The organism is Coleofasciculus sp., from assembly GCF_046565525.1.
GTDB lineage: Bacteria > Cyanobacteriota > Cyanobacteriia > Cyanobacteriales > Coleofasciculaceae > Coleofasciculus.
In genome coordinates, this window is record NZ_JBKHUP010000043.1 from 1 (window position 1) to 57,671 (window position 57,671).

Genomic DNA, 57,671 nt, shown 5'->3' on the forward strand with positions numbered 1-57,671 from the left:
AAAACAGATGGTTATGCTTATGTCCACAAAATCCAGAGATGTCCATTGATGCGAGCGATTAGAGGAATAGCGATCGCGGTTGACTTGAGCCAAATATTGTGTAGGCTGGGTTGAGGAACGAAACCCTCCCAAAGCTGATGTGACCAATGACAAATGACCAATGACCAAGCTACCCTAGGGAAGCGGGATTTGACTGATTTGGGTTTCAGTTATGGCAGGACATAGTAAATGGGCAAATATTAAGCGCCAGAAGGCGAGAGTGGATGCGGTGAAGGGAAAAACCTTTGCCAAACTCTCACGAGAAATCATTGTAGCTGCCCGTAGCGGCGTTCCTGACCCGAATGGGAATTTTCGCTTACGCACCGCGATTGAGAAGGCAAAGGCGGCGGGTATTCCTAATGATAATATTGACCGGGCGATCGCGAAAGGGTCGGGTCAATTTGATAGTGGTAGCGATAACCTAGAAGAGATTCGCTATGAAGGGTATGGTCCTGGAGGTGTGGCGATTCTAATTGAAGCCCTTACCGATAATCGTAACCGCACGGCAGCAGATTTGCGATCAGCATTTACGAAGAATGGCGGGAATCTAGGGGAAACGGGTTGCGTTAGCTGGATGTTTGACCAAAAAGGTGTGGTGACAGTAGCGGGTGAGGTTCCTGAGGATCAGTTATTGGAAGCGTCACTAGCTGGCGGTGCCCAAACCTATGAATGGATTGAGGATGAGGAGGAACCGGGGGCGGATGTCGTAACCGAGGTGACGAATCTGGAACACTTGAATCAAACCTTACAGGATCAAGGCTTTACCGTGCGCGATGCGGAGTTACGCTGGATACCGGGAAATAGCGTCGAAATTACTGATCCAGATGTGGCGCGATCGCTCCTAAAATTAATGGATGCCCTCGATGAGTTGGATGATGTGCAAAACGTCACCGCTAATTTTGAAATGGCAGATGATTTGGTGTCGTTGACAATGGCGTAAGCCATCGTAGGGGTAAAATAGATTCTACGGTTAAATCGGGCGCACATCGGTGCGCCCCTACATTTCTGGTCGTTTAAGCCTTTTCATCGCTTGGTGAATGCTGGGATTGAACTTTTTTAACGGTGGTATCTGCCATGATTAATCTCCTTATTTGATTATCTGTTTGCTAAGCTGATGTGCATTTAAAAGTGGACATTTTCCGTTCCCTGTTCCTCGTTCCCTTAAATTGCCTTACATATAAGGTTCTCTCCCCCAGCTTCCCCAGCTCCCCCAGCTTCCCCAGCTTCCCCAGCTTCCCCAGCTCCCCCAGCTTCCCCAGCTCCCCCAGCTCTTCCTATCTACTACGGAAAGAGCGCAACTCGGTATTAACGGATTTTCTGGGTTTCTTTGTTCTTTAACCCCTCTTTTTGGTGATCCAGACGCAGTTCACCAGATGGGGGTTGACGCAGGGATTCGGGGGTTTGTTGACCCACGGCGCCTTTAGCAACCGTCACTCCCCCATCCACGAGCCATAGTGCTCCGGTGACATAGCTGGCTTGCTCAGAAGCTAGAAACGCACAAACATTGGCAATTTCCTCTGGTGTACCCCGTCGTCCCATCGGCGCCGCCATGATCAGGGTTTCCTCCATCTGAGCGTCCATCGGACCCGTTTCTTTGTGAGTCCAGGCGGTATCAATGGCACCTGGACAGTAACAGTTCGCCCGCACTCCATATTTGGCTTGTTCAACGGCTACACCTTTAACAAAAGCGTGCATCCAGCCTTTGGTTCCGCCGTAGGGAGAATTTTGTGCTACTCCATTAAATCCGGCTTCTGAGCCAGCACAAACTATGTTACCCCGACTTTTTTGCAAATGAGGTAGGGCGTACTTAGTCATCAGGAATGCCGATCGCAGGTTCATCTTCAGGGTTTGATCAAATGCCTCAATCGGATAGTCTTCAGTTTGGGCAGTTGCCAGAAACACACCTGCATTATTGACCAAAATATCCAGTGTCCTGTATTGGTTAATCGTCGCTTCCACACAGGCTTGAGCTTGATTGGTTTCTGAGACATCCCCTCGATCCGCGATCGCTTCCCCGCCAAAGTCGTTGATGGCTTTTGCCACCTCCTCAACTGGATCATCCGGTAGTCCATTGACAACCACCTTAGCGCCTTCTTTGGCAAATTTATGCGCGATCGCTTCCCCGATACCTGTTCCCGCACCTGTCACGATGGCGACTTTTCCTTCTAGGAGTCTACTCACGATCCAAACCTCTTCCCACGACTATTTCTACTCTGTTCTTGTTTTCAACTCATCTCAAATCAATTTTTTCTACATCTATCTTTGGGATGATTTTGCTTGGGGATAATTGGGAAAGTGGGCAACAGTATAGCAATCTGTGTTAATTAATGCTATAAATTTAACTTTTTGATAACCAATACTGATAAATAAATTTCTATCCATCGGTAGACTATTCACAAAAATTAGAGTAAGCTTATATTTATAAAGATTTGTAAAGCACTCACTCAGATAAGGCAAATGGATCGGCGTACATTACTCAAGTATTTGTCAATCGGCGTAGCTGGAACCTCCTTAACCGCTGCCGTACAGTCTCTCGTATCAGCATCTGGTGGGGGAGGTGCTGCATGGGGTTATACCGGATCACTTGGACCTGATGAATGGGGAAATCTTGATCCCGCCTATGCGGTTTGTGGAACGGGAACACGACAATCCCCAATCGCTCTCACAAATCCGGTTAATGTCAATTTTGCCAATGACTTTAGCATTAACTACAACTCGTTTTCCCCAACCATTAGGGATACTGGTAAGACTATCCAGGTTGACTGTCCTCCTGGTAGTACTCTGACCTTGGATGGTAAAACATTTAATTTAATCCAATTTCACTTCCACGCTTCCAGTGAACATACTATAAATAACGAAGTTAAGCCGATGGAAGTTCACCTAGTTCATCAACGTACAGATCCACAGGGAAACGTAGAACTAGCGGTCATTGGCAGGCTCATGGAAGTGGGCAGTTCTGGTACAAACTCTGAGATGGCAAAGATTTTGAACAACCTACCCCCATCAGGTGGAACAACATCACCCTCACTAACCATCAATCCTAAATACTTTCTTCCTAGTGATGGTCTGTTAGGCAGTCTACTGACCGCCCCGCCCCAATATTATCGGTATTCTGGTTCTCTCACCACACCGCCTTGTTCAGAAATTGTGAATTGGATTGTATATAAAGATACGATGAGAATTACATCAGGACAACTCAGCAACTTTACAAACCGATATTCCAATAATTTCAGACCGGTGCAAAACCGGAACGGCCGGCTCGTACTCAAAGATTAATTAAATCCACGTTTACAGAAAAGGGAAACGAGAACGAGTTTAGCGGGTTAGCGTATTTCGGCTAACCCCCAAAAATCAATCCTTAACCCCCAACCGCCGCCAAGGTAGTGGGTTCAGCAGGCGTCGCTTCTTGTTCTCCCAGGCGATTGTGATAAAGGTCAGCTAAACGCTGTTCGTATTCTGCCAACTCCTTTTCAATCTGAGTAAACAGTACGGTTGATGTTGGATCTGTGAATTGTTTCCGCAGATTATAAGCATCGACAACACCCGTTTGGATGTCACCCAAGGCATGGCGTAAAATTGATAAACTGTCGCTCGGTTGCAGCCAATTTTGTAAGGCGGCGTAGGCGTCTGTCGCCACTTCCGGAATGGATTCAAACGCCTGAAAATCTCTCAAACGATTCTCCAGCATAATAATATGATGCTGCTTATTTTCGATGATTTCTTGCAGTAGCGATCGCAACTCGACATCAGGCACTTTTTGGGCATAATACTCAAAGGCTTTTCGCCCATATCGTTCCCCAGCTAAAGCCGTATTCAATCCATTAACAATGTCGCTTTTGCTACTACCCCCCCAAGCTTCTGCCAATTGCCACCATTGAGCGGTCGTATCCTTTTCATCGGGTAACGCTTGATCCGGAATCCCTAAACCCAATCGGGTGAGAATGGCGGTAGTAAAGATTGCCAAATCACCGGGTTGACGAGAGGTAATCAGATTCCCATCCACCACTAAGGGTTCATCCACATAGTTAGCACCGGCGTTCGTCATATCCTTGCGAATGGAGAGAAATCCGGTAGCATTTTTGCCCTGAAGTAAATCCCCTTCAATTAATACTTGGGGACCGTGGCACACCGCCGCGACGAGCTTATTCAACTCCATGGCTCCTTGCACAAATTGTACGGCATTAGGGTTATTTCGCATCGTATCCGGCGCCATCCCTCCGGGGATAACTACAGCATCGAAACTTTCTGGACGTGCTTCGGTTACTGTACCATCCGGTTTAATCGAAACCTTCCCTTGTTTTCCCTGATAGGTTTCATTCATGCGCGAACCCAGAACCACAACCTGTGCCCCTGCTTGTTGCAGCGCTTGATAAGGGATTTGAAACTCGGAATCTTCAAAATTCTGATCAATCAGAATGGCAACTTTTTTGGCTCTATTATCGGTTATCATCATCAGAATTGTTAACGACTTGATCTGGTAAAATATTGGACTTGTATTCTTTCAGCCACGAATAATACGACGGGCTAAACAGGTATTATGGATTAAGTATTCTCAGCTTATGAACGGTTCCGGAAAAAGTCATCTCTCAAAAGAAAGAAATAGGGTTCGCTCTGGGGTAATAAACCGATTTACCTGGGAAACGCTAAGCTGTTGGGTGGGAGTAGTAACCTACTGCCGTAGTACAGCTAAAATTGTGGAATAGATTGGGTTCGTAGTAGGGGCTTTAGCCCCTGATTTTATGGGTTTTCTGGTTGTAAGGCTAATCTACCAAATTAGCTTTGCCACACCACTACTGCCGTAGTACAGCTAAAATTGAGGAATAGGTTGTAGGTTGGGAAAAGGCAAGGAAACCTAACAAAAGATAGGGCTCGCATCCCTTACTACGAACGAACCCAAGCTAATCTATACAAATTAGCTGTGTCACACCACTACTAAGGAGATATGGATGGAACCTGAAAACATAAACCAATCCCAGTCAAACCCGATATCATCAGACGAAAGTCAGGTTAAAGAATCGACAAACCGTATGGCAAGCGGCGAACCCACCACTACCGATATAGATGCTAACCTCTACCAGGCAAAAGTAAGCGGCGACGAAGCGATTGGGGGTTTAGCATCCACACCGGAGCAAAATGTAACCCAGGAGATAGAGCGAGTAGTTGGTGTAGCTGGCGCTCAAAAAGAACCGGCGCAAGTCACGGATAAGCTAAAACGGCGGGATGAGAAGCGTTGGGAATTAGATCCGAAGTCCTCTGAAGATTATCAAGAACACGGACTATAGAATGTTGGTTGGCGTAATAGCAATTAGCGGCAGATAATACCCAATCCGCCTTTATCAATGGATAATTAATAATTGATAATTGACAATTGATTAATTGGGTCTAAGACCTCTTCGTTTACGAAGAAATTAAAAAAGATTTTCCTTAATTTCAATCCTCTTCTTTTAAGGAGAGATCATTATCCATTGTTCATTATCCATTGTCAATTTATGAATACCCCCTGCAAGAAGAGGCGATTGAAATCGCGGAACCACACAAACTTTCGTCCGCCTGCGCGGACTGAGTTATAACAGGGGCAGCCAACCCGGATTTGGTATAAGAAGTCAAAAGTTACAAGCAATAATTTTGAGTATTGAAGCCTACACTGAGCTGGCGCTACGGTGTGGGTAATTCACGCGCTAATCGTATGAAGCTTGAGCAAGTTCGTTCCGCCTGGGATTTTTGTCGGAATCCCAGCGATAATCAAAATTTTGTCTCCCGCTACCACTAAATTCCGTTTTAATAACTGAGTTTGGGCTTGATTAACTAGCTCTTCAAAAGACTCAACTTCTTGCTCGATTAACAGGGGTTTAACCCCCCAAACTAAATTCAAGTTGTGGTAAACTTCTAAATTAGGAGTTAGAGCAATAACAGGCACTCCTGGACGCTCGGCGGCGGCTAGTTTGGCGGTGTGTCCTGTACTGGTGAAAGCCGCAATACAGCGCAAATCCATAATCTTATCAATCGTGTTGAGCGCTTCACTCAGAGCATTGGCTTCACTGGTTGCGGCTGGGGGATAGTTGACAAACTTAATTTCTGGTTCCACATCCGTGGCAATACGGGCTAGCATTGTCACGGCTTTAAGTGGATATTTACCCACGGCTGACTCCCCGGAAAGCATAACCGCATCGGTGCCATCAATAATTGCATTAGCCACATCGCTGGCTTCAGCACGAGTTGGACGGGGATTATTAATCATACTGTCGAGCATTTGGGTTGCTGTGATTGCTGGAATCCCCTTTTGGTTACAAATCCGAATAATTTTCTTTTGCAGAAACGGGACTTTTTCCGGACTCATTTCTACACCCAAATCTCCCCGTGCTACCATGATACCGTCGCACTCATTAATAATGGCTTCTAAGTTCGCGATCGCTTGAGGTTTTTCGATTTTGGCAATCACTGGTAGGGATGAGGCATTGTGTTGCTGGAGAAATCCTTTGAGAGTACGAATATCTTCGGCAGAACGCACAAAGCTTAAGGACACCCAGTCAACCCCTTGAGCAATGCCAAATTCTAAATCTTGTCGGTCTTTGTCTGTCATAGAGGGTAGGCGATTTAGGCTCAATCCGGGTAGGTTAACCCCTTTACGGCTTTTGAGTATACCCCCTTCGACGACTTGACATTTAACGGTATTGCCGTCAATTTCCTCAACCCGAAGTTCTAAAAGTCCATCATCCAGCAGAATCTGCACTCCGGGTTCTGCTTCTTGAGCCAGGTGGGGATAGTCGATAGCAACGGTTTTCGCTTGATGATTGAATTCAGAAAGGGGAACGAAGGAAATGGATTCTCCTTGAACCAAGTTAAGTCCTGCATCGGGCAGTTTCCCGACTCGAATTTTCGGTCCTTGTAAGTCTTGGAGTAACGTAATCGGTGTATCTAATTCCTCTTCAATAGAACGTAGCAAAGAAATGGTGTGAGCATGGTCATCGTAGCTACCATGGGAGAAGTTTAACCGTGCCACATTCATTCCCACTTGCACCATTTGCTTGAGGATGTCTGGTGAATTACTTGCAGGACCAATGGTAGCAACGATTTTAGTGCGATTGCTTAGAGGTTTCATTATCAATTAATTATTCCTAAATTGTGGTAGGGGCACGGCATTGCCGTGCCCTATTATCTTATTTATCTCGTCCCGTTATCTCTTCCCGTCTATTTACGCTGGTTTCATCGTCACAATACCATAAGCATCCGTTGCCAGATAATCCTGGGCAGCCTGTTGAATCTGGTGAGCATTGACCGCTTGAATGCGAGCCGGATAATTTAAGGCTGGGGTTAAATCACCTAATTGGGAGTGATAATAACCATATAGACTGGTGCGATCGCTCGGTTTCTCATTACTGAAAATGAATCGATTCGCCACTTGGGTGCTAATTCTGGCAATGTCCGCCCCATCGACGCATTCCGTTTGTAACCGACGAATATGCTCCGCAATCGCCGCTTCCACAATTTCTAAGTTCTCTGTGGGAAGCTGGGCGGAAATATAAAATATTCCCTGTAGCTGCTGGGTCATATTACTCACCCCAATATGAGTCACCAGTTGACGGTCTTCGCGCAAATCTCGCACCAACCGCGACATCCGCCCCTGTCCTAAAATAGCGGCTAAAACGTCTAATGGATAGGTACTTTCTAACTGTGTTAGTCCCGGTACTCGCCAAACCATGACCAATCGCGCCTGCTGTAATGTCGAGTCTACATACTCTTGGCGCACAATGTCGGTAAACGGCGCTTCTGGCTTATAGGTAAGACGGGATGATTGGGGATTGGGCGAAGCATTCGCGTTGGGATTTTGACCGACAACCGATAAATCTGGGCGCATAAGCTTCGCCCCTACGTGGGCAAATCCTTGGGCTACTGTTTCAATCAACTCCTCCACAGGTAAATTGCCCACCGCTACGGCTGTCATCGTTTTGGGCTGATACCAGGTGCTGTGAAAGTCTCGCATCTGCTGAGAGGTTAAGGTTTCAATCACAGATGTGGGTCCAAGTACCGGGCGACGGTAGGGGAGGTAGTTAAAGCTGGTTTCTAACGCCCGCCGAAAGGTGCGGCGACGGGGACTATCTTCCGAACGCCGAATTTCTTCTAACACTACTAGCCGTTCCCGTTCAAAGGCGTCATCGGGAATGAGGGGATTTAATACCACATCCAGTTGCAAGGGCGCGAGTTGAGCAAAATCCTTGGGTGCTGTGGTGATGTAGTAATGGGTGTAATCATGACTCGTTGCCGCATTAGTCACCGCACCACGTTCTTCAATCAGCCGCTCAAATTCGCCACTGTTCAGGCGTGGTGTTCCCTTAAAGACCATGTGTTCGAGAAAATGCGCCATACCGTTAATCGGGTCAGGTTCAACGGCGGAACCCACATTCACCCAGACATTCAGGTTAACCGCATCGACAGGCATCTGTTCTGCCACAATGGTTAGACCATTCGGTAATGTCTCAAGGGTTGGGGCATTTAGAGGTGGAGTTTTGAGCAGAGTTGAGGTCATTCGTTACTCGCTTGCTTTGCAGTTGTGCCATGTTTCTCTATGTTAATGGGTTTGTCAGATTCCCCCGGCATATCCTAGTGCAGCGCGGCAAAAATACTTGAGCAGCTTTGTAGATACGATGAAGCAGGGGGAGCAGGGGGAGCAGGGGTAACAGGACGGTAAAATAAAACCATATTCTCTGAATTTAGACTGAAGGGGGAACATGAAGTTTATTAGTCCTAAAGTCGATTATGCCTTTAAAAAAATATTTGGCTCTGAACAAAGCCAAGCAATTTTAATCAGCTTTCTCAATGCCATAATCTATGGGGGTAATCAGATTATTCAATCCTTAACGATTGTCAATCCCTATAATCCGGGTCAGGCGATGACGTTAAAAGATACTTACCTAGACGTAAAAGCTGTTTTAGAGGACGGATCTATCGTCATTATTGAAATGCAAGTAGCGCGGGTAAGTGCTTTTAGTAAACGGGTTGTTTATAACCTGGGGAAAGCCTATACCAATCAGTTGGGTATAGGAGAAAATTATCTAACACTCACCCCGGTCATTGCTTTGACAATCACCGACTTTATCCTGTTTAACCAGACGACTGATGTGATCAATCAATTTGTTTTTCAGGAAAAGACGAAAAAATTTGAATATCCCGATGCAGAATTACAACTATTTTTTATAGAATTGCCAAAGTTCAAGAAAACCCTATCTGAATTAAGCAGTTTAAGCGATAAGTGGATTTATTTTATTAAAGAAGCGGCAACCTTAGATACAATACCAGATAAATTAGGGGAAGTCAATGAAATAGAACTCGCTTTAACGATTGCTAATCAAGCGGAAATGACTGTAGAAGAGTTAGAATTCGTCGAGCGGCGAGCGATGATGTTCCAAGATGAGAAAGGACGGATCATTTATGCTCAAGAAGAAGGCAGAAAAGAAGGCAGAAAAGAAGGGCGAAAAGAAGGAAAAATAACGGAAGCGATCGCGTTAATCTTGCGTCAACTCAAAAAGCGCTTTGGCGAGATTCCCATGGCGATAACTAGCCAAATTGAGACGTTATCACTTGAAGAGTTGGAAAGTTTAGGAGAAGATTTTTTAGACTTCAATCGTTTGGCAGATTTGGAACATTGGCTGGAAGCAAGGGGCGATTGAAATCGCTGCTACACAAACAAAGTCCGCCTGCGCGGACTGGGTTATAACGGGGGTGGATAACCCGGATTTGGTAGGAATTATTATCGCTGCTTTCTGCATTGGCGCAAATAGTATTTGGCGTTGATTCAGGGGAATTTACGGTTAAATTTGATGGCAATTTGTGAGGAATTTTGGCTTATTGGGTATTCTTCCCTAGGATATTGGAATTACTCTAAGTCAGTCGCTTTATAGGTTTTATGGGTACGGCTTTGAGGGTGCGATCGCGCTGATCCACCCTTTGAGCTTTTATTACTCAATTTTTATCGATTTTTAATTACTATACTCCTTGCCTCAATCGCTTTTTATATCTCTTTTATTTCATGTTTTCAAGGGAAGCTGTTCAAGCGGCTCTCGCCGTATGGGGAATGAAATCAATATTTAGTTTAGGACGTTTCCCATGAATAAATGGATTGACCGAGCAAAGCGAGTAGTTCTCGTACTTCAAGCAATTTATTTCCTTATTGCAATTCCAGTGGTCGGTTGGCAAGCCTATTCTTTCCTTGAGAATTCAGGATTTCTTGACGAATTATTGGACAATCGCTTGGACAATCGGGACGAATAGTCTAATTCCTAACCTTCTGGTTCTATTGCTGGAGGGTTAGGTTTTCTACATAACTCATGTCTCACAGTTCCCTGTATGCCTGCATTGGCATTCTTTCTTCTTGTCTCCCTTGTTACTCTGCTATGTACATCCCCAACTCTCGCTTCCACGTAAACGATACATTCTCATCATCCACCTCATCCCCCTCCTGACTAATTCGCTGTTTATGTTCCAACTCCATCTGTCGCATATATTGCCTCAAAACACCGCCCACAGCCACACCTCTGGTTTGGTGCAGTTGGCGGGTTAACTCCAGAAACCATTCTCGATTCGCCACTAAGTCTGATTCCTTTACCTGATACTTGAGGATTTCTGGGATAATCACCGTTGGGTCATCACTCTTCGCGATCGCACTCACATGGAGGACAGGTGTATAATCGATTCGCAAACACTGTTGCCATAATTGTCCCCACTTGGCTTTGGCAATATAGCCATGACTAAAATAGGATGGTGGCACCATCGCCAACACATGGAAATGGGGATGTGCTGATTCTCCATCCTTACCTTTTGTCACTTCCACCGATTTAACCCATCCCTTAGCGGACCAAGCTTTTAACTCCGTCAACCGCTTAAATCCTCGATTCATCCAATTTAACGTGGTTCGCAATTCCTCCAAACGACAATTCTGAACCGTCAACGTGATAAACAGCCAACGGGATTTAGGATAATCTGCAACAACTTGAGGAATCACCTTATACGCCCTAGCTTTCCACATCAGACTTCGCCGCCACTGACAAATCGGACAGTGACGCACTCGACAAAATCTGGCGTAAGATAGTTTAAATTCGAGCAAATCCTCCGTTGACTCTGGGACTAGGCAAAACTCCAGGAATTTGGCACAATCACGCATCCGATGGGCATAGCGATTAAAGCTACCTTTACCTTGCCTGTAAAAACCCGAGATAATATCAGCATTGGCTCGATGCTTTTCCCAAGCTTTATGATCGGGAGACAGGTTCGATAAACTTATCTGCGCCATGAGTTAATCTCTGGATATATAATTTTTGAATTAGTTGTCCTTTTTTAGGATTACATATTATCCTTTCCAATTTCTTAACCCCCCTTAATCCCCCGTGCAAAAAAAGCGAAGCATCCTCTGTTCTCCCCCCTTGCAGGGGGGAACGAGGGGGGTAGGGGGGAAACTAAAGACGGTGTGGTTCCCTCCCGATTCCCTCCCCTTGATAAGGGGAGGGTTAGGGTGGGGTTGTTTAAGACTCGCGCCCGCCCCGACAAACTCTCACAGGCGCTTCTTTCGCCATTTACCCCAGCGTCAACATTCCAGTTGCAAAATTCACCGCCAGTGGTAGCATCTTCAACCACTGCAAACCGAGTAGCGGTTCGGATATACCTGATCCAGCTAATACTGGAATAATATATTCCCTTTCATCCAGAAAAACCCTGCCTTCATATATATCAAAAAAATCCTCCCCTTGTACCATTCGCATCGCACGTTCACTTTCAATCATCGACCAACCCAAGCTTTGGACATCTTGAGCATCAAGCGCTAAATAGCCCGTTGTAAAGCCTGTATCTAATAACACATCAATGGGGTATCTTTCTGCATCAGCGCCAACTAAATCAATTTCAAAGATCAATTCACCAATCTCACCAAACTTGCCTGAAATCATATCTTGCCACAAGTTCCGGTTTCGTTAAGGCGCATAATTCCCACCATACCGCTTGGGTATTTTTGACGCGCTTTTTCCATCGCCACGTCTTCATCCGGATCAATAAAATAATCCCCACTGTTTGGTTCAATAATCATAAACCAGTTGTAATGATCTCGGATGAGTTGAGGGCTGACTTGAGCAAAAATCTCTCGATAGCGCTTTATCCGGGCATTTTTTTCCGCTTCCCGTCTGGCTAACTCCTCTGGGGGTATCGTATATTCCGGAAATAGTCTGCCTTGGCGACGAGGACGAACGGATTTGGTGCGAGTCATTGGTTTAATTCTTAGAGAGTAGCGAGGATACAATTATTTTACAAGACTTAAACCAGCAGAATTGACACTTCCCGCTTTAGCACAGCTAGTGCATGACGACTTTTTAAGCAGCGTGCAAACTAGGGTGAATGTCACGCTCCTTAAGGCTGGTGGGCAATGCCCACCCTACTTAGCACAGACAGATAGGATAGAACGATTATCATAGAGGATGGTAACAGGATGGATTGATATCGGTTTCCTCCAGTTAGAGTAAATTCTTATGTCAGTTTTCAGTAAAATTATCAGTGTAATTATTGCCGTAATTATTGGCTGTGGCGGTGTGCTTGGCTTCTTTTATGCCATGAATTATCTAGCCAACACCTTACCTCATAAATGGCAATCGCGAATTCTACCTTGGATTTATCTCGCTCCCGCCCTGCTGGTGCTGACGGCATACTTGATTTTACCCACGCTGAACACAATTTACATCAGTTTTCTGGATCGGCGATCGCAAAATTTTGTCGGACTAGAAAATTATAAGTTTGCTTTCACCAGTGAGGCGATGCTGGTGGCGTTTCGCAATAATTTGTTGTGGCTGGTTCTGGTGACGGGGTTTAGTGTCGGGTTTGGCTTGATTCTGGCGGTACTCATGGATAAGGTACGGTATGAACCTATCGCCAAGTCCCTCATCTTTTTACCCATGGCAATTTCTTTTGTCGGCGCGAGTGTGATTTGGCGGTTTGTCTATGCCTTTCGTCCAGCCGGATCAGAGCAAATTGGTTTACTCAATGGTATCATCACCAGCCTGGGATTTGAACCCGTGGGTTGGTTAGTGGAACGCTCGATTAACAATTTTGCCCTAATTGCGATTATGATTTGGCTGCAAACCGGCTTCTGTCTGGTGTTGCTTTCCGCAGCGGTTAAAGGGATTCCCAAAGATATTATCGAAGCCGCCCGGATGGATGGGGCGAGTGAGGTACAAATTTTCTGGCGGATTACTATCCCGATGATTCGTTCCACCTTGGCGGTGGTGACAACCACAGTGGTGATTATGGTACTTAAGGTGTTTGATATTGTCTTTGTGATGACGGCGGGGAATCAAGGCACAGAAGTGATTGCTTCGCGGATGATTAAAGAAATGTTTAACTATCGCGACTATGGCAGGGGGAGTGCGATCGCGGTTATCTTATTACTAGCAATTGTACCAATTATGGTCGTCAATATCCGCCGCTTCCGTCAGCAAGAGGCAAGTCGATGAAATCTAAACGTCGCCGTAAATCGAATTCTGTGAAACATCTGTCTCATCAGTTGCGAAATGCCTTCAATAGCCTTCCGGTTCATCTGAGTTTAATCGTCATTTCCTTAATTTGGACATTACCCACCGTTGGCTTGTTGATTAGTTCCCTACGCCCGAAGGATGACTTGTTGGAAAGTGGCTGGTGGATGGTGTTTCAACATCCCTTTGATTTCACCCAATATCAGTTAGGTAATTATATCGATGTTTTGACGGCGGAAGGAATGGGACAAGCGTTTCTGAATAGCTTTGCCATTGCCATTCCCGCGACACTTATTCCCATCGCTATCGCCACATTTGCCGCTTATGCTTTTTCTTGGATGACGTTTCCGGGGCGTCAGTTGTTATTTATTTTAGTGGTGGGGTTGTTGGTTGTCCCCTTACAGATGACGCTGATTCCGGTATTGCGATCTTATAATCATTTGGGATTATCGGGTTCGTTTTTAGGCGTGTGGTTAGCCCATACGGGATATGGTATGCCGTTAGGGATTTATTTACTCAGAAATTATATCGGTTCCCTACCCAAGGATTTAATCGAAGCGGCGGCGGTGGATGGGGCGTCGCACTTAACCACGTTTACTCGCTTAATTGTACCCCTTTCTCTCCCCGCGATCGCATCCTTTGCCGTGTTTCAATTTTTATGGGTATGGAATGATTTATTAGTCGCCTTAGTGTATCTGGGAGGAACACCCGATGTCGCCCCCTTAACCATTCGTTTAACTACGTTGGTAGGTTCTCGTGGCGAAGCTTGGCATTTGCTGACAGCCGGGGCTTTTGTCACCATGATTGTACCCCTGATTGTGTTTTTTGCCCTGCAACGGTATTTTGTTCGGGGGATTTTGGCAGGTTCAGTTAAGGGATAATGTCTTATGTGTAGGAACAGGAAACAGAGGGTAATCATCAGCAGTTGAACAACCACGTAGGGGCACGACATGTCGTGCCCTTACCCTAAGCAGAATTTCTGTTTAAGTTCTAATTTGTTATTTATCAATTGCGATTAATGATAAAAAATCATGCTTCTAGTTGATGTCTAGCTTTCTGCTGTTGGAGTTTTACCCAAAGAGTTTCTCGCCCTGGTTTTGGCGGCATTGTGGCAACACGAGCAGCATGATTACGATTGCGCTCCTGCCAATACTGTCGATTTTCTTCAGCCTGTTTCAGAACAATTTGATACTCGGCTTCAACATCAGGGCGATTTGCCTCAATATAGGATAAGGGCTCTCCCGTACTTGTGGTGGAAAAGCCTATATTAGTGATAGATTCCCTAAAAACATTGTTTTGAAAGTCTTGCCCCACAAAGTTTCCAAGAATAATCAGGTTTGCTTATCACCCTAGGTACGGGAGAGCCGCAAAGCTGGACACTTTATCAAGTAAGTATTAATATTTTATATTAGCATACCGTTGGGGCATCTACGTCTAAATTCCCAATTCAGGTTCTAAAATGGCTAGTGTTATTTTTGAAGGCGTCAACAAACAATTTGCTGATTTTATCGCGGTCAATGATTTAAATCTGACTATTGACGATGGTGAATTTCTCGTCTTTGTTGGTCCCTCTGGCTGCGGTAAAACTACCTCCCTACGGATGCTGGCGGGACTGGAAGATATAACCCAAGGCAGTATTTATATTGGCGAGCAGCGAGTCAATGATGTTCCGCCCAAAGAGCGGGATATTGCCATGGTTTTCCAGTCTTACGCCCTGTATCCCCACATGTCTGTCTATGAAAATATGGCATTTAGTCTAGAATTACAAGGGAAGCGTAAAAGCGAAATCAAAACCCGTGTTGAAAGTGCAGCCAAGCAATTAGGAATTGACCATTTACTGTACCGCAAACCCAAAGAACTTTCCGGAGGACAGCGCCAGCGAGTTGCGGTGGGTCGCGCCATTGTGCGGAATCCGGCTGTATTTTTAATGGATGAACCGTTATCCAATTTAGATGCTAAATTACGGGTACAGGCGCGGGCAGAAATTAGTAAACTGCATCATGAATTAGGCACTACATTTATTTATGTCACCCATGACCAAGTGGAAGCAATGACTATGGGAAGTCGCATTGCGGTGATGAATCAGGGAGTTTTACAGCAAGTTGATACCCCAGAAAAGCTGTATAATTATCCGGATAATGTCTTTGTGGCTGGTTTTATTGGGTCTCCAGCCATGAATTTTTTTGATGCTAAGTTAACCAGTAAAGATGAAAAGTTATATGTAAAAGTAGACTCATTTGAACTTCATATTCCTCCAGAAAAAGCCCTATTTTATCAACATTATTCAGGGGAAGAAGTTATCTTTGGGATTCGCCCAGAAAACATCCATGATCCTGACTATATTCCCCCAGGTATTCGTCCCTCCTCTGTTCAAGCCACAGTATCCGTTACGGAAATGATGGGGAATGAAATCATTGTTTATCTGACGACGCCAACAAATCACGAATTCATCGCCAGAGTTGATCCGCGATCGCGCATGAGTGTGGGACAATCGGTTAGTGTGGTGTTTGATCGGTCTCAGTTTCACCTGTTTGACAAGCACAGCCAACAAGCCATTACCTGATTTTCTGTTTCCTTGAACATTGTAGAGACTCCTCCGGTGGAACCTCTCCCGGTGGAACGTCTATCTGACACTCATTCCCCAGGAGGCAACCATTGCTCGAGTTCTGCGATGAGACGATCCCGAGTGAACTCATCAAGAATTGCCTGACGAAAGGCATTCCGAGTCCAGCGTTTGAGATCAGAGATTTTCGCCTGTCGCTGTGTGATCAACCGCGATAATTCATCGGTGAGGTTACAACCAAAGAAGGTTGGATCGTCGGAATTTACTGTAACTGGGACACCTGCTGCATCAAGGGCAAAAATCGGATGGTCTTGATAAGAAGCGACATTTTGCAGTCGTTCATTTGAAGTAGGACACATCTCCACAGTAACACCGCGATCGCGCAATAGTTCTACTACTTTTGGATTTTGAATCGCTGAAGTGCCATGTCCAATCTGGTCAATGCCTAATTTTTCAACGGCAATTTGGATGTTCTGTGCTCCAGTCATTTCACCGGCATGAACTTTGACTCGTTTGCCTACTTCTGTTGCCAAATCAAGCGCGGGTTTGAACATGTCTGGGGGCCAGCCGACTTCGTTCCCTTGTAGATCAAATCCTGTGACGATGGAAACCAACCGAGTTCTCCGCACCCAGTAAATCGCGTCCTCAACTCCCTGATTCCGGAGCAATCCCACAAATATACGAATCCTGCAATCCTTGGCGCGAGCCCGTTCTATTTCTGCTTCGAGTAATCGGAAAACGTCACTAAGGGAAGCTCCGAGTTGTTCTACCAATGCAGCAGCGACATTGATCTCGGCATAGCGGATATTCTGCTTTAACAAGCCTTCTACCACATCGTGAATCAGTTCTGCATAACCGGAGGGAACCCGTAGCCACGGATAAATGTATTGCTCAAACAGAGTCTGAAACTCTCCAAAATCGCTAAACCGGAAGTCAGGTGCATACCAAGGTGGTACTTTGGGTAACTCCGTGCCATAATGCCGTTTATGTGCCATGCGTAAGGTAGACCAGCTTGGCGCTCCCTCTAAATGAAGATGCAGCTCGGCTTTAGGCATTTTGGATAGGTCAAACATCTGTCTGCCGCTCATGGTGTAGAAACTCCACTAAATCTTAAGTCATTATTCACAAAGGACTAATGACTAATGACTAATGACAAATGACCGATATTAAGACTTCCCACTCCCCATCAGATAAAGTAGCGCCATGCGTACCGCAACACCACTGGTTACCTGTTGAGAAATTAAACTGAATTCCGGATCATCCATTAACTCTGAACTAATTTCCACGCCGCGATTGACGGGTCCGGGGTGTAGGACTTTGACTCCAGGGTGGCAAAGTTTCAAGCGATCGCGCGTTATCCCATAACGCTGATGATATTCTCGCAAACTGGGCAGTAGATGCGCTGTCATGCGTTCTTTTTGTAGCCGTAAGGTCATGACAAAATCCGCATCTTTGAGCGCCGGTTCAACATCCCAATGCAAGAATAGCCGACGATTGGGGATTGGGGATTGGGGATTGGGGATTGGGGATTGGGGATTGGGGATTGGGGATTGGGGATTGGGCGAAGCATTCGCGTTTGGATTTGAGTAGAAACCCGATAGATCGGGGCGCGAATGCTTCGCCCCTACAGCCCCGACGACCCCTACCTTCCCATGGACATACTCAGCAAACTCCTGGGGTACTAGGGTTGGTGGACCGGCTAAATGAACCTCAGCACCACTCGCCGTCAGACTCCAAATATTAGAACGGGCAACCCGTGAATGTATGATATCCCCGACAATGGCAATTTTTTTGTCTGCCAAGAGTTTCAGACGAGGATACTCAAAATCCAATAGGGATGTAATTGTAAACAAATCCAGCAACGCCTGGGAGGGATGTTCATGCTGACCATCTCCCGCATTCAGGATACCGACATTCGTATCCAGGCGATCCATTTCAGTCGCGATCGCATGAGGAACTCCAGCTTCTCGATGGCGAATTACCATCATATCCGCACCCATTGCTAAATAGGTTTTTGCTGTATCGAGAATGGTTTCTCCCTTGGTCAAAGAAGAGGTTCCCGGTGCAAAATTCAGTGTATCCGCACTCAACCGTTTTGCCGCAAGTTCAAAACTACTGCGGGTGCGGGTTGAAGGTTCAAAAAACATATTCGCCACTACCTGACCTTGCAAAGCCGGGACTTTTTTCGTGCGCCGGGAGAGAACTTCCCGACAGCTAGCGGCTGTTTGTAATAGGGTGTCGTATTCAGCCGACGTAAAATCTTCCAGGGAAAGGACATGGCGGCGAGTCCAAGTGGCAGTAGCCATAAGAATAAGAACGCGAAATGGATAGAGAAGGGCTAACCGTTACTATAGTCTCCATTCCCCTCTCACGACAAATAAATTTGATCAACTAAACCTTTCTTTTGAGGGACGTTAGCCAGCTTGATTATTTCTCATAATGCTATAAGAAAAGAAAATTCTAAATTTAGATGAACCCAGCCGTCGTCGTTTCGTTATCCCCAACTACCTCCTGTAGCAGGTAAACCGGGAATTGATCAGGGTATTGAGTCAGTCTTGTCTACGGTTAAGGTTCATCGCCGTGATAAACGAACAGTGAGGTGTTCTCATGGAAACACTAGCCTATACCCATTTGTCGATCGCCCAAGCCGATAACATGACGTCCCACTCCCAGTCGAGTGCTGATGGGTTTTTCTGGGAGTCAGAGTTTGATTGGAAACTACCGAATTTAGCCTGGATTCAGGGATTAGCGTTGGCGATCGCACTGTCTTCATTAAGCTTAACCAGTAGCGCTTGGGCGGCTGTGGTTGATACTAATAGTAATCCTCTAAATGTGCGATCGGGTCCCGGTGTAGGGTATCGCGTAGTTAGCACTCTCGCTGATGGAACCACAATTAATCTCAGTGGTCGTAATGCCGATGGCTGGTCTCAACTGAGCAATGGCAACTGGGTCGCCTCTCGCTGGATAACAGGTGAAGGTGGCGGTAGTACTGTTCCATCCTCCGGTGTCTTGCGTCCCGGTAGTACGGGGGGAGCCGTAACTAATCTGCAAAATCGATTGCAAGAGCTTGGGGTCTATAATGGACCCGTCACCGGCTATTATGGTCGCCTCACTGAAACCGCTGTGAGAACGGCTCAGGCGTCCCGGGGATTGACACCGGATGGGATTGCTGGACCGACGACGTTAACCGCCTTATATGGTGAGGATGGGGGAGGTGGGACTCCCGTGACGAATACAGCCGTTGTCAATACCAATAACAGTCCCCTCAATGTGCGATCGGGTCCGGGTTTAGGGTATCGTGTGGTGGGTACGGTAGCCGATAACCGAACGGTTAGCCTCAGTGGTCTTAATGCCGATGGCTGGTCTCAACTGAGCAATGGCAACTGGGTCGCCTCTCGCTGGATAGCAGGTGAAGGTGGCGGTGGAGATCCCGCTACAGATACAGCCATGGTGACGACGAATGGGAGCCCTCTGAATGTGCGATCGGGTCCCGGTTTAGGGTATCGGGTTGTTGATACCGTAGCCGATGGCGTCGCGATCGCCACAACGGGTCAGACTGCGGGTAACTGGATACGGCTTGCTAACGGTGGCTGGGTCTTTTCGGGATGGGTGGCGACATAAGTAGGGGTTTGGTTCCCAAACCCTGTCGTCAAATGGGGGTCATTCGTCATTCGTTTTCTTTGTTAAAATCCAATCAGTTGCTGGGTTGGATTGCCATGCTTAATCCTATTTCTCTATTGCTTGAGTTGTGCCGATCGCGTTTGATATTCGTTCTTTTAGCCTTCCTTGTCGCTAGTGGCGTTCCATCTCAAGCGCAATCTGAACCGGATAATCCATCCCCTGCATCTGAGATGCGATCGCCAACGGATGCTGTTACCCAGCAATTAATTGGCGAATGGCTTGCCACTGATCCGGAATCGGGGGAATCCATCCGGTTAATATTTGCCGCCGATAACCAATTATTTTTTATCTTACCGGCTCAAGATGGGTCGGCTGTGGCAATCGAGGTGGGTTACCAAATTCAGACGGCGACTCAACCGATGCGCCTGGATATGGCACTCACACCCGATGAAATCGCCTTGACCATTTTTGAGTTAACCCCAGAGGGGAAGCTACGTTTAGAATTTAAAGATGTTACGCCGGGACAACCTCGACCCACGGCGTTTAGTGATGCGGCGTTACTCTTGGCAAAGATGTCGGATAATACCACAGTATCCGAAGATATTTCTGTAATTGAGTTGGAAACCACCGCCAACCGATCCAGCCAAGGGATTCCGATGCAGTACATCAGCCTCTTAAATCGCGCTCAGCAAGTGTATTATCTAGAAAATCGTCAATTTGCTAATACCCTTGAACAGCTAGAAATCGCCACAAACCTAGAAACCGCGTTGTATACCTACGAAATTGTACCATCAGGCGATCGCGCTCAGGGTGTAGCGATTACAGCACGTCCCAAAGATGAGGGACTTCCTAGTTATATTGGTGCGGTATTTGTCACCACCGTTAATGGGTTTGAAACGACAGTTTCTGGAATTTGTCAGAGTGAACAACCTGCAACCTCACCGCCGCCAATGCCAATTCCACCTTCAGCCGATTCTACAGAGATTCAATGTCCTGCTGGATCTCGTCTTTTACAGTAAGTAGGGGCTGCTGCAAGGAGTCTGGCGGTGTGGAGAGGCAACACCTCGACTTCGCTCGGTGTGTCATAGGGAATAGGGAATAGGCAATATAATGCGAGCATCTTGCTCGCTACCCATTCCCAATTTAAATGTGTGACAAGCTTATCGCTCACTCCTGCGTGTGATACCAAATCCGGGTTAGCTACCCCTGTTATAAACCAGTCCGCGCAGGCGGACTTTGTTTGTGTAGCAGCGATTTCAATCGCCTCCTCTTGCATGGGGTAATAAAGGCGGATTTAGTATGATAGGCTATCACCTTTAAGCAATCCTCTCAGTGTTTCCCCATCTACCCTATGGTTACCGTTGCTGGCTGTCGGATTCTGGCTCAAATCTATGAAAGTCGTAACTCTCTAGTCTATCGGGGTATCCGAGAATCGGATCAGCAGTCGGTGATCCTCAAAGTTCTCAAACAAGATTATCCTACACCCGCAGAAATTAACCGCTATCAACAAGAGTATCAAATTACGCGCTCTCTCAATTTTGGTGGTGTGGTTCAAGCTTATAGCTTAGAACCCTATCAAACCACCTTGGTGATTATCTTTGAAGATTTTGGTGGTTCCTCGTTAAAATTATTACTCCAGGAACGGGGATTTACGCTCAAAGAATTCTTGAGTATCGCCATTCGCAACGCCGAAAGCTTAGGTAGAATTCATGCTGCCCATATTATTCATAAAGATATCAATCCTGCCAATATTGTTTTCAATCCTGAAACCGGACAACTGAAAATCATTGATTTTGGCATTGCCACGGTTTTATCCCAAGAAAACCCAATTCTGAAAAATCCCTCCGTCTTAGAAGGCACATTAGCCTATATGTCACCGGAACAAACGGGGAGAATGAACCGGGTGCTGGATTATCGGACTGATTTTTATTCGTTAGGAATGACGTTCTATGAATTACTCACCCATCGCCTTCCCTTTGAAACCGATGATCCCCTAGAATTAGTTCATGCTCATCTGGCAAAAGAACCCATTCCGCCTCACCAGATTAATCCAGAGATTTCGCCCGCCCTCTCTGCTATTGTCATGAAATTATTGGCAAAAAATGCTGAAGATCGGTATCAAAGTGCCTGGGGACTGAAATCCGATTTAACGGTTTGCCTGATGCAATTACAGATGAAGGGAACAATCGAACTATTTCCCCTAGGGCGCCAGGATATTTCTGAGCAGTTTCAAATCCCCCAAAAACTGTATGGTCGAGAACGGGAAATTGAAATTCTATTGGACACCTTTATTCGGGTTACTGGACGTAGTTTATTAGAAGACCCAACGCCAAACTCAATAAGGGCGGGTTCTGAAGAAAACTTATCGTCAACGGCGACACAAAATTCCCTAAACCCGCCCCTACAGACTCGAAACTCCCCCAAGGAGATGATGGTTGTATCTGGATATTCCGGTATAGGGAAGTCAGCGCTAGTCCAGGAATTATATAAACCCATTACTCAACGGCGGGGCTATTTTATTCGCGGCAAGTTTGACCAATATCAACGGGATATCCCATACTCAGCCGTGATTCAGGCGTTTCGAGAATTAATCAAACAGTTGTTAACAGAAACTACCCTGCAACTAACCCAGTGGCGCAACCACCTTTTAGCGGCATTGGGGGGGAATGTTCAAATTATTATTGATGTCATTCCTGAAGTTAAACTGATTGTTGGCAAACCTGTTCCAGTTCCCAAGTTACCTCCCACAGAATCACAAAATCGTTTTAAGTTCGTTCTGCACAACTTTATCCAAGTTTTTACCAAACCTGAACATCCATTAGTGATTTTTCTGGATGATTTGCAGTGGGCGGATAGTGCTTCGTTGAAACTGATCGAATCGTTGATGAACTCCTCAGATCAGGGTGAGGCTGAGTTTCATATCGGCGGGATGTTTCTGATTGGTGCTTATCGGGATAATGAAGTGACAGTTTCCCATCCCTTACGATTCACATTCGAGGCAATTCGCGCCAGCGGAACCATTATTCATGAGATGGTTTTAGCGCCCTTGGAATTAATCAGCATTATTCAATTAGTTGCAGAAACGCTCAAATGTTCCCCTGATAATGCCTACCCTTTGGCTGAATTAATCCAGCTTAAAACTGGAGGTAATCCGTTTTTTATTAATGAGTTTATCAAATACTTGTATCAAGAAAAGATGCTCACATTTAATTCTAAACAGGGAGTGTGGGACTGGGATTTAGCCCAGATTCAAGCCCAAAACTTTACCGATAATGTTGTTGCTATTTTGGCAGATAAGATTAAAACATTACCGCCCCAGGTGCAACAGGTTTTACGGTTTGCTGCTTGTTTGGGAAATTCCTTTGAACTGAAACCCTTAGCCCTAGTTTTAGGCGAATCTCTATCCGAAACAGCGGTGCAATTATGGCACGCGATCGTGGAAGGGTTAATTGTTCCTTTGGGGGAAGACTATAAGTTGATCAGTCAAGCGGATATGACTCAAACTTTATTGGGTCAACATCAAAGAATCGCCTTGAATTCCCTCTTCTCTAAAATACACAGAGACATTCAAACCTTAACCATTCAATACCAATTTGTCCACGACCGAATTCAACAAGCTGCTTATTCTCTGATTCCTGAGGAACAATGCCAAGCGGTGCATCGAACTGTCGGTCAATTATTACTGAAAAATACGCCAGCCGACCAGGTATCAGACTCTCTGTTTGATATTGTTAACCATCTGAATATCAGTATTGAGTTAATCGAATCCCCTGAAGAACGGCATGAATTAGCTCAATTGAATCTTTGGGCAGGTCAGAAAGCGAAAGCCGCAACTGCTTATGAACCTGCGAGAAAATACTTAACCATCGGTCGCGAACTGCTGCCGTCAGAGAGTTGGCAGGTGCAGTATGAATTGACCCTCAACTTGTTTCTGGAAACCATCGAAATTGCCTATTTATTGACCGATTTTGAAGCCGCCCAAATTTTAACCGATGATGTGCTAAATCGGGCGCAAACTCTGATGGATAAAGTCAAGGTTTATGAACTGCAAATTTTATTTGATAGTTCTCAAAATAAAATGCTGTCCGCCATCAAAACCGCACAGCAGGTGTTAAACCTATTGGACATCCCGCTAACTGAAACACCTCCAGTTTATCAAAGGGTTGAGGCGTTAGTGGATTTGCCGGAAATGACTGAACCCACTCAATTAGCGGCGTTGCGAATTTTAATGTCTGTGATGGCACCTGCTTATATTGCCAAACCCTCCCTATTACCGTCGCTGATTTTAACCATGGTCAATCTCTGTATTCGCCATGGAAATTCCTCCCTCGCCGCTTACGCCTATAGCGTTTATAGTTTGCTGTTATGTGGTCAACAAGAAACAATTGATCAAGGCTATCGCTTTGGTCAGTTAGCGTTGAAATTATTAGACCGTTTTCCTGCCAAAGACGTACAAGCCAAAGTCTATCAGCAATTTAATGCGTTTGTCCGACCTTGGAAAGAGCCAGCTATAAACACATTAAATCCATTACTCGATACGATACAAACGGCAATTGAAAATGGTGATATTGAATATGCTTGTCACTGTACAGTAAACTACTGTACTTATTCATTTTTCGTCGGACTGCCCTTAACTGAGGTTGAATCCAAACAAGCTCAACATCTGGAACTGAATCGGCAGTTTAAACAAGATTATCAGATTGGGTATATCACAATTTGGCGGAATTTATCTTTATGCTTAATCGAGGCTGACCATTATCCGACATTAGACTGGACGGTTTTTGATCGCCTCCTTCCTGATTTATTAGCAGCAAAAAATCAGATTTCAATTTTGTCTGTTTATTGGGCGAAGTTATTTCTGGCTTACTTATTTGGTGATGAACAAGAAGCGGAAAGGCTGGTTGGGTTGGCTGATGAGTATCAGGGAAGCGTGAATGGCTTATTAAATAGTGTTTTAACCAACTTTTATTCCTCTTTAGTCCTGTTATCTCTGTGCCATTCAGCCAGTCCCCGTAAACGCAAACGCTATCTCAACAAAATAGCCAGACAACAAAAAATAATGCAAACCTGGGCAGACTATGCCCCTTGTAACTTTCAGCATAAATATGACTTAGTGGAGGCGGAACGAGCAGGATTACGGGGCAAAATCCTGCCAGCAATGGAGTATTATGATCGTGCCATTCAAGGTGCTAAAAAACAGGGTTATCTTCAAGAGGAAGCCCTAGCTTATGAACGAGCCAGCAATTTCTATCAACGATTAGGTCGGGAAGAAATTGCCCAAACCTATTTACAAAAAGCTCATTACGTTTATACCCGATGGGGGGCAATGGCGAAAGTTAAACAGTTAGAAGCCACCTATTCCCAATGGCTTTTGACTCGTGTGAATAATAATGAGTCTGGGGGGCTATTACAAAAAAGTTCAACCCTGACCACAACCACCCAAAATGGCAAAAATTCGTCAGAGTATCTTGACTTAAACAGCGTTATGAAAGCGGCGCAAGCGATTTCCGGTGAGATTGTATTGGATAAATTACTGGCGGCGTTGATGAAGATTTTGATTGAAAATGCGGGGGCGCAAAAAGGATTTCTGATTTTAGAGACGAAAGGAAAACTACGAATTGAAGCCGAGGGACAGGTGAATACGCTGACCCAATCCTGTACAGAGTGCAATCAAATTCAGGTCTTTCAATCGACTGACCTAGAAGAGACGCAAGTGGTATCCGTCGCCGTCATTAACTATGTGGCACGAACTCAGGAGATTGTGGTGTTAAATGATGCCCTAAATGAAGGACAATTTAGGCAAGATTCCTATATTCAAACCAATCAGCCGAAGTCAATTCTCTGTGCGCCGTTGATTAATCAAGGAAAATTGAGCGGAATTGTCTATTTAGAAAATAATTTGACGACGGGAGCATTTACAGCTAGCCGATTGGAACTCTTGCGTCTCCTATCCGCGCAAGCGGCTACCTCGATTGAAAATGCCCGTTTCTATAGCAGTTTGGCTGAATTGAATCAGGCGTATGAACGGTTTGTGCCGCGCCAATTTCTCCATTTTTTGAATAAGGACAGTATTGTTGATGTCCAGTTTGGGGATAATGTTCAAAAAGAAATGTCAATTCTGTTTTCTGATATTCGCTCCTTCACAACCCTATCCGAAACGATGACACCGGAGGAGAATTTTAAGTTTATTAATGCCTATTTGTCGCGCATGGAGCCAGCGATTACTGACCATAATGGCTTTATTGATAAATATATCGGGGATGCGATTATGGCACTGTTTAGTGGTCAGGCTGATGATGCAGTTAAGGCGGGAATTGCGATGCTGGATCAACTGAGGATTTATAATCAACATCGACAGAATTCTGGCTATCCTCCTATCCGGATTGGGATTGGGATTAATACGGGAGGGTTAATGCTAGGAACCATTGGTGGAGTCTCCCGCATGGATAGCACTGTGATTAGTGATGCGGTGAATTTAGCCTCTCGCATTGAAGGGTTAACCAAATATTATCAAGTCCCCTTATTAATCTCTCATCATACTTTTTCCCGTTTATCTAATCCGGGGAATTATGCGATTCGTCTGATTGATAAAGTTCAAGTAAAGGGTAAATCGGAATTAGTCACCGTTTATGAAGTGTTTGATGCCGATTTACCTGAGATTAAAGCGGCTAAATTAGCCACGTTACAAACCTTTACTGAAGCTTGGTCATTTTATAACCTGAAGGCGTTTGCTGAGGCGGAAAAACGCTTTGCTGAGGTGCTCCGGGTGAATCCTCAAGATCAAGTGCCCAACATCTATCTCAACCGTTGTCAACAGCAATAATTCGTCATTTGTCAGGGAACAGGGAACAGGGAACAGGGAAAAGGGTAAGGTAGAGTTTTGAGTTAACTCACGACTTCCCCATATTTCTCATCTCCCCCAGCTCACCTTCTCATCGAGTTGATCTGACACTCTACCGTTGGGACATTGCTGCTGTGGCGCGAATTAAAATATTATACGAATGTTGTAATACAAGTCATACGCTAGTATAACATAATGATGGCTTTGAGCGAGAGAGGCTAAAGGACTGAATTCTTCAGTTCTGTCTAGTACCGCTACCTTGAACGTACAGAGGCGATTAGTCTCTGTACAAAAGTCGAAACTGTTTAGCTGTAAAGCTTTCCGGTGAATGGGATAGGTGGGAAACGTTCACGAGGAGGGTCTAGCTAATGCTTTTCAGACTTTTGGCAAAACCATACTAATTTGATAAAAACGTCTTTTTTTGAGTTTTACCCTAAAACTATTCCAATCATTGATCGATTGAATTTATTGGGTGCATCGCTAATTTGGGTTGAACTGAATAAAAAAAAGGATTGAATTCTGCTTTAAAAATGTAGGGTTTATTTCCTTGATTTTAGCGATTTTCAAGCGACTTTCCCATGTCAATGCGATCTCTCAAGCGCCTGATTGCCAATGGTTTAACCAACGTTCCTCTACGAACGGTATTCGTAGTCCCTTTCCTGGTACAAATTTTTGCCCTAGTAGGAGTGGTTGGCTGGTTATCCTCTCGCCACGGACAGCAGGCGGTGAATGATGTAGCGACTCAATTACGAGATGAAATTACGCATCATATTGAGGATAGGTTAGAGACATATTTAGCTATTCCCCATCAGATTAATCAAAGTAATCAGGATGCGATTCGTCTGGGAAGTTTGACGCTAGAAAATTTACAACCGTGGGAACAGCATTTGTGGCGACAAGTGCAACGATTTGATTTTGTGAGTTATATTGGTGTGGCGAATGAACAGCGAGGATTGATTGCGGCTGGACGACGAAATCCCGATCAACTGGTGATTATCCAAGCCAATCCCGCGACAGAGTTTAACTTCTATACTTATAGCACTCACAGCGAAGGCGATCGCAACACCCTTATCGAAACTTCCACCAACTACGACCCCCGCCTGCGACCCTGGTATAAAGCCGCCTTGCAAGCCGGTAAACCCACCTGGAGTGACATTTACCCCATTTTTGGCGAAGGCGATCGCACGTTGCTAATCAGCGCCATTCAACCCGTCTACGATAGCAATCATCAGCAGGTTCAAGGTGTCTTAAACACAACCCTACGTCTTTCCACCATTAGCGATTTCCTACAAACGCTAAAAGTCGGTAAATCGGGACGGCTGTTTATTATTGAACGTTCTGGACTATTAGTCGCTACATCCACCCCAGAACCCCCCTTTCAAAATAACCTTGATCAAATTACTCGGTTAAAAGCAACCCAAAGTCGCGATCCATTAATTCAAGCTACCGCCACCTATTTAACTAAAAAATTTGGCGATTTCGAGGGAATTCAAAAGTCCCAACACCTGGAATTTAAACGTCAGGGACAGCGGCAATTTTTACAGATAATGCCCTTACAAAATAGCTACGGCTTGGACTGGTTAATTGTCGTGGTTGTCCCCGAAGCTGACTTCATGCAGCACATTCATAATAATACGCGATCGACGATTCTGCTCTGTCTCGTCGCCCTAATCATCGCCACGGGAGTCGGTATTTGCACTGCTCAATGGATTATTCACCCCATCCAGCGCTTAAATCAAGCCGCCAACGCCCTTGCTAACGGTGAATGGGAGCAAAAAATTGAGGTTCCTCGGAACACTGAACTGGGCAATCTCAGCGCCGCCTTTAATCAAATGGCTGAACAATTAAAACAATCCTTTGCCACTCTCAAAGACCAGAATCATCAGATGAACATCTTAAATGAAGTATTGGCTAAAAGTGAGAGACAGTTAGCTCAAATTTTAGAAACTATACCCGTTGGTATCGTTGTGGTTGATACTAAGGGCAAATTCTACTATACCAACGATAAAGCGCAAGACTTCATGAACAAAGCGTTCAGCTTAGACGCTTTCACCGATACCTTTTCAAGAATTCATCACTGGTATATTGCCGAGACTGATCAACTTTATCCTACTGAAAACCTACCGATTTTTCGAGCCTTACAGGGAGAACACCACATTGCTCATGATATTGAAATTCACCAAGACGACCGGATTATTCCGATTGAAAGTTGGAGCCAACCCATTGTTGATGAACAGGGTCAAATTCTTTATGCCATTGCCGTTCTCAATGATATTACAGAGCGAAAAAAAGCGGAAGCGGAACAGATGCGTTTTACCCAAGAACTGGAATTCAAAGATCATCAGAATGCCGCTTGGCAGCGCCTAGACAAGCTCAAAGATGAGTTTCTGGCAAATACATCCCACCAACTCCGTACTCCTCTCCAAGGCATTATCGGCATTACTGAATCCCTAATGGATGGTGCTACCGGAAATTTACCCTTACAAACTCGGATTAACTTAGCCACAGTTGTTGCTACTGGGCGGCGCTTATCCAATTTAGTCAATGACATTCTCGATTTTGCCAAACTCAGACACCAAGACATTAAACTTCAGCGACAGCCAGTGGGTGTGCGAGAAATAGCGGAGGTGGTTCTCAGACTCAGTTACCCACTTATTGGTGATAAAGAATTGCAACTGATTAATACCATTTCTCATGATTTACCCATCGCCTATGCGGATGAAAATCGCGTACAGCAGATCTTGCAAAACTTAGTAGAAAATGCGATTAAGTTTACTGATAAAGGAACGGTCAAAATTTCCGCCCAATTCGTGATATTAAGGCAGAAGGTAGAGGGCACAGGCGCAGAGGCGCAGAGGGGCGAGGGGGAGGAGTTAACTCAACACTCACAAAAAAAAATGCTAGCCATTACCGTCGCTGACACAGGGATTGGTATCCCAAAGTCTGAATTAAACAGTATTTTTGAATCCTTTGAACAAGGGGAGGGTTTCCTGGGGCGTCAGTATGGCTGTACAGGGTTAGGATTAGCCCTGACAAAAAAGCTAGTGGAGTTGCATGGGGGAACCATTGAGGTGCAATCAACCTTAGGAGTCGGCTCTCAGTTTACATTTACCTTGCCCATCTTTGAGGGTCAGATTGAACACTTCATGCCAGATACAGGTGAGGCAATGGCGGCAATGCCTCAGACTGCTTTTAGTACCAATTCGTCTAGGATGCCATATCCCAGTGTCGGTAATTCTTGTCCCCTCTTGCTAACATTGGATCAGACTTCCCTAACTATGCACCAACACCAAGATCTCCAGTATGACGAACCCTTGATCAATCCCTTCAAAATCTTAATTGTCGATGATGAACCAGTGCATCGTCAGATATTGGCAAACTATTTATCGTTGGAGAATTATCAACTTACCCAAGCCGCCAATGGTATAGAAGCCTTAGACATGATTAAAAATGGTTTTCAGCCTGACTTGGTTTTACTAGATGCGATGATGCCGCGCATGACTGGGTATGATGTTTGTAAAAAACTGCGTGAATCCTATCCAGCTACTGAACTGCCTGTGTTGATGTTGACGGCGAATGAAAAAGTGAATGACTTAGTGGCAGGATTTAGTGTGGGCGTGAATGATTATTTAACAAAACCAATTGCCAAAAATAAGCTTTTGGTTAGAATTAAAACTCATCTACGCTTATCAACAATTGCTAAAGAAAATGCCAAACTTTACTCAGCCGTGCGTGAAAGTGAGCGGAGATTGACGCAATTTTTAGACGCCGTACCTGTGGGGATTTTTATCCTTGATGCCAAGGGCAAACCCTACTATGCTAATGAAGCGGCTAAGCAGATTTTAGGTCAAGGAATTGTCGAATCTGTCACTATTGAAGAATTAGCCGAGGTTTACCAAGCCTATCGTGCGGGAACGGATCAACTCTACCCCACTCACCAAATGCCCTTAATGCTGGCATTACAGGGTAAACCTGCCACAATTGATGATATGGAAATTCACCGAGGGGATCAGATTATCCCGATTGAGCTTTGGGGAACTCCGATTTATGAGGAACAGGGGGAGGTTGCTTATGCGATTGTCGCCTTTCAAGATATCCGCGATCGCAAAAAAGCGGAAGCGGAACGGGAAGCTTTTACTCGTGAGCTATTTCAACTCAATCAAGCCTACGAACGGTTTGTTCCTGGTCAATTTCTTCAGTTTTTGCAGAAAAAAAGTATTGTGGATGTGCAACTAGGAGATCATGTCCAACGGGAAATGTCTGTTCTTTTTGCCGATATTCGTAACTTTACGGCTCTATCCGAGCAGATGAATCCTCGTGAAAATTTTAATTTTATTAATGCATTCTTGAGTCGCATGGAACCTGCCATTCGGGAAAATAATGGCTTTGTCGATAAATATATTGGCGATGAAATTATGGCACTGTTCAGTGGCAATGCTGATGAAGCACTGCAAGCGGGAATTTCTATGTTTGATCGGTTGGCTTTATATAATCAACATCGGGCTAATTATAACTATGCATCCATTGAGATTGGTATAGGAATTAATACTGGGGAATTGATGCTTGGAACCGTGGGGGGATTTTCCCGTATGGATAGCACGGTGATTAGTGATGCGGTGAATTTAGCAGCTCGCCTGGAAGAATTAACCAAAATCTATCAAGTTCGACTGTTAATCTCGCACCATACGTTCTTGAAGTTGTCGAATTCCGAGGACTATGGGATGCGCCTCATTGATAAGGTGAATGTGAAAGGGAAAGCGAAAAAAGTGACCGTCTATGAAGTCTTTGAGGCTGATCCGCCCCAGATGCGAAGGGCGAAGCGGACGACGAAAACGGTGTTCGAGCAAGGGCTAATGTTATATTATCGCGATCGCCTCTCAGAAGCAGCTCAACAGTTTAGCGAATGTTTGCAGGTTATTCCAGAGGATAAAGTGGCGCAACATTACCTCAAACGCTGTCAGCATCGGATGCGATGATGTTACAGCAGATTTGGTGGTTGATTCGGAATTTAAACCTTACAGTTATCGGTGGGGAGGGCTGGTTTTGTTGTTCATTGATTGGTGACAAGTTGTTTGAGTGGCTAAACCCGCCCCTACATTTATTAATTTTTTCCATCATTAAAATACTAGATATCGGTAAAAAATCGGTTGATTGATACCTCAATTGTGGGAAATGCTAAGGGGAAAATAGTGCCTTGAGTGATCACGAATGTTTCCAAGTATTCCCCTTGCTGAGGCTGTCGAAAGACGTGGACTTGATGAGCTTTGAGATTCACCACCCAGTATTCTGGAATATCTGCCAAGGCATAGGTTTTCCGTTTATCATTGAGATCATAGTCTAACGTAGACTGAGAGATTTCAATCAGCCAAAAAATATCCTGAGGATAGGGATGATGCTGGAGATATCGTTGTCGAGGCGGTTGGACAATGGCGACATCGGGTTGGGGTTCGGAATCAGCCAAAGTAATCGGATGAGCTTCTCGCACCACGGCTAGTCCCTGTAACAGCGAACGTAGATAGTGGACACCCCCTTCGGTTACATAGCTATGGATTGGTCCTTCTGGAGGCATTTCTACCAGTTCTCCTTGCAAAAGTTCGACCCGACGGTTACTGAGAATACCAGTCTCGATCAGGCGATGATAGTCGGCGACTGTCCATTTGACTAAAGTTGTCATGAGTTGTGTCAATTCAGTAACAATAGACCCTTCCGCTTCCATAGTACGATCGCGAATAAATGGAGATGCGGTACGATCTAGCATTTGCTTGTTAAAATTTCTGTTAATTCTCGTTTTAGAGTGTCATGGCTGATACCGTTCTCGACGTTCGCAACCTGCAAGTCAAATTTAAAACCGATGAAAAGGAAGTCCTGGCTGTTGATGGGATTAGTTTTCAAGTGAAACGGGGGCAAACCCTGGGTATTGTCGGCGAGTCGGGTTCGGGGAAGTCAGTCACCTCATTGGCGGTGATGGGGTTAGTGTCAACGCCGGGTAAGATTACTCAGGGGGAGATTTATTTTACAGCCAAAGCCGATGGCGCTCAACCCAAAGACTTGCTGAAGCTGAACGAGGAACAAAAACGCCGGTTTCGGGGTGGTCAAATTTCGATGATCTTTCAGGAACCGATGAGTTCCCTCAACCCCGTCTACACGATTGGGTTTCAGCTTATCGAGGCTATTTTACAGCATCAGAAGATTGACAAACGCAAGATTAACAAACGCGACGCACGGTATCAGGCGATCGCACGGTTGCAAGAAGTCCGTCTGATTCCTCGTGATGAGGAACTTGAGCAGGAGTATAAGCAAGAAAATCCTGATCACGCCGCCGCTACAAATCGAGCGATTAGCCAGTACCTGAATCAGCGTAAACAGGAAATGCTCAAGCGCTATCCTCACGAACTATCGGGGGGTCAATTGCAACGGGTGATGATTGCTATGGCAATTGCCTGTGATCCTGAAATTCTGATTGCGGATGAACCCAGTACCGCCTTAGATGTCACCGTACAGGCGGAAATTCTGGACTTGCTGCGGGAGTTGCGAGATCAGCGAGGAATGTCGATGATTTTTATCACCCACGACTTAGGCGTGATTGCTGAAATTGCTGATAGTGTGGCGGTGATGTATAAGGGAAAAATTGTCGAAAGTGGCGATGTCTGGCAGATTTTTGCTAATCCTAAACATCCTTACACGAAAGGATTATTAGCCTGTCGTCCGACTTTAGAAAAACATCTAAAATACTTACCCACTGTGGCTGACTTCATGGAGGAGGTGACAACAGAGGAGGGGAAGGTAGAAATTCGCGAAAAATATCCGACGATTGATGAAAATGGGGCAAAGGTTCAGCGAGATAATCTCGCCATTGCTGATGCTTCAGCCTCTCCCCTACTTGCGGTTGAAAATCTCCGGGTGGGGTTTCCTGTATCCAACGTATTTGGCAAGACTAAACGCTATATTATGGCGGTCAATGATGTGTCCTTTAAGGTTTACAAAGGAGAAACATTGGGACTGGTGGGGGAATCAGGCTGTGGTAAATCGACCCTTGCTCGGACATTATTGCGTTTAATTGAACCGATGGAGGGTAAGGTTATATTTGACAATAAAGATATCACCCATCTAAAAGGCAAGCGCTTGCGGCAAATGCGGCAAAAAATGCAAATTATTTTCCAAAATCCTTTTAGTTCCCTAGATCCCCGGATGAAGATTGGGGATGCGGTGATGGAACCGTTGGTAATTCATAAATGGGGGGATAACGCCAAAGCACGTCGCGATCGCGCCGCCTATTTGTTTGATCGGGTGGGTTTAAAGCCAGACTGGATGAAGCGCTATCCCCACGAGTTTTCTGGGGGACAACGCCAACGGGTTTGTATCGCCAGGGCGCTAGCACTTGAGCCTAAGTTTATTATCTGCGATGAATCGGTTTCTGCCTTGGATGTGTCGGTACAGGCGCAGGTACTGAATCTGCTGAAGGAGTTACAGAGTGAGTTAAAGGATGAGTTGAATCTGACGTATATCTTTATCTCCCATGACTTGAGCGTGGTCAAATTTATGAGCGATCGGATCATGGTGATGAATAAGGGCAAAATCGAGGAAATTGATGCGGCTCAAAGCATTTACCGGGAACCGAAAACAGAGTACACGCGCCAGCTTATTGCATCTATTCCCACCGGAAGCTTGGATCGGATTCAGCAACAACAAGCAGGGCGAGGATTGATGCCTTGGTCTAATATTAGCGAGTTGTCTGATGGAAACAAACCCTCGGCTAAACTCCAGTATCAGCTTTTTGACATGGTTCAGGGGGATTGGCAAGTGGCTAAGCGATTATTGAATCAGGTGAAAAGCATTAATCCGGGACATTCTGAGGATTGGTATTGGCAAAAAGTCATTGCTGATTTAGAACGCGATCGCTAATAGATTCGGGGTGGGTTTCATACAGCACGATCCGTAGGGGCGGGTTTTACAGATAACTTATAGCAACAAACCGATAACTTAACTAAACCCGCCCGGTTATCAGGGTTTCCCACGGGATCGCGGCGGGTTTATTTACTTATGGGTCAAACCCAAATGATAGTTGTAAACCCCGCCCCTACAGATGGTTAGGGTTCCGGTTATCAGGGTTTGTGACGCGATCGCGGCGGGTTTATTTACTTATGGGTCAAACCCAAGGGATAGTTGTAAAACCCGCCCCTACAGATGGTTAGGGTTCCGGTTATCAGGGTTTCCCACGCGATCGGGGCGGGTTTATTTACTTATGGGTCAAACCAAAAAGATAGTAGTGAAACCCGCCCCTACAGGTGGTTAGGCTTGGTTTTGAATAAAGGTGATTATTATGGCAACTGCTGAATTTAATTTTCTGGCAGAATTGAATTATTTTTTGCCCCCAAACAAACGTCATGTTAGTTTTCCTCATGAGTTTAAAGGGCGAACATCAATTAAGGATATGATTGAATCGTTGGGGGTTCCTCATCCAGAAGTAGATGCGATTGTGGTTAATGGAGAATCCGTTGATTTTTCCTATATTGTCCAAGATCGCGATCGCGTCACGGTTTGTCCGATTTCGGTGTTAGATGAAATCAATCCCAGTATCCGGGTGAGTCCCCCTGAACCCCAGGAGTATCAGTTTGTCCTGGATATTCATTTAGGTAAATTAGCCAATGCGTTGCGGTTGTTAGGGTTTGATACCCTTTATCGCAATGACTACGCTGATCCAGAGTTAGCGAGAGTTTCTGCGGATGAGCAACGGATTCTGTTAACTCGCGATACCCGATTACTGATGCGTTCTCAGGTGAGTTATGGGTATTATGTGCGATCCAAAAACCCAGATGAACAAATTATTGAAGTCTTGCGTCGCTTCAATTTATTTGATGCTATTTTACCCTTTCATCGGTGTATTCGCTGTAATGGGGTATTAGTACCTGTTGAAAAAGACGCGATCGCGGATCAGTTACCGGAACAAACGCGGCAATCTATTGATGAGTTTCATCGCTGTCAAACCTGTCAGCAGATTTATTGGCAAGGGTCACATTTTGAGCGAATGCAACAGTTTATTGAACAGGTTATGGCGGCACAACCTCAACCTGATGATTCCTGACAACAGATGAAACTTAAACTATTATCCCATTATAACCCTTTATTACTATGATTTTTATTAATCCTAAAACTGACTTTGCTTTTAAAAAAATATTTGGCTCTGAGCAAAGCAAAGATATTCTAATCAGTTTTTTAAATGCTCTGCTCTACCAAGGACGAGCCGTTATCCAAGATGTAGAAATTCTCAATCCCTATCTGGCTCCCCAAATTCAGGGGATTAAAGATACATACTTAGATGTGAAGGCTAGGATAACTGGCGATAAAACGGTGATTATTGAAATGCAAGTTTTGAATGTAGAAGGCTTTGAAAAGCGAATTTTATATAACGCGGCGAAAGCCTATTCCATTCAATTACAACCTGGAGAAGATTACACGATACTGAGTCCAGTGATTGCTTTAACTATTACCGACTTTGAAATGTTTGAGCATCTGAATCAGGTCATTTCTAATTTTATTCTTAAAGAAAAGAGACTCTTGACAGATTATCCAATTAATGATTTAGAGTTAGTGTTTGTAGAGTTACCCAAGTTTAGCAAAAGCTTAGAGGAGTTAGAGACATTAACTGAGCAATGGATTTATTTTATCAAAACAGCTAGAACTCTAGAGACTATCCCCGAAAGTATGGCGCAAGTGCCAGAAATTCGCAAAGCCTTTGAAGTGGCGAATCAAGCGAATCTAACTAGGGAAGAATTAGAAGCTTTAGAACAGCGAGAAATGTATATTCATGATCAACGTAATGCGATTCGACGGGCATTGAGACAGGGGAAAGAAGAAACCCGTCGAGAAATTGCCAAGCAACTTCTGGATGTGTTAGATGAGGAAACAATTAGTCGGAAAACGGGGTTAAGTCTGGAAGAAGTGCGACAGTTCAAAATCGATGAATTAAATGATGAATAATAATTGGGTTTGTAGTAAGGGCTTGACGCTGAGATTGTGTTGGGTAAGAAGCATCAACCTAACTTACTGGTGTGGGTTGAAAAATTGAATTACACCCCATTGTCCATTTATTAACCACTGGGGATCATCTTGATTCAATCTCTCAATCTGATCAGGTTGCAATCCGGCGGCGAGTTCAGCTTTGAACGTGCGTAAGGCGGCTAATGGTGCAGGAAAATAGCAAACTATATCCTCCCAAGGCGTGGTATAATCCCATTCGCGATCGCCTAGTAAGCGGCGATAATTGGCATCTCCTTTAATCATCACGAGTTGGGATTGATTCAATTCATCACGCCATCGTTCTGGCATTTCCCAAAAGGCGAGGGGGGCTGTCCAATAGGAATCCTTGCAGCAGATTATGTCCCCGTTGTCAATATAATTTTTGAGACGTTTTCCTAGAGATTGTACCTCTTGATTGCTATGCTGACAGAGAATGTTGATGGTGTGGTGAACATCCTTAATCATGGCATCAGAAACAAATATCGGATGAGGCTTCAGATGTAAGTAAATCGGTTGAGCGATTCCACTGTTTACTAAAAAGTCAGCTAAACACAAATCACAGAACAACTCAAACCCAGCATTATCCACAATTAAATCGAGCCGCACTCCCTTAAAATGAGCAATGTGATCGGCAATTTGGGGTGTATGATCAACTAACAAATTTGCCTGTTCGCGATAGGCTTCAATATTCATCCGCTGACTTTCTCCAGCGTCAGTGGGGAATAGGCTTAAGTCAATGCGATTTCCCCAAAGGGCAAAATAAAATAGGGCGATTAAATCGATGCGCTTCCATTGTCCTTGAGAATCGACAAAAGTGTTAATTTTGCCACTCATTGTCTCAATGGCGGACATTACCTTTGCCAAACTGCTGTGTTTTTGGGGTTCAAAGGGATCGACTCGATGCCATTTTCCCGGTTGAAAGTAGTGGGTGGCTTCTAAGATGCGACGGTAGAGATAGACTTCTGCGGGATACCAGGGGATATCAATCCAACGCTTTCCCTGGTAGGGTGCCATATAGGTATTCCAAGCCTCTAAATCGGGTTGGGTTTCACAGACGAGCGATCGCACGATTCCGTAAGGCAATTCCTGACGTAGATTCTCTAGACTCTGAGTAATCGAGGCGGGATAATTGTTAGATGCGATCGCACGTTCAATAATCGTCACCCAGCGTTGCGTCAATGTCTGGTGAGCAAAGGAACCCTCCTGTGACATCATCAGGGGTGGAGGGATAGGGATACAGGGTTTAGTGGGGGACATAATTGTGCGATCGCTAATTACTGCTCAAAAGTGCTGTAGGGAACGAAGCCGCGAGGCTAACCGGGCTACGTGCGGCTCTATCCTGCGGCTCCCCTCTCTAAATTACAACACGCGGGAGTCGGTGCTTAAAGCCACAAAGGATTTCCCAGGATATTGTATTTAAAGAGATTGCCCAGTCATCCGCAGAAATTTGCTGATCTCCGTCTCGTCCAATTAAAGTAACGATTTCACCAACCTGTAAATCGGGAATATTACTCACATCCAGCATCAGTTGATCCATGGTAATTGCCCCAATTTGTGACACCCGTTCACCCCGAATTAATCCGATCATTTTATTCGAGAGGTTCCGGGGAACACCATCGGCGTAACCGATACCAACTACAGCCAACCGTAGCGGTTTGTGGGCGATAAATTTATATCCATAACTAACCCCTGTTCCTGGAGGTATTGTTTTCACTTGGGTAACCCGGCTTTTGACTTGCATGACGGGTTTGAGGTTGACTTTTGGGTGTAAATGTGGTGCGGGATAGAGTCCATAAATCGCTAATCCGACTCGTACCCAATCGTAATGCAAGGCAGAATCAGTTAACGTGGCGGCGGAGTTAGCTAAGTGTAAACAGGGTGGTACGATATTCGCGGCATGAAGTTCAGCAATAGCCGATTCAAATCGCTGATGCTGTAGTCTCATGACTGTGGAATCTGGACTGTCTGCTGTGGCTAAATGAGAATAAACACTGGCTATTTCTAAATGAGGTAATCGCTGAACTAATCGCACAAACTCTGTCGCTTGTTGCCAAGGCATTCCTAAGCGAGACATCCCTGTATCAACTTTGAGATGAACCGATAAGGGGGTTTGGCTACGACTGAGGGTATCAGAAAAGACCAAAGCCTGTTGGGGTGTACAGATAGTGGGTTGTAAATGCCAATGGGCGATCGCACGCACTTGTTCGGGGGTATTAGTTGCGCCTAAAATCACGATGGGCGCGTCAATTCCCACTTCTCGCAGTTGAATGCCTTCTTCTACTGTAGCGACACATAATCCATAAGCACCTGTGGCGAGTGCGGTTTGGGCAACCATGGTGGCACCATGCCCATAAGCATCCGCTTTCACCACCGCCATGAGTTGGGTTTTAGCAGACAAAAGCTGCTTTAATTGGTTCAGGTTATGGGAAAGTGCCGCGCGATCAATTTCTACCCAGGCGCGTTCGGTTAATCCGCCAGAGACTTGCCAGATGTTGGGCATGAACCCATTACTGGGGATGAGTTCTCGCATTTTCGTCCACTCCTCTCTAAAATGCCACACAGCTTAGTATTGTAAAGTTTCAATAAGAATATAGTCAGATGTAGTCATGTTGGGTAATATATAGACATGAAACTCTCAGACTATGCCAAAAAAGCAGGAATCAGTTATCGAACTGCCTGGAGGTGGTGGAAACAAGGAAACTTGACCGGTCATCAATTGCCGTCTGGTACGATTATCATAACTTCGGAGGCGATTGATGACAACTTGAAACCTGACTTGATAGCTTGTATTTATGCAAGAGTGGACAGCGCCCAAAACAAAGATAATCTAGATCGACAAGCAGAGCGGTTAATAAGAAGGTCGAAACGAAAAACCGAAAAGATTATAGCCGAGTTAAAATCTCACAGACAATAATGCGACTAGCTGAAAGACATATTATTAAAAAAGGGCATCGTTTTTGGAGGGAGATAGATCCCTTGTCTTGGCAGTCTAAAAATCTTTACAACTCAGCCAATTATCTCATCCGTCAAAACTGGATTTATGGTCATGGGTATTTGACTTATAATCAGATGGCTTCTATGATGAAAAACACAGAGCCATACAAAGCCTTACCCGCAAAAGTATCGCAGCAAGTTTTAAGAGGATTAGATCGGAACTGGAAATCATTTTTCGCAGCGAACTCCGAATTTAAAAAGCATCCCGATAAATTTATAGGTAGACCGAAAATCCCTGGCTATAAAGATACCCAAAAAGGGCGAAATATTCTAATTTATACAATTCAAGCGATAAGTAAAGTAGCCAGAGAATTCGTCGTTTAACCCGTTGCCGTAATCAGAAGATAGATAATTATCTTCATCGAGCTAGTCGTTATTTAGTCAATCTCTTAGTTGACCAAGATATCACGACTTTAGTCATTGGGAAAAATGACGGTTGGAAACAAGAAGTGAACTTAGGAAAAGTCAACAATCAAAAATTTGTGACTGTTCCTCATGCTCGATTAATTGACAGGATTATTTACAAATGTCAATTAGCCGGAATATCTGTGATTATTCAAGAAGAATCTTATACCTCAGCTTCTAATTTTTTGAATTTAGATCCTCTCCCCGTTTATGGACAGATGACTGAAAAACCTGTTTTTTCAGGAAAAAGAATTAAACGAGGTTTATATCGTACAAATCAGGGGGTTCTTGTTCAATCTGATGTCATAGGTTCCTACAATATTTTACGAAAAGCATTCCCAAATGCGTTTAACCGCTATGGGATAGAGAGGTGCGTAGTTCACGATTATGAGAATTAATCTCTCAAAGTAAAAGCGAAGGGAATTTCTGCAATGAAATTCAGTCTGTCTATATTTGACTATACTTTTACCAACTATAGGAATCTGTAGCCATCTCAACATTAGTAACCTAGAGTGAATGGTACTGAAATTTTGGCTGGTGGGCAATGCCCACCCTACAGAAAACCTAAAATCGTCTTATGGAGTAGTGAACGGGTTTCCGGTGACGTATTGTTTTGAGTTTCATCCTTACCAGCGCCAATTCCGACATCCCTTAACGACTCATCATGGTGTCTGGAAAGTACGCGAGGGGATTATCCTGCGTCTGATGGATAAAAAGGGGAGAGTGGGTTGGGGCGAAATTGCCCCACTTCCTTGGTTTGGTTCTGAAACCTTAGAACAAGCCTTAACCTTTTGTCAGCAGTTCCCGTCTCAGATTACATCAACGGATATTTTCTCCATCCCGGCTGAACTCCCCGCCTGTCAGTTTGGCTTTGAATCAGCTTGGGAGGTTTTAGTCGCAAGGGATAGAGAAGATAAGGGAGAGAGTCAGATTGAAACTGAAAAAACCAGCCTATCCTTATCCCATACATCGCTGAAATACAGCTATCTTTTGCCCACAGGGGAAGCGGCGTTAACATCTTGGCAGCAAGGTTGGCAACAGGGCGATCGCACGTTTAAATGGAAAATTGGTGTAACGTCCATGGAGTCGGAACTGAGGTGGTTTGACCAATTGGTTCAAGCCTTACCCCAATCAGCTCAATTACGCTTAGATGCTAATGGTGGACTCACACAAAATCAAGCACAACAGTGGTTGCAGATGGCGGATCAGGCGGGAATTGTCGAGTTTCTGGAACAACCCTTGCCGCCAGAGGAGTTTGCCGCAATGAGGGCAATGTACGACCAGTATAGGACAGCGATCGCTCTTGATGAATCTGTCGCTACATTGAACCAACTCAAAACCTGTTATCAGCAGGGATGGCGGGGGATTTTTGTGATTAAAGCTGCGATCGCGGGATCTCCGAAACAACTACGACAATTTTGTCAAACCCACGATATAGACGTGGTTTTCTCCTCCGTCTTTGAAAGTGCGATCGCCAGACAAGCGGTTCTTAACTTAGCCGCAGAATTATCTCATCCCCATCGGGCGGTTGGGTTTGGAGTTAATCACTGGTTTGTGGAATAAGTAGGGGCTGCTGTAGCGAGTCTTGTGGTGCAACCATCTTAGTCACTGCCCATTCCCAATTTAAATGCATAACAGCTTATGAGCTAAAGCGCAACTACAAACTCCATCCTAAATTTTAGAATAATTCTAATCATCAATAATTTCAATTAATTTTGTTTTAGACGTTAATCCTGATTTAATTTGCACTTGAGACTTGGTAACATTGAACTTTTTTGCCAATAGCCCAATTAACTCCTTATTCGCTTTGCCATCCACTGGCGGCGACTTCAGATTCACTTTTAATGTCCCGTCCGCCATTTCTGCTATCGATTGCGTTTTAGCATTGGGTTTAACTTTCACTGATTTTTTCATACGTTAACCTCGACCCACTTGCATTAATAAACAACACCAATCTACTCATTGGAGTTGAAGCGCCCTCTCTCCAATACCTTGATTTTACCCCTCCCTAACCCTCCCCTTACCAAGGGGAGGGAACTCGAATCATTTTAGTCGGGAGGTTTGTCCTAATTCCAGCTTACGAATTCGGTGTTTGTTCCGGGAACATACATTTATCCGAATCACAACCCGCTGGTCCGGCTTCGATTAATTCACCCGAATCATATTTCTCCAAAGCGGGATAAAATTCAGACAGTTTTCGTCGCTGTTGCACCTCTTGCATCAATTGCTCGTAGGTCGCTTTATCAATCGGTTCAAAGGGCAAACGCGGGAACGATTGATGGTCATCAAACCGCGCCAATAGCGCCGCTGAAATATACCCGTCATCATTCTGAATCGCTTGATAAATCTGCTCTCCTAACTGTTCAATTTCATTGACGCGCAATTCCCAGGTTGAAGAGGTGTTATGTGTTACATACCAGCGCTGAACTTGCATGGCAAAATCCATTTGTGCCAATGCAGAAAACTGACTGATATCAATTTCATCGGCACCTGGTAAATCTGCCCACGATACAGCCACGGGAATTTCCACTAACCATTCTGAACAGGCTTCAGCAAACGGATCATTCAATAGATTTCCGTTTTCATCTTTATCCGATTGCGATGGGGTGACATTGTAACCATAATCAATACAAGCCAAAGCTACCGGATCATTCTTTCTAAACGTAATTCGGCGAAGAAATCGCTGTGCTTTGGGTGGATGCCAACCCGGAGATGCCCCCGTGAGTAGAGATTTTGTCCCAGAAGGTTGAACAGTTGTACAACGATTGGGGCGTTTAATCCCATGCTTATCGCAATACTCCCACACCACCCGATGCACAATATCGCGCCACCGGGTTAAATAGGCTTTTTCTTGTTGCTTGAACTGTACGCCTTCGACGGTATCTGGGCGTCCCTCTGTCCACCAGCGTAACCAGTCTACGCCAAAAGCTTTGACAAAGAAATCGAATAATCCGGTGAAGGATACGCCAACAATTGGGTCTAATTCTCGTGATTTTTGATACCGTTCCTCAACAAATTTATGGTTGAGCAAAATGGCAACGGAAAGCGCCCCAGCACTGAATGCCTCCTCTTGTTCTTTCTGGTTATTCGGATCAATTTGATTCAGGTGAATTTCGGCTAAATTACAATGGAATACTGAGCCAATAATTTCACCGCAGGGATTTAAGCCAAACCGCTGCAAGCGATGCTCAATTTCATCGGGTGTCAAATTCGGGTACTTTTCCTTTAACCAGTGACTCGCTTTTCCTTGTTCATAAGCTTGCAAAAACTCTTTTTTCAACGCCGGAGTATCTAGCAAATCACAACTTGCCCGTGCCACGGCTTCTCCCGCCCATTGGATTGCACCTTCACCAGAATAATATTGTTTGCGAACCGCTGCAAGACATTCATCTAAGGTAGGTTTATGATGAAAAACACGGGAATGATTTGCCATTCTCAATGCATCGCGTTCCGGATCAATGCGCCAATTTCCATGTTCATCTTGTTGCCACAGGTTATCCTTAGCATTGACAAACTTTTCATCATCACTAACCCCTTGGCGCATCCCGGCACTATTAGACACCAGAATCCCTTCGCAGACAAATTCATGGATAGTTGCCACTTCAATGTCATAGGTTGGTGCGTTGCGGACATTAGTTTCTACAGATTTAACCTTGACTGGAATTAACCCGGTAGACTCCGGAACCAATCGCTTTACGGTTGGTGCAATACCTTGCGTTTGACCTGTTTCATAATAATAGCGATCGCTACTAACCAAAGGTTTCACTATTTCTCGGGTAAATCCATGATCGTGAAACGATTTGGGGTGTTGTCGTTGTCGTTCACTAAAGGTACTGGAATCAGTAGACATGAAGGTTTGCACCGCTAAATAAGCCGATTCACCCACAGTGACTAACTCACCTTCCCATTTACCTGTGCGTTTACGAATTGAAGCACACAACCGTGTGGCAATTCCTAAAGAGGCATATAGAGTCTGGATTTGTCGCAAAAAGTCGGGATGAACGGAAGCCACTAAAACCCCTTGAGAATGACATCCATCGGCATCCGCTAAACCCGCTAAATAGGCTTCCCGAATAGCTTGAGTTCCCAATAAGATACATTCAGGTACAGACAGTGAGGTAAACGGCTGCTTAAACTGGGAAAGATACTGATTGAGGGCGGCAGAATTGAGTTGCAATTCAAAGGTCCTTGTTTTCCCCTGTTCTGGTGTTCTTAACGTATGAGTTGGCAAGCCAAACTGTTCAGCCACCGCAATCAAGCATTCTAGAATTTGCGGACTATCTTGGTGAATCCGCAAGCGCACCCGCCAACCATCAGAACTGACTAAACCATCTCCTTGTAAATACCCTAAGAAATACGCCACTTCTGAGGTTAACGCTGGCACGGTGATTGGTTTAGCCTGGGAACTTAGTTTTCCTTTAAATTCAGGCAACTCCGTTGGGGTTCCCATAATTTTCTGGGGAACAAAGACTAAGCGATCGCCTGCTTTCAAGTCTTTGGCTTTAACCATTTTATAGTTGCCATAAATGTCGGTTAATACAGCAACTTTATGATCAGGGGTACAGTCCAAATAACCATCCTCGGTTTTGATCCGACAGAGGGATTGAACGCCTTGATCAAAGAAATTGGTTACGGGATAAAACCCGTTACTGGTTAAAACGCGATCGCCAATGCGAATTTTTTCAATGGCAACCAATCCAGACTCTGTGTGAACCAGGGAGCCTTCGGGTAAACAACGTCTGACGTTTCCGGCTACAACCACGACAGCGGCTTCATCAATTAAAATACAGCATTCGACTGAATTTAATTGCCGTCCCAAAGCTTTATTTAAAATCGCCGCACATCGCTGATAAAGTTCCGGTAATTTAATCGGATTTGCCACCCCGCCAAAGCCTTTTAAAGATTCTCCAGCGGGACGGATATCACTCACATTAATGGATACCTGAACTTCCCCAGAAAACTGTTCATCTGTGGATAATTCCAACAGACTTTGATAGGACTTAACCCACCCTTGACGGGAGTCTCCGACATAAATTGTCACCTGATTTCCATCAATTTTGACCTCAGTTTTTTCGCGTCTTTCCTCTGGGGGTGTTGTGCCAATTTCACCCTCTAAGATTACATTTAGATGATTGCGAATTGGGGGTAACTGGTTAATGTATTGAGGTTCTAAAACTGCCCCTGTGCCGCAGCCCATCATGGCGAGATCCATCATTAAGCCAAAGGCACGCCAGTCTACCACATTTGTAGAGGTACAATTATAAGCGCCAGAGAAATTATCCGGATTTTCCAGCCATTCTGTGCCGCCGACCCATAACCAGCGTCCTGAGGGTAAACTTTTAATCTGGTGCATCATTCGCTCTAACAGGGCAGTTTCTGCTGGAGTCAGCTTACCCAGTTTGTTCAATCCTTGAATTGTGCGATCGCAAACCTCCCTCCACGTCTCTCTACCCTTGGCTGTGCGGCGGCTGTAGGTTCTGAAAAATACCGGATTTGCTGTCGGTGCTGTTTCCGGAAAATCACCATTAAGATGTTTTCGCTCAAGCTCTCTTACCATCGTGATAATCTGCTGTTAATTTTCGCTAAACCTTGACTATAGGTTATGTCAGATATAGCGTCAAAGCTTGAAAAATCTCTAAATTTGCGCTAAGTGTAGAGACGTTCCATGGAACGTCTCTACAAACCACGAGTCACCTGATCCAACTGTTCCACCTCTTCAGGGGTTAAACTCCACCCCAACGCCCCAGCGTTTTGTTGGGCTTGCTGGGCAGTTTTCGCCCCCGGAATCGGCACGACACCTTGGGCAATTAACCAATTTAACGCCACCTGTGCGGGCGTGCGATCGTATTTTTCTGCCAATTGACGCAACAGTTTGATCACAGGGGCAATCTTCTCTAACCCCCCTTTACTAAAACGCGGATCAAGCTGACGCGCCCCTGTGGGTTTCACATCGCTTTCCGGGGTGTACTTCCCAGTTAATAATCCTTGGGCTAAAGGACTATATGCCAAAATCGTCACCCCCAATTCCCGCGCCGTATCCAAAGTGCCATTCTGCTCAATTTGCCGCGCCAGTAGGGAATATTGCACCTGATTCACCGCCAAAGGAATTCCCCTAGCCGCAAGATAACCGTGCGCCTCCCGCATTTGTTCGGCGGATTGACATCCTCCCCCGGCTAAAGAGCGCGGGGGATTCCTCACCACGCCACCTTTTTAGGGGTGGTCGCTGATTGGGGTTGACGCTTCGCTGAAGGTTGCCTCCAAATGAGGTCTTACACCCTCTCCACGTCCGTTTATAGTCTCGGAATGCCCTCCCGCGACTTGTATTTACATTACCACAATAGTAGAACGTTATCCGAATTATTTGACTGGCGAATAAATTCGCTACCTAGACGGTTCGCTCGGTTTCATCTCCCAGCTAAAGAGCGTGGGAGCCTTCACCCATCGCTTTTCCGGTAAAATAATCTTGCGATCGCCACGCTCCGATTTAGTTACATTGCTTCACATTTGTTAATTTTATCGGGTTTATTGGTTACAGACTCTAAGGAAACGTATAGTTTTATATGGGTCATTAAGAATAAACTCCAGTAAGCGATCGCGTCTGAACGGCTATGGAAACCAGTGATTTTACTCAGTCCCCACCCACTCCCTCATTCCCGGAGAAACCCCTGCCCAGAATTGGGATTTTGACCATGTTCCGCCTGGGTTTATTCCAGATGGGGTTAGGCATTATGGCGATTCTCACCTTGGGTATCCTCAACCGGGTGATGATTAGCGAACTAGGGATTAATCCGGCTTATGCTACGGGGGTTTTAGCCATGCATCAACTGGTTGCCCCTGCTAGAATTTGGTTTGGTCAGCTATCCGATGCTAAACCCCTCTTTGGATATCACCGCAGTGGTTATGTTTGGCTGGGTACCGCCGGATTTACGATCGCGGCTTTTTTGGCGGTCCAGGTGATGTGGCAACTTGGTGAAGCGGTACAAAGGGCGGGAGGCTGGACATTAAATACAGAGATATTAGGCTGGACAGGGGTATTGGCATTAATTTTTACCCTCTATGGCTTAGCCCTAAGTGCCAGTTCTACCCCATTTACCGCCATGCTGGTGGATGTTTCTGATGAGGACAACCGCTCGAAGTTAATTGGCACAACCTGGTCAATGCTGATGGTGGGTATTATTATTGGCGGGATTACTGGGGGTATCTTGCTCAAAAACCTTGATCCAGCAGAAACCGCCTCACCGATTGGTGCAGAGGTTTTATCCTCGTCATTAGCCACATTACAGACTCCCCTCAACCGCCTGTTTATCATTGTGCCACTAGTCGTTATGGGATTAGCGATCCTGGCAACTCTGGGAATTGAGAAAAAATACTCCCGCTACGCCTCTCGTTCGAGTTTAGTAGAGCGAGAAGACCAAGTTACGTTGGGTAGGGCACTGAAAGTTTTAACCGCGAGTCGCCAAACGGGTTTATTTTTTACCTTTTTATTGGTGATGACGATTAGCCTGTTTATGCAGGAAGGTGTGTTGGAACCTTATGGCGCTGATGTCTTTGGGATGCCCATTGCTGAAACCACTCGGCTCAACGCCTATTGGGGATTAGGCACATTAATGGGTGTGAGTACCACGGGGTTTTTAGTCGTACCTCATATCGGTAAGCAAAATACGACGAAATTGGGTTGTATTTCAGTGGCAATTAGCTTCTGTCTGATTATTCTATCGGGATTTACCCAACAGGGGGAAATTTTGAAGCTAGCGATGCTGTTATTTGGTCTAGCGGCGGGAATCACCACGACGGGAGCATTAAGTCTGATGCTGGATCTGACGGCGGCGGAAACAGCGGGAACCTTTATTGGGGCGTGGGGATTATCTCAAGCGATGGCGCGGGGGTTAGCTACCTTTATCGGCGGTTGGGTGTTGTCCATTGGACAAGCTCTGTTTACTGTACCTGTGTTAGCCTATGGCTTGGTGTTTGCCTTGCAAGCCGTGGGGATGATTGTCGCTATATGGTTTTTGGGACGAGTGGACGTGCAAGAATTCCGGGATAATACCAAGCAAGCGATCGCGACGGTTATGGAAAATGATTTAGACGGGTAATATTGTAGGGGCGGGTTTCACCGTTATCGTTTTGGGTTGACCCAGATGTAACTCGCGCCTGCCCTAACTTAATGCCTGAGGGTGACAATTTCTATCCAGGGACTCTGGATGAGGGATTATATAGATTTTTAACCAATGAAGGAATTTTGGGCGTCTGTACTTGACTTTGCCAAAGAGATTACCAACCATGTCGGTGGCAAACTCCTGCCTGATTTTCGCTGCTGTCAGGCGTCGCAAAAAGCGGATGGGAGTTTGGTGACAAAAGCGGATCATTTGGCAGATGAGACGATTCGTCGTGCGATCGCGTCTCGGTTTCCTAGTCATGGAATCTTAAGTGAGGAAGGGGAACATCGGTTCCCTGATACGGAGTGGTGCTGGATTATCGATCCCTTAGATGGTACGACGAACTTTACCCGAGGTATCCCAATTTGGGGGATTTCTCTGGGTTTGCTGTATCACGGCACACCTGTGTTTGGTTATGTCCATTTTCCTCCCATTGGACAATCCTTTCATGGCTTTTGGGCGGGGGAATCAGGATTACCTGATATTATCCCTGGGGCATTTATGAATGAGTTTTCTATCCACAGTAGTCCGGATGAACTCAGTAGTAATCACTTTTTTAACCTTTGCTCTCGCAGCACCTCACTCTTACAGCAACCCTTCCCCTGTAAAATTCGTATGTTAGGGGTTGCCAGTTATAACTTCATCACCGTTGCTACTGGAGCCGTTCTCGGTGGGATGGAAGCAACGCCTAAGATTTGGGATATAGCGGGGGCTTGGGTGATTGTGAAAGCAGCGGGTGCGGTTTGGGTGTCGTTGGAGTCAGAGCCGATTTTCCCGTTGCAAGCGGGTCAAGATTACGGCGGGCGATCGTTTCCCACGCTGATTGTCAGCCGTTCTGAATTAGTGGATGTGTTTAAATCCTATATCCAACAGCATTAGCTACCTCAGCTCCCAGACGTGCCATAGCATGTCTCTACCTAAAGGTGGGGGTCTGGGGGAGCTATAGTGCTGCGCCCACAATCTTTGATTTTTTAGGAAGCCCTCGGTATAATCTTTGATTTACCGAGGGAGGATGTCACACCAATCCCCCGCAATCTTGGCTTGAACCTTGATGATCGCTGTGCTGAGAGGTCATGATGGAAGCGGCAATACGTTAGACATAGCGATCGATCCTAACCTTATGCCAACTGTACAGATTAATCCGGGTACAGGGAAAAGGCAGATCGTGATCAGTGGTGACATCGGGAAAGTTGAATCTAACCCAAGGGTGCGACCAAACAGTATTCCAGGTAAACGGGAAGCGGCTTCTCAACCAGTACCAGGGTATCAACGTCCCAAGGCTCACTGATATGAGTGTTTTAGGTAAGCCCCCACGATGGCGATTGCCCTCGTTACAAGAAAAGGTAAGGGCGGGCTAAAGCCGCTTAGTCGGGGTCTACACAATCTGTTTTCCCTTCCCGTTCTTAGCCCGGTTTTTTTGAGAGTATTATGGAGCAATAGAGAATTTACCATGTCTTACGAGCAAGAAAAACAGGTAGCTATTGAGGCGGCGCTGACAGCAGCCAAACTGTGTGAGCAAGTTCGCCAAGAACAGGTGCCTGAAGCGATGGAAAAGAGTGATAAGAGTCCGGTAACGGTGGCGGATTTGGGTTCCCAGGCGGTTATTTGTCGAGCGTTAGGGATGGCGTTTCCTGATGATCTCGTGGTGGGCGAAGAAGATGCATCCCAGTTGCGTCAACCGGAAATGGCTGACCAACTGAATCGGGTGAGTCACTATGTCAAGTCTGTTGTTGGTGATGCGACATCGGATCAGATATTGGACTGGATTGATCGCGGCAATAGTGAGATTGGTGGGCGCTATTGGACATTAGACCCCATCGATGGCACAAAAGGCTTTCTGCGTCAAGATCAATATGCTGTGGCTTTAGCACTGGTGGAACTGGGTGAAGTGAAACTCGGTGTTCTGGCTTGTCCCGCCCTACCAATTTCACCCTACGAACCTGATGGAGAAAAGGGTGTCCTATTCGTAGCGGTACGGGGTCAAGGAGCAACCATGGTTCCCATCTCTGGTGGAAAACCTCAGCCGATTCAGGTGACGAAGGCTGATAGTAACGAGGCGATGCGCTTTGTGGAGAGTGTGGAATCCGGTCATGGTGATCACTCACGACAAGATGCTGTTGCCAAGGCGGTAGGAATTACAGCCCCTTCGTTGCGGATGGACTCTCAAGCCAAGTATGGTGCCGTCGCCTCGGGGCGGGCGTCGCTTTACCTGCGTTTGCCATCACCCAAGTCTCCCGACTATCGGGAAAAGATTTGGGATCATGCGGCGGGAACGATTGTAGTTGAGGAAGCTGGGGGACGAGTGAGCGATATGTACGGCAAACCCCTTAACTTTTCTCTGGGTGCCAAACTTTCTGATAATCAGGGGGTAATTGTCAGCAATGGTGTGATTCACGATACCGTGCTGAAAGCCTTGCGGGAAACAGCTAGCGTTTGACCTATTCCTACCCTCAATTGAAGACTATAGCGTAGTTACCAGTAGAGTAGGGGCTTGGTAACCAAGCCCCTACTTCATCGATGCGGGAAAATAATAGCAGTTATTTGTTGCCACTATGCCTGAAATACTAACGGAGATTAATCTACCGCCCCAATTTCCTGTTCGCCGAAACCCTTGATCTACCGTAGGGTGGGCACTGCCCACCCCAATTCCCCTTGTCTTTACAATATTAAAACTTAAACCTCGAACCTAAAAGTTTTATTTATATTAACCCCGATAAGAGACAGTTCCTCAACTTGAGATGAATTTCAGCTTTTAGCTCAAAGGTTTGAGCCTCATCTTATCGTTTCAGGTTGAGGATAACTGACTCCAAAGTATCAGCTTGGGTAAAGTTTCCAGCTTTGAGGTTATTGGAATGGCGTTGCAGTAAATCAATATCCTGGGGTTTCCAAGAAACTAGGGAGGTAACTAGGGCTATCTTTTCGGCTAAATCTAAGGCATAAGTCGTCGAGCTTCGATCTAGTGAATCAACGGTTTCATCCTGGAGGAAGTTAAGAATTTCTGGAATGTATACAACCCCAGCTTCTCCCAGTCTGACTAATGCATTAGCCGCCCGACTACGAACTTCTGAATCAGCGGTTTCATCCTTGAGGATGTTGGCAATCTCAGGAGCATATATAGCCCCAGCTTCCCCCAGATTGCCTAATACATCAGCCGCCGAGCCACGAACCCACCCGTCAACGGTTTCATCCTGAACGATGTTGGCAATCTCAGAAGCGTATATAGCGCCCGCTTCTTTGAATCTAACTAATGCATCAACCGCCGAGCCACGAACCCAGCCGTCAACGGTTTCATCCTGGAGAAAGTTGAGAATATCAGGGATATAGTTGACACCCGCTTTCCCCAGTTTGTCTAATGCATCAGCCGCCGAACGACGAACCCATAAGTCAACGGTTTCATCCTGGAGAAAGTTGAGAATATCAGGGATATAGTTGACACCCGCTTCCCCCAGATTGACTAATGTATAAACCATCAGGTGACGATCTAGTGAATCAACAGTTTTATCCTGAAGGATGTTGGCAGCTTTCTCAGCAATATCCTCATCCTCTGGTTTTTCAATGACAGCTTGTAAGTCCTGTGGATCATATCGAGCTAATTGCCAGAATGCATATTCTTTAACTTTGTCATGCCCATCGTCGATGGCAGCGATTATCCCATCAATATGCCAGGGTTGCGGCTTGGGCTTGGGCGGTTCTTGAGCGCTAACCCAAGGAAGGGCAAGTGAGAGCGTCAGGAATAAGGTAAATAGAAATAGGAAAAAGGGATAAAAGGTTTTGGTTTGATTAAATTTATTGTAAGCTATTCTGGTCAACGTTTTCGGCGGCACGTATTGCCACTGCGATCGCACGCTGCACAGCCACCTCTTTTTGCCCGATAATAACCGCCTCTCCCGCTGTTCGCTGGGCAACAACACCACAGACACAAGCCGCCGCAAATCCATACACTCCTGCCATTTTGAATAATGTGCCACATTCCATCTCATAGTTGAGAATATTCAAACGACGATATTCTTGAGTGATGCCTTGAAGCTGACGCATTAAATAAGGATTCGCTGAATCGGTGCGTTCTTGCCCTTCATAAAATGTATCTACCGACGCCGTAATCCCCAGATAATGCTCAATCCCTAACTCCCGCGCCGCCTTAACTAATGCCACCGTCAGAAACGGATCAGCCGCCGCCGGATATTCAATTGGGGCAATATCATTGGCTGCACCTTGGCGACATAATGCCGCACGAGTAATCACAATACTACCCACAGGTATATAGTCTTGAATCGATCCACAAGTCCCCACCCGAATAATTGTCTCAATCCCCAGTTGCACTAACTCATTCACCACAATACTCACAGACGGTGCGCCCATCCCACTCGTCGCCGATAAGATGGGGCGATTATTGGACAGTTTGCCCAGATAACTCTTTAATCCCCGATTCTCCGAGAGCAGACGCCCATCCTGTAAATAGTCTTGAGCAATCTGTTCGGCGCGTTGCGGCTCACCGGATAACAGCGCCAGGGTAGGGGGCGGTGAACCGAGGTCATCTTGCCCGAAGCCAAGGTGATACATTGAGGAACTGGTCATAGCTTGAATGCGCGATCGCCAATTTTTCGGCTACCATTGATGGAATTGTACTTCAGGATAAAGTTCCCGTAAAAGTTAGATTTTTTAGGGAAATAGTTTTGACTAAAAAATATATTGGCTAGCATGAATATGGTATCAATACCCTTAAACGGATTGACTAAAATAGGTGAGAATAGCTAGAGCGACAAACAGAGTAAGAAGTAACCATCGACGCCGTTTGAGCATTTGGTCTAGATATCTGTTCATTAGAACTCCTTTTTTTTAGCCTAACGATTAAAAGGAAACGAGGGAAATAGAACTATTATAAATGACAAGTAATATAGCTAACCTGAATAGAAGCGAGTATGAGGAGGCTCACCCCTGTCACCCTACTTACCCGAACAGCAGATGCCAACCCACTATTGCGATCGCTAAATCCGCGAGAATGTGGCTGACGTAACTTGACCATAAGGTACGATAGGTGAGATAACACCATGACCATAATGCCCCAGCGATGAATACGCCCAAGGAACCGAGTAGAACTACACCCCAATCGGCAGTATAAGCGGCTAATGCAATAATGTGATGGAGTGTGAATAGCATAGCACACAAAAATACGGCTCTTGTTCCAGATACCAATACCTCACATTTTTTATACACAAACCAACGCCAGATGTACTCTTCAATCAGGGCATTAATGAAGGTAAAATATAAGGCGCCACTCAGATAAACATTGGGGCTAGTAATCCCGGCTTGTTTTGCCTTAGTCCGCACATCTATAACATCAATCCACTGCTGACCAAACAGCCAATAGGCACTGATAATTATACCAAACATCAACAGTCCCAATCCTGCACCCGCTAACAACTCCTTTTTCTTCGGTAGGGATAGTCTAAATTTGCCATGATCCACCCAAATAAACCAGACTAGCGGTAGTGCAAGTAACCAGACTTTGCACAGGGAAAAGATTGTCTGTCCGAAAGAACCCGGAGCAATATACAATGCCATTGTTATCCCGAAGCTGGCAGCAGATACAAGTAATAACAATGCCAAGAGTGCATTTTTGCGGGGATGAGTTGTTAGCATTTGACCTTCTGTCGCCCTAGGTTTAAGTTGTATTTAACCCTAAAGGGTTTAAGGGGAGTCACCCGCAAAGATATGTGCCACTTTTAGAAGTTGTCAATGGCTATTGAATTGACTTATCCTCTCACTACAGGCTGTCTAACTCTAGCCAGAACCGAAGATAGCGGTTACTACAAGCCAGCGCGATCGCACTTCGATTTCTGGTTCCGGTGGCTCTTGAAAACCAGACAGTTTGGTAACTGTCACAACGTTCTGCTGATCCTGATCCTGGTTATGATGACGTGAATAACTGCTATAACTCAAAAGCTTCTGGTGGTTATTCGGACTAGACATTAACCGTTATGATACAAAAAACACGCGGCGCGATCGCGGCTGGACATGAGAAAACGGCTGAGGCGGGTAGGGAAATGTTTCGTCTCGGTGGTAATGCGTTTGATGCGGCGGTTGCAGCGATTCTCGCCTCTTTTGTTACTGAACCGGGACTCACCTCAGCGGCGGGGGGTGGTTTCCTCTTAGCCCATACCCCAACGAATGATAATATTCTCTTTGATTTTTTTTGCCAAACCCCACGTCAAAAACGTCCTGAGAAGGACATTGATTTTTATCCCGTTGATGTTAATTTTGGTGGCGCTATCCAAGAGTTTCATATCGGACTGGGTTCTATGGCGGTTCCGGGAAATATGGCTGGCGTGTTTCATGTTCACCAACGATTGGGTAGCTTACCCTTTCATGTCCTAGCTGAACCCGCGATTCACTATGCAAAAAATGGAATTCAATTAAATCGATTTCAATACTATTGTTTAACTTCAATTTTGACGCCAATTATTATGGCGGAGCGCAACAGACAAAACATATTTATTCTTACCGGGGAACCCATCGAACCCAATGGAATAGTAATCATGCCTGCCTTTGCTGATACGTTAGCGTATTTGGCAAAAAAGGGTGTCCAAGAATTTTATCAAGGAGATATTGCTCATCAGTTGGTCAAAGATTGTCAGACGTTAGGGGGGTATTTAACCTTAGAGGATTTCAATGATTATCGGGTAATAGAACGGCAACCTTTAACGGTTAATTATCGAGGCAATACCTTATTAACTAACCCACTTCCAAGTTCGGGTGGAACTTTGATTGCTTGGGCATTAAAATTATTATCGACCATTGATTTAGCGAATCTGAGTTTTGGGAGTGCGCGTCATCTAGAAATTCTGGCACAGGTTATGCAGTTGACGAATGCAGCCAGACAGCAGGGATTGAATGATTATCTATATCAAGAGGATATTGCCGATCAATTTTTAGCTGATGATTCTATTGCTCAGTATCAACAAGACTTAGCAGAAACAGTGAATAAATGGGGCAGTACTACCCATATTAGTGTCATTGATGAGGCGGGAAATGCGGCTAGTGTTACCACGTCCAACGGGGAAGGATCGGGTTATGTGATTCCCGGTACAGGCATTATGGTAAATAATATGTTAGGAGAGGCAGATTTAAATCCCCAAGGCTTCCATCAGTGGCAAGAAGATGTGCGGATTTCGTCGATGATGTCTCCTTCTATTGTTTTGCAAAATAATCAGGCAGAAGTTGTTTTAGGCTCAGGGGGTTCTAATCGGATAAGAACGGCTATTTTACAAGTTATTTCTAATATTTTAGATTTTAATATGTCTATTGAGCAAGCCGTCGATAGTCCGAGAACACATGGAGAAAAGGGTAGATTTCATATCGAACCGGGTTTAACTGAAGCTGAAATTATCAATCCCTTGCTGACAAATCAACAGGTTGTGCGTTGGCGAGAAAAAAATTTGTTTTTTGGTGGCGTTCATACGGTGATGAAAACCGCTGAAGGTTTAGTTGTCGGCGCTGGTGACAGCCGTCGGGATGGTGCGGTGGCTAAGTTGTAGGGGGAATTCATCAAGTTAACTGGCGGTTGAAACCGCAGCTACATTCCCGAAGGGTAACCCGCCTGCGCGGATTTTCACATCCGTAGTTATGTAGGATGGGTAAGAATGATAAACTAATTATTATTGGTTTAGAGAAATCAATTGGTATGTCGGGGGATTATCCGCCCGTACTGCAAGACCTGAATTTTGTGCGCGATGCCTTTACCGCTAGTGTCCCTCATCCTATTTTGTTCATTTTACCCGATTATGCGATAACTCGACTGGCGAAATATGCCCCGGATTTTTGGGCATGGGGTAGAAAAGTGTTTCATTTTGAAACGGGACAATTAACCAGAGAGGAGGCGATTCAGCAAACTATAGGTTCAGATAGAATGCTGGACAGTTTGGAGTTATCGGAAAAGCAAGAACGGATTGATTTACTCCAGCGTTTGTTAATGAAATATTCCCCTTCAGGTTATTCAGACACAGGTAAAAATCTTAAAACACGCATTAATATTTTGATTCAGTTAGGACAAGCCTATTTTAGTCAGGGAGGGATTGCCGAGGCGAGAGAACATCTGGAACAAGCCTTAGAATTAGCCAACGATAATGAGAATTTAGCATCCCTAAAGGCAAATAGCTTGCATGAATTAGGGATAATTAAAGTTAACCAAGGGGAATTTCAGGACGCGATCGCTCTTTTTAAGCAATCATTAGAACTCCAAAGGCGCCTAGGCGATGTGCAAGCAGAAGCGGTAACATTAAATAGTTTGGCAGCCATCTATGTCCAACAGGGTAAAATAGAACAAGCGATCGTTCTTTTGCAGCGATCGTTAAAACTCCAACAGCGCCTAGGCGATGTCCAAGGAGAAGCGGCAACATTAAGCAATTTAGCAGGTACTCACGTTTATAAGGAAGAAATAGAAAAAGCGATCGCTCTTTTTCAGCGATCGTTAGACTTGACTCAACGCATTGGTGATGTTCAAAATAAAGCCGCAACCTTGGCAATGCTAGGACAGTTATTCGCGGATAAAAAAGGAGAATTGGAAACCGCCCTCAACTACTTACAGCAAGCCCTAGACATTTTGCAGCGCCTGCAATCTCCTGAAGCTGAAACAGTCTCTAGAATTCTGGATAGAGTAAAGCGTGATAGTTATCCTGTGGTGGGCAAGAACAACGAACGAGAATAAAAGCTTAAATGTTTATAAGACTTGCCCACCCTACATAAAAATCTGGGTCTATAAAATTTTTGTCTAAATCCTCTAACGTCCTCTGCGTCCCTCTGCGCTAACCTCTGCGTACCTCTGCGTTAAAAAAATACTTCCAATGCCAAAGGATATAATATAATCCCCAATCAAACTACAAAACTTGCCGATATCGCCGCGAACGATTGTTCCTGCCATATAAACGATACCATTGTTGAGAACTGCGAATCGCTAGCCACAATAGAATCAGCGCAATTAATCCACCTTGTTGAGGCGCATCAAAGGCAAAGATAACTAACGCCACACATAAAACATCTTGGCTAAAAACCAGCCATAACGGTAAACCTCGCAAGCGAAAAAACCAGCCAACTTGTACCAATTGCAGGACAAATGCTAATAACCCACTAACTATCCCAGCAATCCAAATAATTTCCACAGGGGCGTTAACAAACTGGGCGACAGCAATACCCATAATCGCCCCAACCCCAGGACTAAACAGGAGTTGGACAATTTGCAAGACTCGCTGTCCCACCAGCTTCTTGGAGGCAAATAATTCAAATAACGAGAAGGTGGTCAAAATACCGACTAAAACCGAGGGATGAATAAGAGACAGCAGAGGAATTTGATTCCAGAGGTTGTCGCTTTGCAACAAACCAATCACCAACAAAGGCAAAGCAATCCTCATTCCTACGGCTGCTGCTACCGAAAGTACGGCTAGGAGTTCAATCATTATTACCTAATGCCTGCAAGAGAAATCAACATAGTTATCCCCCTGTCCTCAGTTTAACGTTTGTAGACAATCCCACATCCAGCG

Annotated in this window: 42 protein-coding genes and 3 pseudogenes; 24 read left to right on the forward strand and 21 right to left on the reverse strand. The window is 45.2% G+C overall.

All coding sequences use genetic code 11. From position 1 onward, the window contains the following. Positions 1 to 211 precede the first annotated feature (211 nt). Positions 212 to 979, forward strand: coding sequence for a YebC/PmpR family DNA-binding transcriptional regulator (locus tag ACLGGO_RS16625; protein WP_446338328.1), 768 nt, complete (start codon positions 212 to 214; stop codon positions 977 to 979). 365 nt (positions 980 to 1,344) lie between these two features. Here the strand turns inward: ACLGGO_RS16625 and ACLGGO_RS16630 are convergent, their stop codons facing one another. Continuing rightward, a complete protein-coding gene (locus tag ACLGGO_RS16630; RefSeq protein ID WP_446338329.1) occupies positions 1,345 to 2,220 on the reverse strand; it encodes an SDR family NAD(P)-dependent oxidoreductase in 876 nt (291 codons plus the stop codon). A gap of 276 nt (positions 2,221 to 2,496) precedes the next feature. Between ACLGGO_RS16630 and ACLGGO_RS16635 the strand changes: the two genes are divergently transcribed. Next, a complete protein-coding gene (locus ACLGGO_RS16635) occupies positions 2,497 to 3,315 on the forward strand; it encodes a carbonic anhydrase (protein ID WP_446338330.1) in 819 nt (272 codons plus the stop codon). Positions 3,316 to 3,397: 82 nt separating this feature from the next. On the opposite strand, the gene ACLGGO_RS16640 is transcribed toward ACLGGO_RS16635, so the two are convergent. Further along, positions 3,398 to 4,492, reverse strand: coding sequence for a DJ-1/PfpI/YhbO family deglycase/protease (locus ACLGGO_RS16640; protein ID WP_446338331.1), 1,095 nt, complete (start codon positions 4,490 to 4,492; stop codon positions 3,398 to 3,400). Positions 4,493 to 4,985: 493 nt separating this feature from the next. Between ACLGGO_RS16640 and ACLGGO_RS16645 the strand changes: the two genes are divergently transcribed. Continuing rightward, entirely contained in the window at positions 4,986 to 5,321 is a 336-nt protein-coding gene (locus tag ACLGGO_RS16645) for a DUF6335 family protein (protein WP_446420133.1), read from the forward strand. A gap of 389 nt (positions 5,322 to 5,710) precedes the next feature. Here the strand turns inward: ACLGGO_RS16645 and pyk are convergent, their stop codons facing one another. After that, positions 5,711 to 7,138, reverse strand: a complete 1,428-nt coding sequence (gene pyk / locus ACLGGO_RS16650) for a pyruvate kinase (RefSeq protein WP_446420134.1) — start codon at positions 7,136 to 7,138, stop codon at positions 5,711 to 5,713. A 93-nt stretch (positions 7,139 to 7,231) separates the two neighbouring features. Beyond that, positions 7,232 to 8,563, reverse strand: a complete 1,332-nt coding sequence (locus ACLGGO_RS16655; protein WP_446420135.1) for a M16 family metallopeptidase — start codon at positions 8,561 to 8,563, stop codon at positions 7,232 to 7,234. A 202-nt stretch (positions 8,564 to 8,765) separates the two neighbouring features. Here ACLGGO_RS16655 and ACLGGO_RS16660 point away from each other — a divergent pair, with 202 nt between their 5' ends. Continuing rightward, the gene (locus ACLGGO_RS16660; RefSeq protein WP_446420136.1) at positions 8,766 to 9,704 is read left to right on the forward strand and encodes an Rpn family recombination-promoting nuclease/putative transposase; all 939 of its coding nucleotides are present in this window, start codon (positions 8,766 to 8,768) and stop codon (positions 9,702 to 9,704) included. A gap of 713 nt (positions 9,705 to 10,417) precedes the next feature. Here the strand turns inward: ACLGGO_RS16660 and ACLGGO_RS16665 are convergent. From ACLGGO_RS16665 to ACLGGO_RS16675, 3 genes are all read right to left on the reverse strand, one after another. Further along, on the reverse strand, positions 10,418 to 11,323 hold the full coding sequence (locus tag ACLGGO_RS16665) for a protein rep (RefSeq protein WP_446420137.1): 906 nt from the start codon (positions 11,321 to 11,323) through the stop codon (positions 10,418 to 10,420). A 280-nt stretch (positions 11,324 to 11,603) separates the two neighbouring features. Beyond that, positions 11,604 to 11,972 carry an aspartyl protease gene (locus ACLGGO_RS16670; RefSeq protein ID WP_446420138.1) on the reverse strand — a complete coding sequence of 123 codons (369 nt, stop codon included), beginning with the start codon at positions 11,970 to 11,972 and terminating at the stop codon, positions 11,604 to 11,606. Continuing rightward, positions 11,969 to 12,286: a hypothetical protein gene (locus tag ACLGGO_RS16675; RefSeq protein ID WP_446420139.1), complete on the reverse strand. Its 318-nt coding sequence runs from the start codon at positions 12,284 to 12,286 to the stop codon at positions 11,969 to 11,971. Before ACLGGO_RS16675 ends, ACLGGO_RS16670 begins: the two co-directional genes overlap by 4 nt. Positions 12,287 to 12,545: 259 nt before the next feature. Between ACLGGO_RS16675 and ACLGGO_RS16680 the strand changes: the two genes are divergently transcribed. Beyond that, positions 12,546 to 13,523 carry a carbohydrate ABC transporter permease gene (locus ACLGGO_RS16680; RefSeq protein WP_446338338.1) on the forward strand — a complete coding sequence of 326 codons (978 nt, stop codon included), beginning with the start codon at positions 12,546 to 12,548 and terminating at the stop codon, positions 13,521 to 13,523. Further along, complete coding sequence (locus ACLGGO_RS16685) at positions 13,520 to 14,422, forward strand: carbohydrate ABC transporter permease (RefSeq protein ID WP_446420140.1); 903 nt, start codon at positions 13,520 to 13,522, stop codon at positions 14,420 to 14,422. Before ACLGGO_RS16680 ends, ACLGGO_RS16685 begins: the two co-directional genes overlap by 4 nt. Positions 14,423 to 14,570: 148 nt before the next feature. On the opposite strand, the pseudogene ACLGGO_RS16690 reads toward ACLGGO_RS16685, so the two are convergent. Next, positions 14,571 to 14,774, reverse strand: a pseudogene (locus tag ACLGGO_RS16690) (DUF433 domain-containing protein); the annotation flags it as partial. 226 nt (positions 14,775 to 15,000) lie between these two features. Between ACLGGO_RS16690 and ACLGGO_RS16695 the strand changes: the two are divergent. Further along, a complete protein-coding gene (locus tag ACLGGO_RS16695) occupies positions 15,001 to 16,104 on the forward strand; it encodes an ABC transporter ATP-binding protein (RefSeq protein ID WP_446420141.1) in 1,104 nt (367 codons plus the stop codon). A 71-nt stretch (positions 16,105 to 16,175) separates the two neighbouring features. On the opposite strand, the gene ACLGGO_RS16700 is transcribed toward ACLGGO_RS16695, so the two are convergent. Beyond that, complete coding sequence (locus tag ACLGGO_RS16700; protein WP_446420142.1) at positions 16,176 to 17,192, reverse strand: adenosine deaminase family protein; 1,017 nt, start codon at positions 17,190 to 17,192, stop codon at positions 16,176 to 16,178. A 78-nt stretch (positions 17,193 to 17,270) separates the two neighbouring features. Further along, a complete protein-coding gene (locus ACLGGO_RS16705) occupies positions 17,271 to 18,410 on the reverse strand; it encodes an aspartate carbamoyltransferase catalytic subunit (RefSeq protein ID WP_446420143.1) in 1,140 nt (379 codons plus the stop codon). A 301-nt stretch (positions 18,411 to 18,711) separates the two neighbouring features. Between ACLGGO_RS16705 and ACLGGO_RS16710 the strand changes: the two genes are divergently transcribed. The 4 genes from ACLGGO_RS16710 to ACLGGO_RS16725 all read left to right on the forward strand — a co-directional run bounded on the left by ACLGGO_RS16710 (position 18,712) and on the right by ACLGGO_RS16725 (position 31,542). Then, on the forward strand, positions 18,712 to 19,725 hold the full coding sequence (locus ACLGGO_RS16710) for an SH3 domain-containing protein (protein ID WP_446420144.1): 1,014 nt from the start codon (positions 18,712 to 18,714) through the stop codon (positions 19,723 to 19,725). A gap of 59 nt (positions 19,726 to 19,784) precedes the next feature. Beyond that, positions 19,785 to 20,744: a type IV pilin-like G/H family protein gene (locus ACLGGO_RS16715; RefSeq protein WP_446420145.1), complete on the forward strand. Its 960-nt coding sequence runs from the start codon at positions 19,785 to 19,787 to the stop codon at positions 20,742 to 20,744. 332 nt (positions 20,745 to 21,076) lie between these two features. After that, the gene (locus ACLGGO_RS16720) at positions 21,077 to 26,548 is read left to right on the forward strand and encodes an AAA family ATPase (RefSeq protein WP_446420146.1); all 5,472 of its coding nucleotides are present in this window, start codon (positions 21,077 to 21,079) and stop codon (positions 26,546 to 26,548) included. Positions 26,549 to 27,144: 596 nt separating this feature from the next. Beyond that, positions 27,145 to 31,542 carry a response regulator gene (locus tag ACLGGO_RS16725; RefSeq protein WP_446420147.1) on the forward strand — a complete coding sequence of 1,466 codons (4,398 nt, stop codon included), beginning with the start codon at positions 27,145 to 27,147 and terminating at the stop codon, positions 31,540 to 31,542. A 149-nt stretch (positions 31,543 to 31,691) separates the two neighbouring features. Here ACLGGO_RS16725 and ACLGGO_RS16730 read toward each other — a convergent pair whose 3' ends face one another. Continuing rightward, entirely contained in the window at positions 31,692 to 32,240 is a 549-nt protein-coding gene (locus ACLGGO_RS16730; protein ID WP_446338436.1) for a Uma2 family endonuclease, read from the reverse strand. A 125-nt stretch (positions 32,241 to 32,365) separates the two neighbouring features. Here ACLGGO_RS16730 and ACLGGO_RS16735 point away from each other — a divergent pair, with 125 nt between their 5' ends. The 4 genes from ACLGGO_RS16735 (at position 32,366) to ACLGGO_RS16750 (ending at position 36,544) form a co-directional block, all read left to right on the forward strand. Continuing rightward, positions 32,366 to 34,468 (forward strand): ABC transporter ATP-binding protein, encoded by a 2,103-nt coding sequence (locus ACLGGO_RS16735; protein ID WP_446420148.1) that lies wholly within the window; start codon positions 32,366 to 32,368, stop codon positions 34,466 to 34,468. A 181-nt stretch (positions 34,469 to 34,649) separates the two neighbouring features. After that, a complete protein-coding gene (locus tag ACLGGO_RS16740; protein ID WP_446420149.1) occupies positions 34,650 to 34,859 on the forward strand; it encodes a hypothetical protein in 210 nt (69 codons plus the stop codon). A 27-nt stretch (positions 34,860 to 34,886) separates the two neighbouring features. After that, positions 34,887 to 35,648 (forward strand): Mut7-C RNAse domain-containing protein, encoded by a 762-nt coding sequence (locus ACLGGO_RS16745; protein WP_446420150.1) that lies wholly within the window; start codon positions 34,887 to 34,889, stop codon positions 35,646 to 35,648. A 47-nt stretch (positions 35,649 to 35,695) separates the two neighbouring features. Continuing rightward, the gene (locus ACLGGO_RS16750) at positions 35,696 to 36,544 is read left to right on the forward strand and encodes an Rpn family recombination-promoting nuclease/putative transposase (RefSeq protein WP_446420151.1); all 849 of its coding nucleotides are present in this window, start codon (positions 35,696 to 35,698) and stop codon (positions 36,542 to 36,544) included. 63 nt (positions 36,545 to 36,607) lie between these two features. Here the strand turns inward: ACLGGO_RS16750 and ACLGGO_RS16755 are convergent, their stop codons facing one another. Then, positions 36,608 to 37,840 carry a damage-control phosphatase ARMT1 family protein gene (locus ACLGGO_RS16755; RefSeq protein WP_446420152.1) on the reverse strand — a complete coding sequence of 411 codons (1,233 nt, stop codon included), beginning with the start codon at positions 37,838 to 37,840 and terminating at the stop codon, positions 36,608 to 36,610. A 97-nt stretch (positions 37,841 to 37,937) separates the two neighbouring features. Beyond that, on the reverse strand, positions 37,938 to 39,083 hold the full coding sequence (alr, locus tag ACLGGO_RS16760; RefSeq protein WP_446420168.1) for an alanine racemase: 1,146 nt from the start codon (positions 39,081 to 39,083) through the stop codon (positions 37,938 to 37,940). A 126-nt stretch (positions 39,084 to 39,209) separates the two neighbouring features. Here alr and ACLGGO_RS16765 point away from each other — a divergent pair, with 126 nt between their 5' ends. The 3 genes and pseudogenes from ACLGGO_RS16765 to ACLGGO_RS16775 all read left to right on the forward strand — a co-directional run bounded on the left by ACLGGO_RS16765 (position 39,210) and on the right by ACLGGO_RS16775 (position 41,545). Further along, positions 39,210 to 39,497, forward strand: coding sequence for an IS607 family transposase (locus tag ACLGGO_RS16765; RefSeq protein WP_446420153.1), 288 nt, complete (start codon positions 39,210 to 39,212; stop codon positions 39,495 to 39,497). Continuing rightward, positions 39,497 to 40,393, forward strand: a pseudogene (locus ACLGGO_RS16770) (IS200/IS605 family accessory protein TnpB-related protein). Before ACLGGO_RS16765 ends, ACLGGO_RS16770 begins: the two are co-directional and overlap by 1 nt. 189 nt (positions 40,394 to 40,582) lie before the next feature. Further along, positions 40,583 to 41,545 carry an o-succinylbenzoate synthase gene (locus ACLGGO_RS16775; RefSeq protein ID WP_446420169.1) on the forward strand — a complete coding sequence of 321 codons (963 nt, stop codon included), beginning with the start codon at positions 40,583 to 40,585 and terminating at the stop codon, positions 41,543 to 41,545. A gap of 126 nt (positions 41,546 to 41,671) precedes the next feature. On the opposite strand, the gene ACLGGO_RS16780 is transcribed toward ACLGGO_RS16775, so the two are convergent. The 3 genes and pseudogenes from ACLGGO_RS16780 to ACLGGO_RS16790 all read right to left on the reverse strand — a co-directional run. Next, the gene (locus ACLGGO_RS16780) at positions 41,672 to 41,896 is read right to left on the reverse strand and encodes a DUF167 domain-containing protein (RefSeq protein ID WP_446420154.1); all 225 of its coding nucleotides are present in this window, start codon (positions 41,894 to 41,896) and stop codon (positions 41,672 to 41,674) included. A 163-nt stretch (positions 41,897 to 42,059) separates the two neighbouring features. Continuing rightward, positions 42,060 to 45,539: a ribonucleoside-triphosphate reductase, adenosylcobalamin-dependent gene (gene nrdJ, locus ACLGGO_RS16785; protein ID WP_446420155.1), complete on the reverse strand. Its 3,480-nt coding sequence runs from the start codon at positions 45,537 to 45,539 to the stop codon at positions 42,060 to 42,062. Between the two features lie 119 nt (positions 45,540 to 45,658). Continuing rightward, positions 45,659 to 46,138: pseudogene (locus ACLGGO_RS16790) on the reverse strand (aldo/keto reductase); the annotation flags it as partial. Positions 46,139 to 46,590: 452 nt separating this feature from the next. Between ACLGGO_RS16790 and ACLGGO_RS16795 the strand changes: the two are divergent. From ACLGGO_RS16795 to ACLGGO_RS16810, 4 genes are all read left to right on the forward strand, one after another. Then, entirely contained in the window at positions 46,591 to 48,075 is a 1,485-nt protein-coding gene (locus ACLGGO_RS16795) for a BCD family MFS transporter (RefSeq protein WP_446420156.1), read from the forward strand. A gap of 135 nt (positions 48,076 to 48,210) precedes the next feature. Next, complete coding sequence (locus tag ACLGGO_RS16800) at positions 48,211 to 49,017, forward strand: inositol monophosphatase family protein (protein WP_446420157.1); 807 nt, start codon at positions 48,211 to 48,213, stop codon at positions 49,015 to 49,017. A gap of 169 nt (positions 49,018 to 49,186) precedes the next feature. Beyond that, positions 49,187 to 49,426 carry a hypothetical protein gene (locus ACLGGO_RS16805; RefSeq protein ID WP_446420158.1) on the forward strand — a complete coding sequence of 80 codons (240 nt, stop codon included), beginning with the start codon at positions 49,187 to 49,189 and terminating at the stop codon, positions 49,424 to 49,426. Between the two features lie 162 nt (positions 49,427 to 49,588). Continuing rightward, positions 49,589 to 50,575 (forward strand): 3'(2'),5'-bisphosphate nucleotidase, encoded by a 987-nt coding sequence (locus tag ACLGGO_RS16810; protein WP_446338365.1) that lies wholly within the window; start codon positions 49,589 to 49,591, stop codon positions 50,573 to 50,575. Between the two features lie 340 nt (positions 50,576 to 50,915). On the opposite strand, the gene ACLGGO_RS16815 is transcribed toward ACLGGO_RS16810, so the two are convergent. The 4 genes from ACLGGO_RS16815 to ACLGGO_RS16830 all read right to left on the reverse strand — a co-directional run bounded on the left by ACLGGO_RS16815 (position 50,916) and on the right by ACLGGO_RS16830 (position 54,108). Next, positions 50,916 to 51,947 carry a HEAT repeat domain-containing protein gene (locus ACLGGO_RS16815; RefSeq protein ID WP_446420159.1) on the reverse strand — a complete coding sequence of 344 codons (1,032 nt, stop codon included), beginning with the start codon at positions 51,945 to 51,947 and terminating at the stop codon, positions 50,916 to 50,918. Then, complete coding sequence (locus ACLGGO_RS16820; RefSeq protein WP_446420160.1) at positions 51,925 to 52,713, reverse strand: nucleoside phosphorylase; 789 nt, start codon at positions 52,711 to 52,713, stop codon at positions 51,925 to 51,927. Before ACLGGO_RS16820 ends, ACLGGO_RS16815 begins: the two co-directional genes overlap by 23 nt. A 372-nt stretch (positions 52,714 to 53,085) precedes the next feature. Then, positions 53,086 to 53,778, reverse strand: coding sequence for a CPBP family intramembrane glutamic endopeptidase (locus tag ACLGGO_RS16825; RefSeq protein WP_446420161.1), 693 nt, complete (start codon positions 53,776 to 53,778; stop codon positions 53,086 to 53,088). Between the two features lie 141 nt (positions 53,779 to 53,919). Continuing rightward, positions 53,920 to 54,108 (reverse strand): hypothetical protein, encoded by a 189-nt coding sequence (locus tag ACLGGO_RS16830; protein ID WP_446420162.1) that lies wholly within the window; start codon positions 54,106 to 54,108, stop codon positions 53,920 to 53,922. Between the two features lie 8 nt (positions 54,109 to 54,116). Between ACLGGO_RS16830 and ggt the strand changes: the two genes are divergently transcribed. After that, positions 54,117 to 55,673: a gamma-glutamyltransferase gene (ggt, locus tag ACLGGO_RS16835; protein WP_446420163.1), complete on the forward strand. Its 1,557-nt coding sequence runs from the start codon at positions 54,117 to 54,119 to the stop codon at positions 55,671 to 55,673. A gap of 95 nt (positions 55,674 to 55,768) precedes the next feature. Beyond that, entirely contained in the window at positions 55,769 to 56,842 is a 1,074-nt protein-coding gene (locus ACLGGO_RS16840; protein WP_446420164.1) for a tetratricopeptide repeat protein, read from the forward strand. A 169-nt stretch (positions 56,843 to 57,011) separates the two neighbouring features. Here ACLGGO_RS16840 and ACLGGO_RS16845 read toward each other — a convergent pair whose 3' ends face one another. After that, complete coding sequence (locus ACLGGO_RS16845; RefSeq protein ID WP_446338371.1) at positions 57,012 to 57,587, reverse strand: DUF4126 domain-containing protein; 576 nt, start codon at positions 57,585 to 57,587, stop codon at positions 57,012 to 57,014. Between the last annotated feature and the right edge of the window lie 84 nt (positions 57,588 to 57,671).

Bases quoted from the DNA above. Each gene is read 5' to 3' on its own strand.
- ACLGGO_RS16735 (WP_446420148.1), top strand. From the start codon at position 32,366: ATGGCTGATACCGTTCTCGACGTTCGCAACCTGCAAGTCAAATTTAAA.
- ACLGGO_RS16820 (WP_446420160.1), bottom strand. From the start codon at position 52,713: ATGACCAGTTCCTCAATGTATCACCTTGGCTTCGGGCAAGATGACCTC.
- ggt (WP_446420163.1), top strand. From the start codon at position 54,117: ATGATACAAAAAACACGCGGCGCGATCGCGGCTGGACATGAGAAAACG.
- ACLGGO_RS16725 (WP_446420147.1), top strand. From the start codon at position 27,145: ATGTCAATGCGATCTCTCAAGCGCCTGATTGCCAATGGTTTAACCAAC.
- ACLGGO_RS16655 (WP_446420135.1), bottom strand. From the start codon at position 8,563: ATGACCTCAACTCTGCTCAAAACTCCACCTCTAAATGCCCCAACCCTT.
- ACLGGO_RS16660 (WP_446420136.1), top strand. From the start codon at position 8,766: ATGAAGTTTATTAGTCCTAAAGTCGATTATGCCTTTAAAAAAATATTT.
- ACLGGO_RS16705 (WP_446420143.1), bottom strand. From the start codon at position 18,410: ATGGCTACTGCCACTTGGACTCGCCGCCATGTCCTTTCCCTGGAAGAT.
- ACLGGO_RS16670 (WP_446420138.1), bottom strand. From the start codon at position 11,972: ATGATTTCAGGCAAGTTTGGTGAGATTGGTGAATTGATCTTTGAAATT.
- ACLGGO_RS16825 (WP_446420161.1), bottom strand. From the start codon at position 53,778: ATGCTAACAACTCATCCCCGCAAAAATGCACTCTTGGCATTGTTATTA.
- ACLGGO_RS16765 (WP_446420153.1), top strand. From the start codon at position 39,210: ATGAAACTCTCAGACTATGCCAAAAAAGCAGGAATCAGTTATCGAACT.
- ACLGGO_RS16625 (WP_446338328.1), top strand. From the start codon at position 212: ATGGCAGGACATAGTAAATGGGCAAATATTAAGCGCCAGAAGGCGAGA.
- ACLGGO_RS16675 (WP_446420139.1), bottom strand. From the start codon at position 12,286: ATGACTCGCACCAAATCCGTTCGTCCTCGTCGCCAAGGCAGACTATTT.
- nrdJ (WP_446420155.1), bottom strand. From the start codon at position 45,539: ATGGTAAGAGAGCTTGAGCGAAAACATCTTAATGGTGATTTTCCGGAA.
- ACLGGO_RS16780 (WP_446420154.1), bottom strand. From the start codon at position 41,896: ATGAAAAAATCAGTGAAAGTTAAACCCAATGCTAAAACGCAATCGATA.
- ACLGGO_RS16730 (WP_446338436.1), bottom strand. From the start codon at position 32,240: ATGACAACTTTAGTCAAATGGACAGTCGCCGACTATCATCGCCTGATC.
- ACLGGO_RS16745 (WP_446420150.1), top strand. From the start codon at position 34,887: ATGGCAACTGCTGAATTTAATTTTCTGGCAGAATTGAATTATTTTTTG.
- ACLGGO_RS16840 (WP_446420164.1), top strand. From the start codon at position 55,769: ATGGGTAAGAATGATAAACTAATTATTATTGGTTTAGAGAAATCAATT.
- ACLGGO_RS16710 (WP_446420144.1), top strand. From the start codon at position 18,712: ATGGAAACACTAGCCTATACCCATTTGTCGATCGCCCAAGCCGATAAC.
- ACLGGO_RS16845 (WP_446338371.1), bottom strand. From the start codon at position 57,587: ATGATTGAACTCCTAGCCGTACTTTCGGTAGCAGCAGCCGTAGGAATG.
- alr (WP_446420168.1), bottom strand. From the start codon at position 39,083: ATGCCCAACATCTGGCAAGTCTCTGGCGGATTAACCGAACGCGCCTGG.
- ACLGGO_RS16755 (WP_446420152.1), bottom strand. From the start codon at position 37,840: ATGTCCCCCACTAAACCCTGTATCCCTATCCCTCCACCCCTGATGATG.
- ACLGGO_RS16700 (WP_446420142.1), bottom strand. From the start codon at position 17,192: ATGAGCGGCAGACAGATGTTTGACCTATCCAAAATGCCTAAAGCCGAG.
- ACLGGO_RS16695 (WP_446420141.1), top strand. From the start codon at position 15,001: ATGGCTAGTGTTATTTTTGAAGGCGTCAACAAACAATTTGCTGATTTT.
- ACLGGO_RS16720 (WP_446420146.1), top strand. From the start codon at position 21,077: ATGGTTACCGTTGCTGGCTGTCGGATTCTGGCTCAAATCTATGAAAGT.
- ACLGGO_RS16750 (WP_446420151.1), top strand. From the start codon at position 35,696: ATGATTTTTATTAATCCTAAAACTGACTTTGCTTTTAAAAAAATATTT.
- ACLGGO_RS16665 (WP_446420137.1), bottom strand. From the start codon at position 11,323: ATGGCGCAGATAAGTTTATCGAACCTGTCTCCCGATCATAAAGCTTGG.
- ACLGGO_RS16645 (WP_446420133.1), top strand. From the start codon at position 4,986: ATGGAACCTGAAAACATAAACCAATCCCAGTCAAACCCGATATCATCA.
- ACLGGO_RS16740 (WP_446420149.1), top strand. From the start codon at position 34,650: ATGGTTAGGGTTCCGGTTATCAGGGTTTGTGACGCGATCGCGGCGGGT.
- ACLGGO_RS16830 (WP_446420162.1), bottom strand. From the start codon at position 54,108: ATGTCTAGTCCGAATAACCACCAGAAGCTTTTGAGTTATAGCAGTTAT.
- ACLGGO_RS16640 (WP_446338331.1), bottom strand. From the start codon at position 4,492: ATGATGATAACCGATAATAGAGCCAAAAAAGTTGCCATTCTGATTGAT.
- ACLGGO_RS16635 (WP_446338330.1), top strand. From the start codon at position 2,497: ATGGATCGGCGTACATTACTCAAGTATTTGTCAATCGGCGTAGCTGGA.
- ACLGGO_RS16810 (WP_446338365.1), top strand. From the start codon at position 49,589: ATGTCTTACGAGCAAGAAAAACAGGTAGCTATTGAGGCGGCGCTGACA.
- ACLGGO_RS16800 (WP_446420157.1), top strand. From the start codon at position 48,211: ATGAAGGAATTTTGGGCGTCTGTACTTGACTTTGCCAAAGAGATTACC.
- pyk (WP_446420134.1), bottom strand. From the start codon at position 7,138: ATGAAACCTCTAAGCAATCGCACTAAAATCGTTGCTACCATTGGTCCT.
- ACLGGO_RS16795 (WP_446420156.1), top strand. From the start codon at position 46,591: ATGGAAACCAGTGATTTTACTCAGTCCCCACCCACTCCCTCATTCCCG.
- ACLGGO_RS16685 (WP_446420140.1), top strand. From the start codon at position 13,520: ATGAAATCTAAACGTCGCCGTAAATCGAATTCTGTGAAACATCTGTCT.
- ACLGGO_RS16680 (WP_446338338.1), top strand. From the start codon at position 12,546: ATGTCAGTTTTCAGTAAAATTATCAGTGTAATTATTGCCGTAATTATT.